The organism is Variovorax sp. FG153 (assembly GCF_057809595.1).
This window is the reverse complement of sequence record NZ_JBMDKG010000012.1, coordinates 56,117-111,796: the sequence shown is the minus strand read 5'-3', so window position 1 is coordinate 111,796 and position 55,680 is coordinate 56,117. Positions and strand designations below refer to the sequence as shown.

Here is a 55,680-nt window from a genome sequence, read left to right as displayed (position 1 = left end):
AGGCTCTCGCTGGTGAAGGCGCCGAGGAAGATCGCGCCGGCGTGGCGCAAGAGCGGCTCCCAGCGCTGCGGCTCGCTGCTGCTGACCTCGAGGTGTTCGGGCGCGATGCGGTTGCTGATCTCGCAGGCCTCTTCCATGCTCTTCGTGTGGATCAGCGCGCCGCGGCCGTTCAGTGAGGCGGCGATGATCGCCGCGCGCGGCATGGTCGGCAGCAGGCGGTCGATCTCGGCCTGCACGCGGTCGATGTAGGCGGCGTCGGGGCACAGCAGGATGCTCTGCGCGAGCTCGTCGTGCTCGGCCTGGCTGAACAGGTCCATCGCCACCCAGTCGGGCGGCGTGCTGCCGTCGGCCAGCACCAGGATCTCGCTCGGGCCCGCGATCATGTCGATGCCCACGGTGCCGAACACGCGGCGCTTGGCGGCGGCCACGTAGGCATTGCCGGGACCGGTGATCTTGTCGACCGCGGGAATGGTCGCGGTGCCGTAGGCCAGCGCGGCCACGGCCTGCGCGCCGCCGATGGTGAAGGCGCGCGTGACGCCGGCCACGTAGGCGGCCGCCAGCACCAGCACGTTGCGCTCGCCCTTGCCGGACGATTCGCCGCCGGCGCCGCCGGTGGCGACGCTGCCCTTCACGGGAGTCGGCACGACCATGATGATCTCGCCCACGCCGGCCACGTGGGCCGGAATCGCGTTCATCAGCAGGCTCGACGGATAGGCCGCCTTGCCGCCGGGCACGTAGATGCCGACGCGATCGAGCGGCGTGACCTTCTGGCCCAGCAGCGTGCCGTCGGCGTCGCGGTAGCTCCAGCTCTCGCCCGAGGCCTTCTTCTGCGCCTCGTGGTAGCTGCGCACGCGGTCGGCCGCGGCCTGCAGTGCCTCGCGTTGCACGGCGGGCAGCGAGTCGAAGGCCTGCTTGAAGTCGGCCTGCGTCAGTTCGAGTTCGCTCACGGCGGTGGCACCCAGGCCATCGAAGCGGCGCGTGTACTCGAGCACGGCCGCGTCGCCGCGCGCCTGCACGTCGGCCAGGATGTCGGCCACCGTCTTCTCGATCGCGGCATCGGCATCCGCGGACCAATGCAGCCGCGCCTTGAATTCAGCATCGAAGCTAGCTGAAGTCGTGGACAGTCGGGCGGGGGCTGCTTGCAGGGTCATTTGGCGAAGTGCGGTTCGAGGGATCAGGCGGAGGGAATGGCCGACGCGAAGGCGTCGATGATGCGGCGGATGGGTTCGCGCTTGAGCTTGAGCGCGGCCTGGTTGACGACCAGGCGCGCGCTGATGTCCATGATGCGCTCGACCTCGACCAGCTGGTTGGCCTTGAGCGTGTTGCCGGTCGAGACCAGGTCGACGATGGCGTCGGCCAGGCCGGTCAGCGGCGCGAGCTCCATGCTGCCGTAGAGCTTGATCAGGTCGACGTGCACGCCCTTGCTGGCGAAGAAGTCGCGCGCCAGGCCCACGTACTTGGTCGCGACCTTGAGGCGCGAACCCTGGCGCACGGCCGAGGCGTAGTCGTAGTCGGCGCGCACGGCCACGCTGAGGCGGCAGGCGGCGATGCGCAGGTCGAGCGGCTGGTACAGGCCCTGGTTGCCGTGCTCGAGCAGCACGTCGAGGCCGGTCACGCCGAGGTCGGCGCCGCCGTACTGCACGTAGGTCGGCACGTCGGAGGCACGCACCAGCACCACGCGCACGTCGGGGCGGGTGGTGCCGAGGATCAGCTTGCGCGACTTCTCGGGATCTTCCGTGACCTCGATGCCGGCCGCGGCCAGCAACGGCATGGTCTCTTCGAAGATGCGGCCTTTGGAAAGCGCCAGGGTGATCATGCGATGGCTCCGGTCACGCGTTCGATGTCGGCACCCAGGCCGCGCAGCTTGGCTTCCATGCGGTCGTAGCCGCGGTCCAGGTGGTAGATGCGGTCGACCAGGGTCTCGCCCTCGGCCACCAGGCCGGCGATGACCAGGCTGGCCGAGGCGCGCAGGTCGGTCGCCATCACGGTGGCGCCCGACAGTTGCTGCACGCCCTCGACCATCGCCACCTTGCCCTCGACGTGGATGCGCGCGCCCAGGCGCACCATCTCGTTCACGTGCATGAAGCGGTTCTCGAAGATGGTCTCGGTGACCATCGAGGCGCCGTGCGCGATCACGTTGAGTGCCATGAACTGCGCCTGCATGTCGGTCGGGAAGCCCGGGTATTCGGTGGTGCTGAAGCTCTGGGCCTCGAGCTGTTCGGCCCCCTTCGAGGCGATGCGGATGCCGTCCTGCTCGCAGCCCACTTCGCAGCCGGCGTCGCGCAGCTTGTCGATCACCGCGTCGAGGTGGTCGCCGCGCGCATGGCGCAGCAGGGCCTCGCCGCCCGCGACCGCCACGGCGCACAGGAAGGTGCCGGCCTCGATGCGATCGGCCACCACGGCGTGCTCGCAACCGTGCAGCTTCTCCACGCCCTGGATGCGGATGTGGCTGGTGCCGTGGCCCTCGATCTTCGCTCCCATGCGGATCAGCATCTCGGCCAGATCGACGATCTCGGGCTCCTGCGCGGCGTTCTCGAGCAGCGTCTCGCCCTCGGCCAGCGCGGCGGCCATCAGGAAGTTCTCGGTGCCGGTGACCGTGACCATGTCGGTCAGGATGCGCGCGCCCTTCAGGCGCGTGCGGCCCGCGGGCAGGCGCGCGACCATGTAGCCGTGCTCGACCACGATCTCGGCGCCCATGGCCTGCAGGCCCTTGATGTGCTGGTCGACCGGCCGCGAGCCGATGGCGCAGCCGCCCGGCAGCGACACCTTGGCGTGGCCGAAGCGCGCCAGCAGCGGGCCCAGCGCCAGCACCGAGGCGCGCATGGTCTTCACCAGCTCGTACGGGGCCTCGGGGCGGGTCAGGTCGCCGGCGTTCAGGCGCACGGTGCCGTTGTCGTCGCGTTCGGCCGACACGCCCATGTTGCGCACCAGCTTGAGCATGGTCGACACGTCCTGCAGCCGCGGCACGTTGTGCAGCACCACGGGCTGGTCGGTCAGCAGGGCCGCGCAGAGCTCGGGCAGCGCGGCGTTCTTGGCGCCGGAAATGAGTACTTCGCCGCGGAGCTGGCGCCCGCCGCGAATCAGGAGTTTGTCCATCGAAGGTCCAGCGAGTGGCTCGCAAAGGGCCCGCAGGCCCGGAGAGTTATTTTTCAGCCGCCGCCCATTCGGACGGCGTGTAGGTCTTCATCGAGAGCGCATGCACCTCGTCGGTGTGCATTTTCGCACCGAGGGTGGCGTAGACCCGCTGATGGCGCTGGATCGAGCGCTTGCCCTCGAATTCGGCCGAGACGATGGTGGCGTACCAATGTCGGCCGTCCCCCTCGAGCGCGATGTGCTCGCACGGCAGGTGGGACTGGATGATGGCCTTGAGTTGGTCTGCGGTCATGGAGTGTGGGGTGGGCCGTTCAGCCTCGGATTTTGTAGCCGATCTTCAGCAGGTGGACCGCGATCGCGCTCACTATGAGCCAGGCGCTGCCGACGATCCCGAAGCTCAGCCACGGCGAGGCGTCGCTGACGCCGAAGAAGCCGTAGCGGAAGCCGTCGATCATGTAGAAGAAGGGGTTCAGGTGGCTCACCGACTGCCAGAACGGCGGCAGCGAACCGATCGAATAGAACACGCCCGACAGGAAGGTCATGGGCATGATCAGGAAATTCTGGAACACGGCCATCTGGTCGAACTTCTCGGCCCAGAGCCCGGCGATCAGGCCCAGCGTGCCGAGCATGGCCGAGCCGAGCAGCGCGAACACCAGGATCCAGACCGGCGCCGCGAAATCCGGCATGGCGAAGAAGATCGTGACCAGGAACACGCCGAGCCCCACCGCCAGCCCGCGGATCACCGAGGAGCCCACGTAGGCCAGGAACCAGCCCCAGTGCGACAGCGGCGTGAGCAGCACGAACACGAGGTTGCCCATGATCTTGCTCTGGATGATCGAGGACGAGCTGTTGGCGAACGCGTTCTGCAGCACGCTCATCATCACCAGGCCCGGGATCAGGAAGGCGGTGTAGCCGACGGTGCCGTAGACCTTCACGTGGTCCTCGAGCACATGGCCGAACACCATCAGATAGAGCAGCGCGGTGAGCACCGGCGCGCCGACGGTCTGGAAGCCGACCTTCCAGAAGCGCAGCGTCTCCTTGTAGAGCAGCGCGCGCCAACCCGTGACAGCCATCATCGCGCGACCTCCAGCGGCGTCTGCTCGCCCGCCATCAGGTCGATGAACACGTCTTCCAGGTCGGCCTTGCGCATTTCCACGTCTTCCACCGCCACGCCGGCCTGCCGGATGGCGGCCAGCAGTTGTTCGACCTCGTGCGCGTTCTGCGCCGGCAGCTGCACGATGCGGCCCGTGATGCGCGCATGCTGGGCGATTTCCCAGGGCAGCATCGCATCGGTCTTGAAGCGCAGCACGTTGCTCGCGGCCGACTTCAGCAGCTCGCTGGTGCGGTCCAGCGCGATCACGCGCCCGAGCTTGAGCATCGCGATGCGGCTGCACAGCGCCTCGGCTTCCTCGAGGTAATGGGTGGTCAGCAACACCGTGCTGCCCTGCTTGTTGAGCCGCGCGACGAACTGCCACAGCGTCTGGCGCAGCTCGACGTCGACGCCCGCGGTGGGCTCGTCGAGCACGATCACCGGCGGCTTGTGCACCAGCGCCTGCGCCACCAGCACGCGGCGCTTCATGCCGCCCGAGAGCTGGCGCATGTTGGCGGTGGCCTTGTCGGCCAGGCCCAGGCTCTGCAGCAGCTCGTCGATCCAGGCCTCGTTGTTGGTGATGCCGAAGTAGCCCGACTGGATGCGCAGCGACTCGCGCACGTTGAAGAAGGGGTCGAACACCAGCTCCTGCGGCACGATGCCGAGCTGGCGGCGGGCCTGGGCGTAGTCGCGCTGCACGTCGAAGCCATGCACGCGGATCGACCCGGCGGTGGGCCGCGACAGGCCCGCGAGCATGCTGATCAGCGTGGTCTTGCCGGCCCCGTTGGGACCGAGCAGACCGAAGAACTCGCCGGGCTCGATGTCGAAGCTGACCTCGTCGACCGCCCGCAGCCCGGTCTTGCCCTGGGCCCGCTGCTGTCGTGAGGGAGGATAGGTCTTGGAGACCGATTGGAATGAGATCGCGGGCATGGGAGGCCGGGATTTTAAGGGCGCGGGTCCTCCAGCGCAGTTCGTGCGGGAATGCAAGCCCGGCGGACCCTTAAGGACCGCGAGGCCGGTTGGGGTCAGAATCGCGCCCGACGCCGGGCGGGGCACCGCCACCGCCGGCCGTCGCAAGGAGCCCTCGTGATGCGATCGTTGCACCGTCCTCCCCGGCCCTGGCTGGCCGCCGGAGTCCTGGTTCTTGCAAGCCTGCTGTCCGCCTGCGGCGGTGGAGGCGGCGGTGGTGGGGGCGGCGGCCTGCCCATCGTCGGGGGCAACCCGCCGACCAACACCACGGCCGAACTGCCCTCGCGCGAAGCCCTGATCGCGCGCGCCCGGTCGCTGGAACTCGCCACCCCCTACGTGCCGCCGCCCGGCAACGTGCTCGAGCACAACACCTCGGGCTATGCCAAGGCGATGTGCTCGGCGGTCTTCATCACCGGGCTCGACCCGGACGTCGCCGCCGAGACCGTCGGCTACTTCGTCGGGCCCTATTCGGAGCGCAAGAAGGTCGGCAAGCCGGTGGTCGACCGCGCGAAGCGCGAAGTGCGCATCGCCATCCCGGGCGGGCCCACGCTGACCGCGCGCCAGTTCGGCTCGCAAGGCTGCGTGACGCTGCCGCCAGGGCGCGACGACGTCTTCTTCACCCCGCTGGAGGTCAAGAGCGCGCTGCCCGACCCGTCCACCCAGCCCTGGCCGATGGGCGACGTGCTGCCGAGCACCCCGTTCCCGGCCAACGTGAACATGACCAAGGTGAACCAGGCCGTGAGCGCCGCCTTCGGCGTGCCCGAGGCCTACACCTCGGCCTTCGTGGTCACGCACAAGGGGCGGATCCTCGCCGAGCGCTACATGCCGGGCATCGGCCCGACGACGCCGCTGGAGTCGTGGTCCATGGGCAAGAGCGTGGTGGCCACCATGATGGGCGTGCTGATCCGGCAGGGCGTCTACACCCTCGACCAGCCGGCACCGATCCCCGAGTGGCAGGGCGAGGGCGACGGCCGCCAGAAGATCCGCATCTCGGACCTGCTGCACATGTCGAGCGGGCTGCGCATCAAGGCACCCGACGATCCGGACTTCGACCCGAACGGCACCTACCCCGACCACATCTACTTCTACACGGGGCGCATCAACGCCTTCAACTACGCCGCCACGCGGCCGCAGCAGTGGCAACCCAACCTCGTGGGCCGCTACCGCAACACCGATCCCGTGCTGGCCAGCTACCTGGTGCGCCTCGCGGTCGAGAAGCGCGGCGAGGAGTACCTCTCGTTCCCGCAGCGCGAGCTGTTCGACCGGATCGGCATCCGCTCGATGGTGCTGGAGACCGATCCCTACGGCAACTTCCTGGCACAGGGCTACGACTTCATGTCGGGCCGCGACTGGGCGCGGCTGGCCAACCTGTACCTGCAGGACGGCGTCTGGAACGGCGAGCGCATCCTGCCCGAGGGTTTCGTGAATTTCGTGCGCACCGTGGCGCCAGGCTGGGCGGCCGACAAGCGACCGATCTACGGCGGCTTCTTCTGGCTCAACGGGACGATGAACAACACCACAGCGTTCCCGGTGCCGACCTCGGCCTACTACATGCTGGGCGCGGACGGACAGGTGGTGCTGATCGTGCCCTCGCACGACCTGGTGGTGGTGCGCATCGGGCACTCGAAGGGCGCGCCGGCCTATGGCCGGCCGCTGAACGATGCGTTGAAGCTGCTGATGGAGGCGATTCCCGCCTCCTGAGGATGAGGAGCGCCCTCAGGGCGCGGCCGGCAGCAGTCCGGCGATGCCGTAGAGCGCCGCCAGCTCGCGCAGCCGCGGCGACAGGCCCTTCACCGCGAAGCCGCGCCCGAGCGCGCTGGCCTCGCGGCGGCATTCGAGCAGCACCGCCAGCGCCGACGAGTCGAACTGCACCAGCGCGCTGGCGTCGACCACGGTGGCGGAGGCGTCGCCCTGACCGGCGAGGCCCTTCTGCAGCATGCGCATGCAGGCGGGCGCCTCGTCGTGCGTGAGCTTCGTCGGCAGGACCAGCATGGCCTCGGCTCCTTCTCGATGGGCCCGGCCGGGCTCAGCCCTTGCCGCCGCCCTTGTTGCGGGCCGCCAGCGCGGTGATCAGGCCGTCGATGCCGCGGGCGTTGATCTCCTGCGAGAACTGGGTGCGGTAGGTATCGACCAGCCACACGCCGAGCACATTGAGGTTGTAGACCTTCCAGCCGCCGCCCTGGCCGGGCGTCTTCTCGAGGCGGTAGTCGAGCTGGACCGGGTCGCCGCGGCCGCGGACCTCGGTGCGCACCAGCACTTCCTTGTCGTCGGGCGAACCGCGGTACGGGCGCACCGTGACGGTCTGGTCGCTCACCTGGTCGAGCGCGCCGGCATAGGTGCGCACCAGCAGGGTCTTGAACTCTTCCTGCAGGCGCTTCTGCTGCTCGGGCGTGGCCTGGCGCCAGGCCGGGCCGACGGCCGAGGCGGTCATGCGCTGGAAGTTGACGTTCGGCATGATCTTGCTGTCGACCAGCAGCATGATCTTGTTGACGTCGCCGGCCTTGATCGAGGTGTCGGCCTTGATGGTCTCGAGCACGTCGGTCGACAGCCGCTTGACCAGCGCGTCGGGCGCTTCGTCCGCGGCCTGCGCGGGGCGCACGAAGGCGACGCCGGCGCCGATCAGCAGCGCGCCGGCCAGCACCAGGCGGCCGAGGCTGCGTCGTTGAATCAAGGTCTGGGTTTTTGTCATGATCGTGAGTCCCTCTGGTTGAATCTGCCGCGCGGCCCTTCGAAAAAGAGAGCAGCCGCGCCAAGTCTGGAACGGTTTCGACAGGCTACCGGCCTACCGGGTTCCTGAACGTCGGATGAAGCCTGCAACCGGATGCAAGCGAAGGCCGTGGCCTCCTGACCTCGAAAAGCCGCGCTCCGGGCAGCGGCAAAGGCCTACTTGCCGTCGCTGCCCTTGGCGCCGTCCTTGGGGTCGATGTCCTCGCGCTCGTCGGGCGGGTTGCCGTCGTAGATGTCGCTGCGGCGGTGCTGCAGATAGGCGTCGCGCGTGAAGGTGTACTTGTCGAGCGCCGCATCGTCGAGCAGGCGGCCGGCGCGCAGGTACTTGGCACGGGTGTCGACCAGGTTCAGCACGTTGAGCGAATTGCGCCACGCCACGTCATTCATGTGCGAGATCGGATCGCCCCAGCGGTCCACCGGCAGCGCCGCGGCATCGCGCACGGTCGAAGGGCCGAGCAGCGGCAGCACGAGGTACGGACCCGAACCCACGCCCCAGTAGCCGAGCGTCTGGCCGAAATCCTCGTCGTGGCGGTCGATGCCCGCCTCGGTGGCGATGTCGAGCAGGCCGCCGAGACCGAAGATCGTGTTGACGTTCAAACGCATGAAGGTCTGGGCGCTGTTCTGCACCTTGCCCTGCGCGACGTTGTTGGCGAGGTTCCAGACGTCGCCCACGTTGTTGAAGAAGTTGGTGACACCGGTGCGCACCAGCGAAGGCAGCACGCGGGTATAGGTGGTGGCCACCGGCACGAGCACGTTCTCGTCGACGGTGTCATTGAAGCGGGTCACGCCTCGGTTGAAGGGCTCGAACGGGTCGAGCGGATTGGCCTGCGGGCCGGTGGCGCATGCGGCGAGCACCGACAGAAGAGCAGAAATGCCCATCCAGCGGGCATAGGTCGCTATGTTCTTCATAGCATTCGACATGGGGTGACGGTTTTTCATTTCTTGTTGGTGTTGGCCGGCGTGGAACTCCCCTCGGCGGCCTTGCTGTAGAGGAACTGGCTGATCAGGTTCTCGAGCACCACCGCCGATTGGGTGGCAGTGATCGTGTCGCCGGCCTGCAGGTTCTTCTCCTCGACACCCGCCTCGATCCCGATGTACTGCTCGCCGAGCAGGCCACTGGTGAGGATCTTCAGCGAACTGTCCTTGGGAAAACTGTAACGGTTTTGCAAAGCCAGCGTCACGTCGGCCTGAAATGTCTTGTCGTTGAACGAGATCGATTGCACGCGGCCGATCACCACGCCGGCGCTCTTGACGGCGGTCTGCGGCTTGAGGCCGCCGATGTTGTCGAAGCGCGCGGTGACGGTATAGGTCTTCTGGAAGTTCAGGCTCAGCAGATTGGCCGACTGCAGCGCGAGGAACAGCAGCCCGGCCGCTCCGAGCAGCACGAACAGGCCGACCCAGATGTCGTTGTTGGAACGTTGCATGGTTGCACTCTCTATCTAGACGATCGGGGCGAGCCCCTTCAGATACTGAACATCATGGCGGTGAGCAGGAAATCGAGCCCCAGCACCGACAGCGAGGCCGCTACCACGGTGCGGGTGGTGGCGCGCGACACGCCCTCGGGCGTGGGCTGCGCCTCGTAGCCCTGCAGCAACGCAATGAAAGTCACGGTGAAGCCGAACACGATGCTCTTGATGACGCCGTTGCCGACATCGCGCCAGACATCGACGCCCGCCTGCATCTGGCCCCAGAACGCGCCGGGATCGACGCCGAGCATCAGCACGCCCACCACGTAGCCGCCGAGGATGCCGACCGCGCTGAACACGGCCGCCAGCAGCGGCATGGTGATCACGCCGGCCCAGAAGCGCGGCGCGAGGATGCGCTGCACCGGGTCGACCGCCATCATCTCCATGGCGCTGAGCTGCTCGCCGGCCTTCATGAGGCCGATCTCGGCCGTGAGCGAGGTGCCGGCGCGGCCCGCGAACAGCAGCGCCGCCACCACCGGCCCGAGCTCTCGCACCAGGCTCAGCGTGACCAGCAGGCCGAGCGCCTCGGAGGAGCCGTAGCGCTGCAGCGCGTAGTACATCTGCAGCCCGAGCACGAAGCCCACGAAAAGACCCGACACCGCGATGATCGCGAGCGAGTAGTTGCCGAGGAAATGGATATGGTCGCGCACCAGCGCGAAGCGGCGCAGGCTGCGCGAGCCCTGGAAGGCCAGCCGCATGAACAGCTTGGCGCCATAGCCGAGATCGGCCAGCTTGCTGCGCACGGCGAAGCCGACGTCGCGCGGGTTCCACCAGCTCATGGATGGCCTCCATGCGCGGGACCGAAATCGTCCTCGATGCTGACGCCCGGATAGTGGAAGCGCACCGGCCCGTCGGGCAGCGCATGCACGAACTGATGCACCAGCGGATCGCTGCTGTTGCGCACCTCGTCGGGCGTGCCCTGCGCGGCGATGCCGCCGTTGGCGAGCACGATCACCTGGTCGGCGATGCGGAAGGTCTCCTCCACGTCGTGCGACACGATGATGCTGGTGAGTCCCAGCGTGTCGTTGAGCTGGCGGATCAGCCGCGCCGCGGTACCGAGCGAGATCGGGTCGAGGCCGGCGAAGGGTTCGTCGTACATCACGAAGTCGGGGTCGAGCGCGATCGCGCGCGCCAGCGCCACGCGCCGCGCCATGCCGCCCGAGACTTCGCTGGGCAGCAGATCGCGCGCGCCGCGCAAGCCGACGGCGTCGAGCTTCATCAGCACGATGTCGCGCACCAGCGCCTCGGGCAGTTCGGTGTGTTCGCGCAGCGGAAAAGCCACGTTGTCGAGCACGCTCATGTCGGTGAACAGCGCACCGAACTGGAACAGCATGCCCATGCGGCGCCGCGCGGCATAGAGCGCGGTGGGGTCCATGCGGCCGACGTCCTGGCCGTCGAACAGCACCTCGCCGCGCTGGGCGCGCTGCTGGCCGCCGATCAGGCGCAGCACGGTGGTCTTGCCGCCGCCCGAGGCGCCCATAAGTGCCGTGACCTTGCCGCGCGGCAGCGAGAACGAGACGCCATCGAGGATCGCGCGCGCGCCATAACCGAAGCGAACGTCGCGAAACTCTACGAAGGGCTGTGGCTGTGCGGCTGGGTCCATCTCAATAAAAAAGCCGGGCGCCCTGAGGAGGCATCCCGGCATGCGGTTTCCGCGGATGATAAAGGAGCCGCGAGAAGCCCCGCCGAATTGAAACAAATTTCAGCCGTGGCAGCCTGCTCCGTTTGGAGGAGAAGCCCGCCGCCCTGGAGACGGCGGGCGCGGTGCCCGGAATCAGCGCGGCAGGTCGCTGAAGCCCATCAGGAACTCGTCGACCGAGCGCGCGGCTTGGCGGCCCTCGCGGATCGCCCAGACCACCAGCGACTGGCCACGGCGCATGTCGCCGGCGGCAAAGACCTTCGGCACGTTGGTGGCATAGCCACCGATGAAGTCGACGCTGGCCTTCGCATTCCCGCGCGCATCCTTCTCGACGCCGAAGGCATCGAGCACGGTCGCCACGGGGCTCACGAAGCCCATCGCGAGCAGCACGAGGTCGGCCTTGAGCACCTGCTCGCTGCCGGCCACTTCCTGCATCTTGCCGTCCTTCCATTCGACGCGAACGGTCTTCAGGCCGGTGATCTTGCCCTTCTCGCCGATGAACTCCTTCGTGGAGATCGCGAACTCGCGCTCGCAGCCCTCGTCGTGGCTGGAGCTGGTGCGCAGCTTGATCGGCCAGTAGGGCCAGGTCAGCGGACGGTTCTCTTCCTCGGGCGGCTGCGGCATCAGCTCGAACTGCGTGACGCTCACGGCGCCATGGCGGTTGCTGGTGCCCACGCAGTCGGAGCCGGTGTCGCCACCGCCGATCACGATCACGTGCTTGCCATCGGCGCGCAGCTGGCCCTTGACCTTGTCGCCCGCGTTGACGCGGTTCTGCTGCGGCAGGAACTCCATCGCGAAATGGATGCCGTCGAGGTCGCGGCCGGGCACGGGCAGGTCGCGCGACTGCTCGGCGCCGCCGGTCAGCAGCACGGCGTCGAAGTCCTTCTGCAGCTGCTCGGGCGTGACGCTTTCCTTGGCCAGGTTGGTGACCTTCGAGCCCTTGCCCAGCGGATCCTTGGCGGCACCGACGACCACGCCGGTGCGGAACACCACGCCCTCGGCCTTCATCTGCTCGACGCGGCGATCGATGTGCGACTTCTCCATCTTGAAGTCGGGGATGCCGTAGCGCAACAGGCCGCCGATGCGGTCGTTCTTCTCGAACAGCGTCACATCGTGGCCGGCGCGCGCGAGCTGCTGGGCGGCGGCCATGCCGGCCGGGCCCGCGCCCACCACGGCGACCTTCTTGCCGGTCTTGTGCTTGGCCACGCGCGGCGCGACCCAGCCCTCGTCCCAGGCGCGGTCGATGATGGCGTGCTCGAGCGACTTGATGCCGACCGCGTCGTCGTTCACGTTGAGCACGCAGGCCGCCTCGCAGGGCGCGGGGCAGATGCGGCCGGTGAACTCCGGGAAGTTGTTGGTCGAGTCGAGCACCGCGAAGGCGTTGCGCCAATCGTTGCGGTACACCAGGTCGTTGAAGTCCGGAATGATGTTGTTGACCGGGCAGCCGCTGTTGCAGAACGGCGTGCCGCAGTCCATGCAGCGCGCGCCCTGCACCTTCGCCTGGTCGGTGTCCAGGCCGACGACGAATTCCTTGTAGTGCTTGAGCCGCTCCTCGACCGGGCGATAGCCCTCCTCGATGCGCTCATGCTCCAGAAAACCGGTGATCTTTCCCATCGTGCTGTTCCTTCGTTGTGTCTTCGTTCACCCGCGCCTTCAGGCGGCGGCCGGCACCGTCTTGGGCGCGGCGGCGATCGCATGCGGCTCGAGGCCGACATGCGCGTTGTTGCCGGTGCTGGTGAGCTCGACCTTGCGGTCGTGCAGCTCGGCCAGGGCGCGCTTGTACTCGTTGGGGAAGACCTTGACGAACTTGGTGCGCGACACGGCCCAGGTGTCGAGCAGCTCGCGCGCGCGCTTGCTGCCGGTCCAGCGGTGGTGGTCCTCGAGCAGCTTCTTCAGCTGGGCCTCGTCGGTCTCGCCGCCGTGCCAGATCTTGCGATGCACGCTGGCGGTCTGCTCGGCCGAGGTCAGCACCTTGTCGAGCGAGACCATCGCCATGTTGCAGCGCGAGGCGAACTGGCCGTCCTCGTCGTAGACGAAGGCCACGCCGCCGCTCATGCCGGCCGCGAAGTTGCGCCCGGTCTTGCCGAGCACGGCCACCGTGCCGCCGGTCATGTACTCGCAGCCGTGGTCGCCCGTGCCTTCGATGACCGCCGTGGCGCCCGACAGGCGCACCGCGAAGCGCTCGCCGGCCACGCCGCACAGGTAGGCCTCGCCGGTGGTCGCGCCGTACAGCGCGGTGTTGCCGACGATGGTGTTGCGCGCGGCCTCGCCGCGGAAGTCGAGGCTGGGGCGCACCACCACGCGGCCGCCCGACAGGCCCTTGCCGGTGTAGTCGTTGGCGTCGCCGATCAGGTACAGCGTGATGCCGCGCGCCAGGAAGGCACCGAACGACTGGCCGCCCGTGCCCTCGAGCTGGATGCGGATCGAGTCGTCGGGCAGGCCCTGCGGATGCACCTTGGTCAGCGCGCCCGAGAGCATCGCGCCCACCGAGCGGTTGACGTTGCGCGCCACCTCGATGAACTGCACCTTCTCGCCCTTGTCGATCGCGGGACGCGACTTCTCGATCAGCCGGACGTCGAGCGCCTTGTCGAGGCCGTGGTCCTGGTTCTCGACATGGAAGCGCGAGACGTCGGCCGGCACGTTCGGCAGCGCGAACAGGCGGCTGAAGTCGAGGCCCGAGGCCTTCCAGTGCTCGATGCCCTTGCGCATGTCGAGCAGGTCGGCGCGGCCGATCATGTCGTCGAACTTGCGGATGCCGAGCTGGGCCATGATCTGGCGCACTTCCTCCGCGACGAAGAAGAAGTAGTTGACGACGTGCTCGGGCTTGCCCGAGAACTTCTTGCGCAGCACCGGGTCCTGCGTGGCCACGCCCACCGGGCAGGTGTTGAGGTGGCACTTGCGCATCATGATGCAGCCCTCGACCACCAGCGGCGCGGTGGCGAAGCCGAACTCGTCGGCGCCCAGCAGCGCGCCGATGGCGACGTCGCGGCCGGTCTTCATCTGGCCGTCGGCCTGCACGCGGATGCGGCTGCGCAGGCGGTTGAGCACCAGCGTCTGCTGGGTCTCGGCCAGGCCGATTTCCCACGGGCTGCCCGCATGCTTGATCGACGACCAGGGCGAGGCGCCCGTGCCGCCGTCATGGCCGGCGATCACGACGTGGTCGCTCTTGCACTTGGCCACGCCCGCGGCGATGGTGCCGACGCCGATCTCGCTGACCAGCTTCACGCTGATGCTGGCGTGCGGCGCGGTGTTCTTCAGGTCGTGGATCAGCTGGGCCAGGTCCTCGATCGAGTAGATGTCGTGATGCGGCGGCGGCGAGATCAGGCCCACGCCCGGCACCGCGTAGCGCTGCTTGCCGATGTACTCGGTGACCTTGCCGCCCGGCAGCTGGCCGCCCTCGCCCGGCTTCGCGCCCTGGGCCATCTTGATCTGGATCTGGTCGGCCGAATGCAGGTACTCGGCCGTGACGCCGAAGCGGCCCGAGGCCACCTGCTTGATGCGCGAGCGCAGCGAGTCGCCGTCCTTCAGCGGCAGGTCGACCTCGACGTTCTCGGCACCGATCACGCTGCGCAGCGTGTCGCCCTGCTTGATCGGGATGCCCTTGAGTTCGTTGCGGTAGCGCGCGGGGTCCTCGCCGCCCTCGCCGGTGTTGCTCTTGCCGCCGATGCGGTTCATGGCCACGGCCAGCACCGAGTGCGCCTCGGTGCTGATCGAGCCCAGCGACATCGCGCCGGTGGCGAAGCGCTTGACGATCTCGGCCGCCGACTCGACCTCGTCGACCGGAATCGCCTTCGCCGGATCGATCCTGAACTCGAACAGGCCGCGCAGCGTGAGGTGGCGGCGGTTCTGGTCGTTGATGAGCTGGGCGTATTCCTTGTACGTGTTCCAGTTGTTGGCGCGCGTGCTGTGCTGCAGCTTGGCGATCGCGTCGGGCGTCCACATGTGCTCCTCGCCGCGCGTGCGCCAGGCGTATTCGCCGCCGGCGTCGAGCATGTTCGAGAGCACCGGGTCGTCGCCGAAGGCGGCCTTGTGCATGCGGATGGCTTCCTCGGCGATCTCGAACACGCCGATGCCTTCCACGCGGCTGGCCGTGCCGGTGAAGTACTTGCTGACGGTCTCGCTGTTCAGGCCGATGGCCTCGAACAGCTGGGCGCCGCAGTAGCTCATGTAGGTGCTGACGCCCATCTTCGACATGATCTTCGACAGACCCTTGCCGATCGCCTTCACGTAGTTGTAGATCGCCTTCTCGGCGCTCAGCGCGCCCGGCAGGTCGGCGTGCATGCCGGCCAGGGTGTCCATCGCGAGGTAGGGATGGACCGCCTCGGCGCCGTAGCCCGCGAGCACGGCGAAGTGGTGCACCTCGCGCGCCGAGCCGGTCTCCACCACCAGGCCGGCCGTGGTGCGCAGGCCCTCGCGCACCAGGTACTGGTGCACGGCCGACAGCGCCAGCACGGCGGGGATCGCGACCTGCGTCGGGCCGACGCCGCGGTCGCTCACGATCAGGATGTTGTGGCCGCCCTTGATGGCATCGACGGCTTCGGCGCACAGCGAGGCCAGCTTGGCTTCGACGCCTTCGTCGCCCCAGGCGAGCGGGTAGGTGATGTCGAGCACGTAGCTCTTGAACTTGCCCTGCGTGTACTTGCCGATGTCGCGCAGCTTCGCCATGTCGGCGAAGTCGAGGATCGGCTGGCTCACCTCGAGCCGCATCGGCGGGTTGACCTGGTTGATGTCGAGCAGGTTGGGCTTCGGGCCGATGAAGGACACCAGCGACATCACGATGGCTTCGCGGATCGGGTCGATCGGCGGGTTCGTGACCTGGGCGAACAGCTGCTTGAAGTAGTTGTACAGCGGCTTGTTCTTGCTCGAGAGCACGGCCAGCGGGCTGTCGTTGCCCATCGAGCCGATGCCCTCTTCGCCGGCCTGCGCCATCGGGCTCATCAGGAACTTGATGTCTTCCTGGGTGTAGCCGAAGGCCTGCTGGCGGTCGAGCAGCGCGACCTGCGAGATCGGCGCGGCGACCGGCTCGGCCTGCACGCTATCGAGCTTGATGCGCAGGTTCTCGATCCACTGCTTGTAGGGCTTGCTGTTGGCGAGGGTGGCCTTGACCTCCTCGTCGTCGATCATGCGCCCTTGCTCGAGGTCGATCAGGAACATCTTGCCGGGCTGCAGGCGCCACTTGCGCACGATCTTCTGCTCGGGCACGGGCAGCACGCCCGACTCCGAAGCCATGATGACGAGGTCGTCGTCGGTCACGCAGTAGCGCGAGGGACGCAGGCCATTGCGGTCGAGCGTGGCGCCGATCTGGCGGCCGTCGGTGAACACGATCGAGGCCGGGCCGTCCCAGGGCTCGAGCATGGCGGCGTGGTATTCATAGAACGCGCGGCGGCGCGGGTCCATGGTGCTGTGCTGTTCCCAGGGCTCGGGAATCATCATCATCACGGCCTGGCTGATCGGGTAGCCGGCCATCGTCAGCAGCTCGAGGCAGTTGTCGAAGGTGGCGGTGTCGGACTGGCCCGCGAAGCTGATCGGGTAGAGCTTCTGCAGGTCGGGGCCGAGCACGGGCGAGGACATCACGCCCTCGCGCGCCTTCATCCAGTTGTAGTTGCCCTTGACGGTGTTGATTTCGCCGTTGTGCGCGACGTAGCGGTACGGGTGGGCCAGCGGCCACTCGGGGAAGGTGTTGGTCGAGAAGCGCTGGTGCACCAGGCCCAGGGCCGAGACGCAGCGCTTGTCCTGCAGGTCGAGGTAGTAGGTGCCGACCTGGTCGGCGAGCAGCAGGCCCTTGTAGACCACGGTGCGGCTCGACATGCTCGGAACGTAGTATTCCTTGCTGTGCTTGAGCTTCAGGCGCTGGATGTTGGCGCTCGCGGTCTTGCGGATCACGTAGAGCTTGCGTTCCAGCGCGTCCTGCACGATCACGTCGTTGCCGCGGCCGATGAAGACCTGGCGCAGCAGCGGTTCCTTTTCGCGCACGGTGGGCGACATCGGCATGTCGCGGTTGACCGGCACGTCGCGCCAGCCCAGCAGCACCTGGCCTTCGGCCTTGATCGCGCGTTCCATTTCCTGCTCGCAGGCCTGGCGCGAGGCGTGTTCCTTCGGCAGGAAGATCATGCCGACGCCGTACTCGCCCGGCGGGGGCAGCGTGACGCCCTGCTTGGCCATCTCGTCGCGGTACAGGTGGTCGGGCAGCTGGATCAGGATGCCGGCGCCGTCGCCCATCAGCTTGTCGGCGCCCACCGCGCCGCGATGGTCGAGGTTCTCGAGGATCTTCAAGCCCTGCAGCACGATGGCGTGGCTCTTCTCGCCCTTGATGTGGGCCACGAAGCCGACGCCGCAGGCATCGTGCTCGTCGGCACCGGAATACAGACCGTGTTGTTGGAGATGTTGAATCTCGGCAGCCGTCGTCATGGCGCACTCCTTCAGTTTTCGCAGGGATTGGGAGCATATTGCGATGCACAAAGAATGCCAAACACTTTAATAGGGGTCAGATTCCGATTAAATCTTGAGTTTTCTTGTCAGAATTTAATTGGGGACACATCAAATCAGATAGCAAAAGATCACGACTGGACAGCGGCTTCCGCCCTTTTCAGTTCAGCTCTTGGCGCCCGAAGGCGGCCGCCCGGCCTTGGCCGGCACCACTCGGCGCTCGGTGTTCTTCTGCAACGCTTCCAGGAAATCGGCGTCGCCGGCCGCCCAGCCACGCAGCGTGGCCTCGGTCAGCGCCGACTGGTCGGCGGCCCGGACCCCCGCGCGCACCAGTTCGACATACGCCGCCTCGCGCGCGAACGGGGTGTTGCCGAGCTCCCAGTACAGCGGATGGGGCGTGAGCAGCCGGTCGTGCCGCAACCCCGCGTAGTGCGCATGACTGGACCACGCGAAGTCGCGCGGATCGATCACCAGCCCCGCGCGCACCGGGTTGAGGTCGATGTAGGCCATGCAGGTCAGCAGGTAGCGCTCGGTCTGGATCAGGGTCGACCTGTAGCGCCCCTCCCACAGGGTGCCGCTGCGGCCATGGCGGTCGTTGAAGTAGCGCACGTAGCTGCGCCCGACCGACTGCATGAGCTGCGGCAGCCCCGTGGCGGTGTCGGGCGTGGCCAGCAGGTGGAAGTGGTTGTCCATCAGCACGTAGGCGTGCACCGCGACGCCGAAGCGCGTGGCGCTGTCGGCCAGCAGGGCGAGCAGCTTCTCGTGGTCGGCACGGTCCACGAAGATCGGCTGGCGGTTGTTGCCGCGCTGGATCGCATGGTGCGGCAGGCCGGCAAGGGTGAGGCGGGGAAGGCGGGCCATGGGCCAGGAAGGGGTTGACGCGCGGGACTTGTATCCTAAGCCGCCCGCCGAACCATCCCATCCTGGCGGGGGAGGAGCCATTCGATGTTCAAGTTCTTCAAGGAAATGCTCGATACGGTCAAGGAAGGCATGGCGGAGGGACGCGCCGAGCTGGCGCAGGAAACCGCCGAGCGCGAGGCCAAGGCGCAGCAGGACGGCGCGGCGCTCGAGGCCCGGCTCGCTGCCTCGTCGCGCTACGAGAACATGGCCGTGGCGCTGGCCGCGATCTACCGCGAGACCTTCGCCCCCGAGCTCAAGGCCGCCAGGGAAGCGAACCGCGGCGCGGTGCACCTGCTGTGCGTGCCGATCCCCGACGAGGAAGTCGGGCCGTGGAAGAAGCTGCTGGCACGCGACTTCGACGCGGACGGCGAGGCGCAGGCACGCGAAGCCATCGCCGACACCCACGACGCGACCGAGGCGATGGCCCGGAGCACGGATGGCGAACTGGCCGTGTGGATCGCCCGCTTCGCGCACCTCGCGACCGGCTCGGCGGCGGTCGGCTACCTGGAAGCGCGCGAGGCGCTGGACGCGCTCGAGCCGGCGGTGGCGCTGGCGGTCGAGCGCTTCGATGGCTGGGAGAGCTACGGCCGCAGCTTCCTCGAGGGCGAGCGCGATGCCGCGGGCAGCAACTTCATGGGCCGCAAGGTGCTGGCTTCGGTGACCGAGCGGCTGCTGGAAGACGAGCGCAGCCCATGGAAGACGCTGGACTGGCCCACGCGCGACGCGCTGCCTGCGCTGCTCGCCTCGCGCTGAGCCGGCGCGGCGTCAGGCTCAGTCGAGACTAAAGCGCGTATCGCCCAACGCATCGAGCCCGAACTGCGCCAGCAGTTCGCGCAGCCGCGCCGCCGCGCTCGCCTTGCGCTGGCCGGTGTGGCGCGCGAGGATCAGTTCGTTCTTCATGCTGTGCTCCCAGCCCACGAGCTCGGTCACGGTGACGCTGTAGCCGTTGGCCTCGAGGTACAGGCAGCGCAGCACGTTGGTGAGCTGGCTGCCGATCTCGCGCGTGTGCAGCGGATGGCGCCAGAGCTCGGCCAGCGGCGTGCGCGAGAGCGCGAGCGCCTTGGTCTCGCGTAGGCAGGCCGCCACCTCCGCCTGGCAGCACGGCACCAGCACCATGCAGCGGGCCTTCTTCGCGAGACCGAAGGCGATCGCGTCGTCGGTGGCGGTGTCGCAGGCATGCAGCGCGGTCACCACGTCGATCCGCGGCGGCAGCTCGCCCGCGGTGGCCGATTCGGCCACCGTGAGGTTGAGGAAGGACATGCGGTCGAAGCCCAGCCGCTGCGCGAGTTCGCGCGACTTCTGGACCAGCTCGGCGCGCGTCTCGATGCCGTAGACGTGACCGCCCTGCCCCGCGCGGAAGAACAGGTCGTAGACGATGAAGCCCAGGTACGACTTGCCCGCGCCATGGTCGGCCAGCGTGGCGTTGGCGCCGCCCTCGGGCAGCTCGCGCAGCAGCTGCTCGATGAACTGGAACAGGTGGTAGACCTGCTTGAGCTTGCGGCGCGAGTCCTGGTTGAGCCGGCCCTCGCGCGTGAGGATGTGCAGCTCCTTGAGCAGCTCGACCGACTGGCCCGGGCGCAAGGCCTCGGCGAGCTCGGCATCGGCCTTCGCCATCTTGGCGGTCTTGCCGCCCTTGGCGGAATGGTCGTCGCGGATCTTTTTCAAAGCGTGGGCATTCATGTGGGGGTGCTCCCGGGGCCGACATCGAGCGTGGCCCAGCCTTCGGGCCCGAGGGTCTCGAGGGTGTCGATGTTGCGGCCGAAGATCTCCTCGGCATCGGGAAAGGCCTCGACCGCGCGGTCCACGCTCTCTTCGCGCAGCAGGTGCAGCGTGGGATAGGGCGCGCGGTTGGTGGCGTTGCCGATGTCGTCGGGCTCGGTGCCGCCGAACTGGAATTGCGGATGGAAGCTCGCGAGCTGCAGCACGCCGTCGAAGCCGGCCTTGGCGAGCCGGCGCTCGGCGCGTGCCGTGAAGTCGTTGAAATCGAGGAAGTCCGAAAGCGCGCTCGGCGCGATCAGCAATGTGGTGTCGCGCTCGGCGGCATCGAGCGCGACCAATTGCCGGGCTTCGGCCAGCAATCCGTCGAGCAGGTCGTCATGCTCGGCCGGCAGATAGGTGGCGTAGTGGATCTGGCCCTTGACGTGCACGGCCTTCGCGAACGGGCACAGGTTGAGGCCGATCACCGCGCGCTCGAGCCAGCGGCGCGTGTCGGCAACGGCCTGCTCGGCCGTGACGAAGGCATCGCCGCTCATGGCGTCGCCGCCTCCAGTGCCAGCCGCGCGCGGCCGAGCCGGCGCGCGATCGCGATGCCGGTCAACGAGCAGGCGAGCGTCGCGACCCAGGTCCAGTGCCATCCGCCAACGCGGTGCGCCACCCAGGCAACAGTCGGCGGCGCCAGGAACTGGCCCAGCGACGAGGCCTGCTGCATCAGTCCGACGGTGGTCGAGACGGTGGCCGGCCCGGGCGCGAAGCGAACGCCGAGCAGGAACAGCGTGGCCGGCACCATGCCGCCCGCGAGCGAGAAGGCGCAGACGGCCACGAAGCGCAGCGAGGCGGGCAGCCCGATGGCATCGGCGCCCGGCCCGCGCAGTTCCGCGAAGGCCGCGATGCCGCCCAGCGCCATGATCAGGAAGCCCCACTGCAGCAGCCGCTCGGGCGCGATGCCGCGCTGCAGCCAGCGCCCGCCCATGATGTTGCCGACGATGTTCATCGCGGCCGCCAGCGCCGTGAGCACCGCGTTCCAGCCGGCCGGCACGCCCGCGCCGGCATAGATCGCGGGCAGGAAGCCGATCACTGCCATCCACTGCGCCGAGTAGACGGCGAAGCTCAGCGCCGTAAGCCAGGGGCCGCGCGCGCCGACCGTGGTGCGCAGGCGCGACCAGCCGCTCTCGGGCACGGCGGCGGCGATCGGCGCGCGCTGCCGGTCGGCCGGCACCGCGACGAACAGCCAGGCCGCCGCCAGCGCCGACACCAGCGACAGCGCCCACCACCAGCCGGGCCAGCCGTTCCAGCCGATCAATACCGGGCCGAGCAACAGGGCCAGCGCCACGCCGAGGGGCATGTAGGCGCCCCAGAGCCCCAGTGCGGCCTTGTCGGCGCCCGCGGGCGTGAGGGCGCGGATCAGGCCCGGGCCCGGCATCACCGCCAGCAGGAAGCCGACGCCCTCGACGGCGCGCAGCACCAGCAGCCAGGGCACGGCCTGCTCGGCCGGCAGATGGCTGCCGACCGCGCCGCCCGCGAGGCTGGCCAGGGTCAGCACCGCCAGTCCGCCCAGCATGCTGCGGCGCAGGCCGATGGTGTCGGCCGCCAGGCCCGCGAGCAGGCCCAGCGTCATGCTCGCGACCTGGACCAGCGAGAGCAGGAAGCCGGCCTCGACCAGGCCGATGCCCAGCGAAGCCTGCAGCGCCGGCACCGCGGGCGGCAGCTTGCCCAGGTGCAGCGCGGCGCTGACGCCCGCGACCACGACCACGACCGCGAAGGCGGCCGCGGGGATGCGCGGGCGCGCGCCGGGCGATGTCATGCCGTCGGCCCGTCGGCGCGCGCAATGCCGCGCCGGCCGGTCAGCCGTTCGTGCTCGCGCATCGCGAAGCGGTCGGTCATGCCCGCGATGTAGTCGGCCACGGCACGCGGGCGGTCGGCGCGCTCGGCGAAGGACTCGGGCATCTCGGCGCCGCGCTCGAGGTAGGCATCGAACAGTTCGCGCACCACCTCGCGCGCCTGGTCGGTGGTCTGCACCACCTGCGGATGGCGGTAGAGATTGCGGAACAGGAAGCGCTGCAGGGTCTCCGACTGCGCGCGCATGCCCTCGCTGAACGCGACCACCGGCGGCGCGCGGCGCACCGCGTCGGCGTCGCCGGGTGCGAGCGCCTCGAGCGTGGCGCGGGTGGCGTCGATCACGTCGTAGACCTGGGCGCTGAGCATGCGGCGGATGGTCTCGTAGAGCACGCGGCGGCCGCTGAGCGCCGGGTATTCGGCCAGCGCCTCGCGCCGGTAGCGTTCGAACAGCTCGACCTCGGCCAGTTGCTCGACCGCGATCAGGCCGGAGCGCACGCCGTCGTCGATGTCGTGGGCGTTGTAGGCGATCGCATCGGCCAGGTTGCACAGCTGCGCCTCGAGGCCGGGCTGGGTGCGGTCGATGAAGCGGCGCGCCACGCCGCCGGGCTCGGCCGCCTCGAGCTTCTCGGCGTTGGCGCGCGAGCAGTGCTTGAGGATGCCCTCGCGCGTCTCGAAGCTGAGATTGAGGCCGTCGTACTGCGGATAGCGATGCTCGAGCGCATCGACCACGCGCAGGCTCTGCAGGTTGTGCTCGAAGCCGCCGTGCTCGACCATGCAGGCATTGAGCGCGTCCTGCCCCGCATGGCCGAAGGGCGTGTGGCCCAGGTCATGGGCCAGCGCGATGGCTTCCACCAGGTCCTCGTTGAGCCGCAGCGCGCGCGCGATGGAACGGCCGAGCTGCGCCACCTCGAGCGAATGCGTGAGCCGCGTGCGGAACAGGTCGCCCTCGTGATTGAGGAACACCTGGGTCTTGTAGACCAGCCGCCGGAACGCCGTCGAATGCACGATGCGGTCGCGGTCGCGCTGGAAGGCGTCGCGCGTGGGCGCGGGCGGCTCGGGATGACGTCGGCCGCGCGAACGCGCGGGATGCGAGGCGTAGGGCGCGAGGCTCATGGATCCGCGGGGGCGATGCCGGCCATCGGAAGGGGGTTCAGGCCGCCGCGCAGAATTGCGCGAGCACCTCGCGCACCAGCGCGTCGGGCGCGCCGCGCATGATCGCGGAACCCGGCTTGTCGATCACGACGAAGCGGATCTCGCCGCCCTCGGATTTCTTGTCGACGCGCATCAGTTCCAGGTAGCGGTCGGCGCCGAGGTCGGGACCGACCGTGGGCAGGCCGGCGCGCTGGATCAGGCGGGTCAGGCGCTCGACGAAGGCCGCATCCACGCCGCCAAGGCGCTGCGACAGCCGCGCCGCCATCACCATGCCGCAGCCCACGGCCTCGCCATGCAACCATTCGCCATAGCCCAGGCCCGATTCGATCGCATGGCCGAAGGTGTGGCCGAAATTGAGGATGGCGCGCAGGCCCGTTTCGCGCTCGTCCTGGCCGACCACCAGCGCCTTGATCTCGCAGCTGCGCTTGACCGCATGCGCGAGCGCGGCGGGATCGCGCGCCACCAGGGCCTCGATGTTCGACTCGATCCAGTCGAGGAAAGCCATGTCATGGATCGGCCCGTACTTGATGACCTCGGCCAGGCCGGCGCTGAGCTCGCGCGGCGGCAAGGTCTGCAGGGTGCCGAGGTCGCAGACCACCAGCTGCGGCTGGTAGAACGCGCCGATCATGTTCTTGCCCAGCGGATGGTTGATGGCCGTCTTGCCGCCGACCGAGGAATCGACCTGCGCCAGCAGCGTGGTCGGCACCTGGACGAAGGGCACGCCGCGCATGTAGCTGGCGGCCGCGAAGCCGGTCATGTCGCCCACCACGCCGCCGCCGAGCGCGAACAGCACGGTCTTGCGGTCGCTGCCGTGGCCGAGCAGCGCATCGAAGATCAGGTTCAGGGTCTCGAGGTTCTTGTAGGCCTCGCCATCGGGCAGCTCGAGCAGATGCACCTGCCGGAACCGGCCGGCCAGCGCCTCGCGAAGCGCCTGGGCGTAGAGCGGCGCGACCGTGGTGTTGCTGACGATCAGCGCGCTGGCCGCCTGCGGCACGACGCCGTAGGTCCGGGGATCGTCGAACAGGCCGGCGCCGATGAGGATGGGATAGCTGCGGTCGCCGAGCGGGATGTCGACGCGTTCGAGGGCGGGCGGGGAAACGGAGGCGGCGGGCGATGGCATGGCGGGAGTTTAGGCGGTGCGGCGCCGACGGGCCGAACGCCGGCGCCAAGCGCCCGGGCGCGCGAGGGTCGATGCGCCTCGGGTCGCGCGCTCAGTCCGAAGACACGGTCGGCTCGGGCCCCTCGGGATGCGCGCCGGGCGACACGATGCCCGCCAGCTCGAGCTGCATCACGATGATGTTCACGAGCGTCGCGACCGTGGGACGGCCGGTGTCGACCACGTCGTGGGCCGTCTCGCGGTAGAAGGGATCGCGCGCGTCGTGCAGCTCGCGCAGCCGGCCCAGCGGATCGGCCACCTGCAACAGCGGGCGCTTGACGTCGTGGCGCAGCCGCCGGAACAGGTCCTCGGGCGAGGACCGCAGGTAGATCACGTGGAAATGGCCGCGCAGTTGCCGGCGGTTGGCCTCGCGCAGCACCGCGCCCCCCCCGGTGGCCAGCACGCCGTGCGCGCCAGCAGCCAGCTCGGCGATCACCTGCTGCTCGAGGTCGCGGAAGGCGGCTTCACCTTCGCGCTCGAAGTAGTCGCGGATCGAGCAGCCGATGCGCTGCTCGATCTCGTGGTCGGTATCGACGAAGGGAAGGTCGAGACGCTGCCCCAGCCGCCGGCCCACCGCGGACTTTCCGGCGCCGGGCAATCCGACGAGTGCGACGGCCACGCCGTGGCTGCTACGCCCGCGCGTCAGCGCGCGGCGTTGCGGTCGGTAATCATCTTCGGGGTGATAAAGACGAGCATTTCGGTCTTGTTCGCAATGCGAGTGCGTGTGCGGAACAGCGCCCCCAGATAGGGCACTTCACCCAGCACCGGCACGCGCGACTCGTCATTGGATTCGTTGAGCTCGAAGATACCACCGATGACGACCGTGCCGCCGTTTTCGACCAGCACCTCGGTCTGGACGTGCTTGGTGTTGATGGCCGGACCGGCCGTGGTGTTGATACCCCGGGCATCCTTGCTCACGTCGAGCGTCAGAATGATGTTGCCCTCGGGCGTGATCTGGGGCGTGACTTCGAGCTTGAGCACGGCCTTGCGGAACGAGATCGAGGTGGCGCCGCTCGAGGTCGCCTGCTGGTAGGGGATTTCCTCGCCCTGCTCGATCAGGGCCTTCGTCTGGTCGGCCGTGATGACGCGGGGGCTGGAGACCAGCTTGCCCTTGCCGTCGGCTTCGAGCGCCGAGATCTCGAGGTTCAGCATGCGGGAGAAGCTGGAGTTGAACAGCGAGATGGCGAAGGTGCCCGCCGCGACGCCGTTGCCGGTGGGGTCCGACGCCGGCATGTTGACGAAGTTCGAGTTGGTCCAGGTGGTGGTGGCCGTGCTTCCGCTGCCGTTGGTGCCCTGGGTCACGACCGGCATCACGCCGATGTTTCCGAATGCCCGATTGCCGTTGGCCGACGCCACGCGTTCGCCCGCAATACCGCCCCCCAGGCGCGCGCCCAGCGACTTGCCGAAGGTATCGGTCGCTTCGACGATGCGGGCCTCGATCAGCACCTGGCGCACGGGCACGTCCAGTTTCTGGATCAGCTCCGACACCTGGGCAAGGCGGGAGGGAATGTCCGAAACGAAGAGCTGGTTGGTGCGCGCTTCCGCGATCACGCTGCCGCGCGGGCTCAGGATGCGCGTGGCCGAGCCGGAACCGCCTCCGCCCCCGGCCGAGGCTCCCGTTCCCGTCAGCCCCTGGGCGATCGTGATGGCCTTGGTGTAGTTCAACTGGAACGACTGCGTCCGCAGCGGCTCGAGGTTTTCGATCGCGGCCTTGGCCTCGAACTCGAGCTTTTCCTTGGCATTGATCTCGTCCTTGGGCGCGATCCACAGCACGCTGCCGTTCTTGCGCATGCCGAGGTTCTTGGCCTGCATGATGATGTCGAGCGCCTGGTCCCAAGGCACGTCCTTGAGCCGCAGGGTCAGCGCGCCGGTCACCGAGTCGGAGGTCACGATATTGAAGTTCGTGAAGTCGGCGATCACCTGCAGCAGCGAGCGGATCTCGATATTCTGGAAATTCAGCGACAGTTTCTCGCCCGTGTAGCCCACGCCCTGCGTCAGCTTGGTCGGGTCCACCTTGCGTGCGCGGACTTCCACCACGAACTGGTTGTCGCTCTGGTAGGCACTGTGCTCCCAGTCGCCCTTGGCCTCGATCGTCATGCGGACGCGATCGCCGGCCTGCTGGGCCGTGATCGATTGCACCGGCGTATTGAAGTCGGCGACGTCGAGGCGACGGCGCAGCCCCTCGGGCAAGGTGGATTTGGTGAACTCCGCCACCAGGGTCTTGCCCTGCTGCCGCAGATCGACGCCCACCTGGTTGTTGGCCAGGTCGATGATCACGCGGCCCGTGTTGTCGGGGCCCAGGCGGAAATCGACGTCGCGCAACGGCAGCATGTCGCGGTTGCGGTTCTCGGCGAAGGCCGCGGAGGCGGATGCCGCGAGCGCGACGCCGGCCACGGGCTCGAGCGTCACCAGCAGCGACTTGCCCTGGATCTCGGTCTTGTACGCGGTGGCCTGCTTGAGGTTGAGCACCACGCGGCTGCGCTCACCGGCCTGCACCACGTTGACCGAACGCAGGTTGCCCTGATTCATCTCGATCGCGGAGCGCCCGATGGCATTCGTGACACCGGGAAAATCAAGCGCGATGCGCGCGGGCGTCTGGACTGCGAACCCATTGGGCACCGCGGTGAGCGGTTGCGCCAGATCGATGCGGACCACCTCCGCACCCGACTGCGTCGAACTGGTCACCGCCTCGATGGCGTTCTGCGCCTGGGCCACGGCGAACGCGCCACATGCCAGCAGTCCCAGGGCGACGCTTCGCAGCCGCCGCGCCATCTTCGATTTTTCTAGGTTCATTTCGCACTCTCTTGCAACTGCAGCGATGCTGCGCGTTCGATCCATTCGCCAGCCGCGTCCTGCACGATCTCACGCAGGGCGACTTCGCTTTCGTTGATTCGGGTGATGCGGCCGTAATTGAGGCCGAGGTACTCGCCGACGCGCACCTTGTAGAGCAGCTTGTCGACCTTCAGCAGGGCCACGGGCTGCCCGTTGCGGTTCATGGTGCCGACCATCGCCATCGAATCGAGCGGGAAGGCCTCGAGGGCCTCCTTGCGGCGCGCCAGCTCGGGAGCGATCAGGTCGGAACTGCCTTGCTGGTTCGACTCTCGACGCAGCGCCTGCGTGAGCTTGAGCTTGTTGAAGGGCTCGAACGACGAGGCTTCCGTGTAGGCCTGCGGCGTGAATCGTTTCGGCTCCGCGATCGGGGCGATGCTGGGCTTGACCTGGGCACGCTGCTCCACCATCCAGCGCTGGAGATCTTCCTGTTCGGAGTCGCCGCAGCCACTCAGGCCGATCACGGCGGGCAAGAGCCACAGCAGATGGGTGGCCGTCTTCATTTCTTCTTGCCCTTCGGCGCCGCGGCACGCTTCTGGGCCATGCGCTCTTCCTCGTCGAGATAGCGATAGGTGCGCGCAGTCGCATCCATCGTCAGCACATCCTTGTCCTTCTGCGGCGTCACGCTCAGATTGTTGAGCGTGACGATGCGCGAGAGGCTCGCGATATCGGCCGCGAACGCACCCATGTCGTGATAGCGGCCAGTGACGCGCACCGCGATCGGCAATTCGGCGTAGTAGTCCTTCACCACGACCTGGCCCGGACGGAACAGCTCGAACTGCAGGCTGCGACCGAGCCCGGCCTGGTTGATGTCCGACAGCAGCGCGTCCATCTCGGCCTTGCTCGGCAACTGCTTCTCGAGCAGCGTGACGTACTGCTGCACCTGCTCGCGCTGCTTCTTCAGCAGGTCGAGATTGGCCGCCTGGGCCACCTTCTTCTGATAGTCGGCCTTGAGCGCGACTTCCTTGCCGCGCTCCGATTCGAGCTCGTCGTTCGAATTCGTGAGCCAGACGAACCACAGGGCTACCACCACGACGACGGTCAGCCCCAGGCACAGCGCATAGCGCGGCACGGAAGGCCAGCTCGCGGGGTCGTTGGTGTTGAGGCCACGGAACTGGTCGCCGAAGCGGCGCATCGCGGCGCCGACATCGACCTTGGGAGAGGAGCGGGTGCTTGCCATGATCGTCTAGCCCTTGGACTGCGCCGCGGCGGCCAGCGCCTTGTCGGCCGCCGCCTTCTGCGCGTCGGTCGGCCGCTTGAGGCCGATGCGCATGGTGAAGTTCGCCACCCGACGCTGGTCGCGCTGGTTCGCGCTCAGGCTCACGGTGGCGGAAGTGATCTCGACCAGCTCCGGCTTCACCAGCCAGGGGCTGTTGTTGCCGAGGTTGCGCAGCAGCTCCGACACGCGCTCGTTCGATTGCGCCATGCCCTGCAGCGTGACGGTCTGGTTGTCCTGCTTCATGTTCGACAGGTAGACGCCGTCGGGCAGTTGCCGCACCAGTTCGTTGAGCAGATGCACCGGCAGGTTGCGGTCGCCCTGCAGGTCCTCGACAGCCTGCTGGCGCGCGCGCAGCGCCGCGATCTCGTCCTGCAGGGTCGAGATCTCCTTGATCTCGACCTCGAGCTTCTTGATCTCGCCCTGCAGGAAGCGGTTCTTCGACTGCTGGGCCGAGATCTGGGCCTCGAACCAGAGGTAGCCCAGGCAGGCGATCAGGCCGCCGAGTAGCGCGGCGCCGGCCAGGGTGCCGAAGAAGGCCTCGCGCCGGCGCTTGCGCGCGGCCTCGCGGTGAGGGAGCAGATTGATCAGGATCACTGCAGGAACCTCCGCATCGCCAGGCCGCAGGAGGTCAGGTAGGAAGGCGCTTCGCGCCGGACCTTCTTCTCGCGGATGTTCGAACCGAGCTCCATGCCGTCGAAGGGATTCACGAGCGAGCAGGCGAAGGAGGTCTGCCGCGTCACCGCGTTGCTCAGGCCCGGCAGCGAGGCCGAGCCGCCGGCCAGCATCACGTAGTCGACGCGGTTGTGCGGCGTGCTGGTGAAGAAGAACTGCAGCGCGCGCGCGATTTCCTGGGCGATGCTCTCGACGAAGGGCTTGAGGACGCCCGAGCCATAGTCGTCGGGCAGGTCGCCGCTGCGCTTCTTGGCCTCGGCCTCCTCGGCCGAGAAGCCGTACTGGCGCACGATCATCTGGGTCAGCTGGGCGCCGCCGAAGGCCTGGTCGCGGTCGTACAGCACTTCCTGGTTGCGCAGCACCTGCATGCTGGTGGTGAAGGCGCCGACCTCGAACAGGGCGACGATCGCATCCTGGCCCTTGCCCGGCAACTGCTCGATCAGGCGCGCGGTGGCGAGGCGCGAGGCATAGGACTCGACGTCCAGGATCATGGCCTTGAGGCCCGCCGCTTCGGCCAGGCCTTCGCGGTCCTGCACCTTTTCCTTGCGCGAGGCGGCGATCAGCACTTCGACGTCGCCCGCCGAACTCAGGCTCGGCCCGGTCACGCAGAAATCGAGGCTCACTTCGTCGAGCGAGAAAGGAATGTATTGATTTGCTTCCGATTCGACCTGGATCTCGAGCTCCTGCTCGCTCATACCGCCCGGAAGAATGATCTTCTTGGTGATCACCGCCGAGGGCGGCAGCGCCAGCGCCACATTGCGGGTGCGAGTGCCGCTCTTGCGCACCACGCGGCGCACGGCCTCGGCGACTTCGTCGAACTTCTCGACGTTGCCATCGGTGATCCAGCCGCGCTCGAGCGGCTCGATGGCGCAGCGTTCCAGGATCAGCTTGCCGCTGGCTTCACGGCCGAGCTCGACCAGCTTGACGCTGGACGAACTGACATCCAGCCCGAGCAGGGGGGCGTTCTGACGACGAAACAATGTTCCAAGAGCAGCCAAGTTCTGTCCCTCTTCCCCTGCATTTGTAACCAATGGAAAAAATTGAATTCGGTTGCATGCTAGCAGCACGCCCGACGCCATCCAAGGGGCGCATCGGGACGGCAGGTCCGATCGTTGCCAAAACCTGACGTTAAAGCCTCGCTTTGTAACTTTCGGATTAGGACTTGGGACCCTGGCAAACAAGAGGGCCCGCCGAGGGGGTGGCTTTTTATAATGCGCGGTGACTCTCGGGCCCTCCATGCAAGAAAACACACGGCCAACGCCAAACTCCAAGCGCCCAGCCAACACCCCACCCGCCTCCACCCGGCCCGCCTGGCTCAAATGGCTGCTGCGCTTCGTGTTCTGGGGCCTGGGCATCGCCGCGGCCGGCGTGCTGTCGGTGATCTGCGTGGTCGCGGTGGCGCTGGCGGTCGCCTATCCGAACCTGCCCGACATCTCCGAGCTCTCCGACTACCGGCCCAAGCTGCCGCTGCGCGTGTTCTCGGCCGAAGGCATCCAGATCGGCGAATTCGGCGAGGAGCGCCGCAACCTGACGCCGATCTCCGCCATTCCCAAGGTGGTGAAGGACGCCGTGCTGGCGGCCGAGGACGCGCGCTTCTACGACCATGGCGGCGTCGACTACAAGGGCATGATTCGCGCCGGCCTCGCGAACATGAACCGCGTGAAGAGCCAGGGCGCCTCCACCATCACCATGCAGGTGGCGCGCAACGTCTACCTGAGCTCCGAGAAGACGCTCACGCGCAAGATCTACGAGGTGTTGCTGACCTTCAAGCTCGAGCACCTGCTGAGCAAGGACCAGATCTTCGAGATCTACCTGAACCAGATCTACCTCGGCAACCGCGCCTACGGCTTCGCCGCCGCCTCCGAGGCCTACTTCGGCAAGCCGCTGTCCGAGCTCACCATCGCCCAGGCCGCGATGCTGGCCGGCCTGCCCAAGGCACCCGGCGCGAACAACCCGGTGAACAACCCGCAGCGCGCGCGCGGCCGGCAGTTCTACGTGATCGACCGCATGCAGGAAGCAGGCTTCATCACCGCCGATCAAGCCGCGGCCGCCAAGAAGGAAGAGCTGCACCTGCGCGACGCCGCCGACCCGAACCGGCTGCATGCCGAGTACGTGGCCGAGACGGTGCGCCAGCTGATGTACGCGCAGTACGGCGACAGCACCTACACGCGCGGCCTCAAGGTCTACACCTCGCTCGTGGCGGCCGACCAGGCCGCCGCCTACAAGGCGCTGCGCAAGGGCATCATGGATTACGAGCGCCGCCAGATCTACCGCGGCCCCGAGAAGTTCGTCGAGCTGCCGAACGACGCCAAGGATCTCGACGAAGCGGTGGACGACGCGCTCAGCGACCATCCCGACAACGGCGACGTGATGGCCGCCGTGGTGCTCAAGGCCACGGCCAAGCAGATCGACGCGGTGCGCGGCAACGGCGACGCGGTGCAGATCACGGGCGAAGGCCTCAAGCCCGCGCAGTCGGGCCTTTCCGACAAGGCACCGCCCAACATCAAGATCCGCCGCGGCGCGGTGATCCGCGTGGTGAAGACGCCCAAGAACACCTGGGAGATCACCCAGCTGCCCGAGGTCGAGGGCGCCTTCGTCGCCATGGACCCGCGCGACGGCGCGATCAAGGCGCTGGTCGGCGGCTTCGACTTCGGCAAGAACAAGTTCAACCACGTCACCCAGGCCTGGCGCCAGCCCGGTTCGAGCTTCAAGCCCTTCATCTACTCGGCCGCGCTCGAGAAGGGCTTCACGCCCGCCACCGTGATCAACGACGGCCCGCTGTTCTTCGATGCCGGCACCACCGGCGGCCAGCCCTGGGAGCCCAAGAACTACGGCGGCGGCTACGACGGCCCGATGTCGATGCGCACCGCGCTGATGAAGTCGAAGAACCTGGTCTCGATCCGCATCCTGCAGTCGATCGGCACGCGCTACGCGCAGGACTGGATCACCAACTTCGGCTTCGAGCGCGAGAAGCACCCGGCCTACCTGCCGATGGCGCTCGGCGCGGGCTCGGTCACGCCGATGCAGATGGCGGTGGGCTATTCGGTGTTCGCCAACGGCGGCTACCGCGTCAATCCCTACCTCGTGACGCGCATCACCGACCACAAGGACAAGCTGCTGGTCGACAAGCAGCCGCCGCTGCTCAACGAGGCGCTGCGCGCCATCCCGCAGCGCAACGCCTTCATCATGGACAGCCTGCTGCAGTCGGTGGCGCGCGCCGGCACCGCGGCCAAGGCCCAGGCGATGCTCAAGCGGCCCGACCTCTACGGCAAGACCGGCACCACCAACGACTCGCTCGATGCCTGGTTCGCGGGCTTCCAGCCGACCATGACCGCGATCTCGTGGATCGGCTACGACACGCCTCGCAACCTCGGCGACCGCGAGACCGGCGGCGGCCTGAGCCTGCCGATCTGGATCAACTTCATGGAAACCGCCATCAAGGGCACGCCGGTCACCGACCTCTCGACGGCGCCGCCTTCCGGCGTGGTGAACGTGGGCGGCGAGTGGTACTACGACGACTATGCGCCGGGCCGCGGCGTGGCCAGCCTGGGGGTCGATACGGCACCGGCGGCGCCGGCCGAATCGCTGAGCGGCGCGCCGGTGAGTCCGCCGGCACCGCCCGAGGAGCGCAGCCGCATCCTCGACCTGTTCCGCAACTGAGTCCGAGCCGCGGGCCTCAGCCCGCGGCGAAGCTCAGCGACTGTCCCGCCTGCAGCGTCGCCTCGCGCGAGAGGTTGCCGAAGAACTCCTCGCCGCTCTTGGTGTCGATCCAGGCCCGGCCGTCGAAGCGATAGTGGTAGCCGCCCGAGCGCGCCGCGAGCCAGATCTCCTGCAGCGGCTTCTGCAGGTTCACGATCAGCTGGCTGCCGTTGGGAAACGAAATCGTGATCATGCCGCCCACGCGCTGGTTGTCGATGTCGGCGTCCGTGGCGTCGTTGATGCGATCGCAGCCCTGCTCGATCGCTGCCAGCGCGGCTTCGGCGCGGTCCATGTATTCGGAGTCCGTCATTACAATTTCGTTATGTTGAATGTCCACCAAATTCTAGTGAGCGCCCGCGGCCGCACTGCGCTCATGGTCTGCCTCGCCGCCACCACCCTTGGCCTGGCCGCCTGCGGACAACGCGGTGCCCTCTACCTGCCGACCGATCCGGCCGCCTCGCAGCGCGCCACGCTGCCCGACCTGCTGACGCCCAGCATGCCCGGCGGCACCAGCGATGCCACCCCGTCTTCCGGCGCCGGCCAGGCCGCGCCGAAGCCCGCCACCGCCAGCAGCGGAGCCGCCCGATGAGCACCCTTCCCCTGCCCGGCCATCCCCACATCGCGCAGCGCGACGGCGCGCTCCAGGTCGAAGGCGTGTCGCTCGACGCGCTCGCGCGCGAGCATGGCACGCCCTTGTTCGTCTACTCGAAGCAGTGGATGCTCGACGCCCTGGCCGCCTACCAGCGCGGCTTCGAGGGCCGCGACGCGCTGGTCTGCTACGCGATGAAGGCCAACTCCTCGCTCGGCGTGCTGCGCGTGTTCGCCGAGGCCGGCTGCGGCTTCGACATCGTCTCGGGCGGCGAACTCGCGCGCGTGCTCGCGGTCGGCGCCGATCCGGAGAAGATCATCTTCTCGGGCGTCGGCAAGACCCGCGCCGAGATGCGCCAGGCGCTCGCGGCTGGCATCGCCTGCTTCAACGTCGAAAGCGAGGCCGAACTCGACGTGCTCAACGAGGTCGCGCTGGCCGAGAAGGCGCGCGCGCCGATCAGCATCCGCATCAATCCCAACGTCGACCCCAAGACCCATCCCTACATCTCCACCGGCCTCAAGGGCAACAAGTTCGGCATCGCGCACGACCGCGCGGTGCAGGCCTATCGCCATGCGGCCAGCCTGCCCGGCCTCGAGGTGGTCGGCATCGACTGCCACATCGGCTCTCAGATCACCGACGCCTCGCCCTACTTCGACGCCGTCGAGCGCGTGCTCGACCTGGTCGAGGCGATCGAGGCCGCGGGCATTCCCATCCATCACCTGGACTTCGGCGGCGGCCTGGGCATCGACTACAACGGCGACACGCCGCCGCAGGCCGATGCGCTGTGGCAGCAGCTGCTCGCACGGCTCGACGCGCGCGGCTTCGGCCAGCGCAAGCTGGTGATCGAGCCGGGCCGCTCGCTGGTGGGCAATGCCGGCGTGTGCCTGACCGAGGTGCTCTACACCAAGCCCGGCGAGGACAAGAACTTCTGCATCGTCGACGCGGCCATGAACGACCTGCCGCGTCCCGCGATGTACCAGGCCTTCCACCGCATCGTGCCGCTGCGCGAGCGCGCCGGCGCGGGCGCCACCTACGACGTGGTGGGCCCGGTCTGCGAAAGCGGCGACTGGATCGGCCGCGACCGCGAGCTCAACGTGGTGGCCGGCGACCTGCTGGGCGTGCTCTCGGCCGGCGCCTATTGCATGAGCATGGCGAGCAACTACAACACCCGCGCGCGCGCGGCCGAGGTGCTCGTGAGCGGCGCGGCGGCCACGCTGATCCGCCGGCGCGAGACGATGGAAGACCAGCTGCAGGCCGAGCTGCAGGCTGCCAGGGGCTGAGCCGGGCCGCGGCTAGTTCGACGGCCGCGCCCGCGCGCCGGCTTGCGCCGCAGGCACGCCGGCCTTGCGGCCGCGCAGCCAGCGCCAGGCACGCCAGGCCAGCAGCACGCCGATGATCGCCGCGTAGACGAACACCTCGGCGAAGTTGTTCTTGCCCGCGCGCATCCAGAAGAAGTGCAGCAGGCCCAGCCCCGCGATCAGGTAGACCAGCTTGTGCAGCAGCTGCCAGCGCTTCGCGCCCATGGCCTTGATCGCGCGGTTGAACGAGGTCAGCGCCAGCGGCGTCAGCAGCACGAAGGCCGAGAAGCCCACGAGGATGAACGGCCGCTTGGCGATGTCCTTCGCGATCTCGCCCCAGTCGAACCCCATGTCGAACCACGCGTAGCACAGCAGGTGCAGCACGACGTAGAAGTAGGCGTAGAGACCCAGCATGCGGCGCAAGCGCGCGAGGCCGTTCCACTTGGTCGTCACGCGCAGCGGCGTGACCGCCAGCACGATGCACAGGAAGCGCAGGGTCCAGTCGCCGGTCGCGCGGATCAGGTACTCCTGGGGATTGGGGCCCAGCTGGTCGACCACCACGCCGTAGGCCAGCCACGCGAACGGCAGCAGGCACAGCACGAAGACGAAGGGCTTGGCGGCGGGATGCAGCAGCAGCTTGTTCATGACGTCCGGGTCGCGCCCCCGCGGGTTGCGGGGGTGCGCGCCCGCCTCAGTAGTTCTTCTTCAGGTCCATGCCCGCATAGAGCTGGCCGACCTGCGCTTCGTAGCCGTTGAACAGCAGCGTCTTGTTGCGCTTGGCGAACAGGCCGCCGCCGTCGCCGATGCGGCGCTCGGTCGCCTGGCTCCAGCGCGGATGGTCGACGTTCGGGTTCACGTTCGAATAGAAGCCGTACTCCTGCGCCGCCGCCTTGTTCCAGGCCGTGCTCGGCTCCTTCTCGACGAAGCGGATCTTCACGATCGACTTGGCCGACTTGAAGCCGTACTTCCACGGCACCACGAGCCGCACCGGCGCGCCGTTCTGGTTCGGCAGCACCTCGCCGTACATGCCGAAGGCCAGCAGCGTGAGCGGGTGCATCGCCTCGTCCATGCGCAGGCCCTCGGTGTAGGGCCAGTCGAGCACGCGCGAGCCGACGAAGGGCATGGTCTTGGGATCGGCCAGGGTCACGAACTCGATGAACCTGGCGTTGCCCTGCGGCTCGACCTTCTTGATGAGTTCGGCCAGCGAATAGCCGACCCACGGGATCACCATCGACCAGCCCTCGACGCAGCGCAGCCGGTAGATGCGTTCTTCCTGCGCGCTGAGCTTGAGCAGGTCCTCGATCGTGTACTTGCCGGGCTTCTTCACCAGCCCCTCGACCTCGACGCTCCAGGGCCGGGTCTTGAGCGTGCCGGCGTTCTTGACCGGGTCGCCCTTGTCGGTGCCGAACTCGTAGAAGTTGTTGTAGCTCGTCGCGTCCTTGTAGTCGGTGAGCTTCTCCATCGTCTGCGCACCGGGCACCGCGGATTTCGCGCCCGGCAGCGCCTCGAGCTTGTTCGGCCGCGCCGTCTGCGCCAGCGCCTCGCGGCCCGCGAAGGAGGCCAGCGCGGCACCGGCCGCGCCGCCCGCCATCAGCTTGAGCAGGTCGCGCCGCCCTTCGTAGAGGGCGCGCGGCGTGATCTCGCTGGAGCGCGGATGGATGAAGCCGCTGTTGCGGCGCGACGGACGGGAATGGAACGACATGACGGGCCTTTCGCTGGAATCGTTGTGTTCGGAAGGTAGTTCGTGGCCACCCCCGATTCGGTTACGCGCACGCGGGGCGCGCGGTTTCAATTCTTCGCGAAAGCCCGTTCGCGCGTGTCTACAGCGTGCCGTAGCTGTGCAGGCCGCTCAGGAACATGTTGACGCCGAGGAAGGCGAAGGTCGTGACCGCCAGCCCCGCGAGCGCCCACCAGGCCGCCACGGTGCCGCGCAGGCCCTTGACCAGGCGCATGTGCAGCCAGGCCGCGTAGTTGAGCCAGACGATCAGCGCCCAGGTCTCCTTCGGGTCCCAGCTCCAGTAGCCGCCCCAGGCATCGGCGGCCCACAGCGCGCCCAGCACGGTGGCGATGGTGAAGAAGGCGAAGCCGACCGCGATCGACTTGTACATGACGTCGTCGAGCACCTCGTTGGCCGGCAGGCGCGCCGCGATGCGCTTGCGCCCCAGCAGGATGCCGGCCGCGATCAGCGCCGAGATCGCCGCATAGGCCACCCAGTAGCTGCCGCCGGCTTCCTGCACGCGCTGGCGGAACGCCACCGGCACGAAGCACAGCGCCATGCCCAGCAGCCAGATCGGCGTGAGCTTGTACCAGCGGGTCTCGCCCGCCTGCTCCTTCACGAGGTAGGCGAAGGCCACCATGGCCGCGAGCGAGAAGGTGCCGTAGCCGATGAAGTTGGCGGGCACGTGCAGCTTCATCCACCAGCTCTGCAGCGCGGGCACCAGCGGCTGGATCTCGTGCGCCTGGCGCACCAGCGTGTACCAGAGCAGGAAGCCGACCGCCGCGCTGACCACCAGCATCACGAAGGCGCCCAGCGCGCGCGTGCGGTAGTGCTCCTCGTAGTAGAGGTAGAACGCGGCCGTGAGCCAGCAGAACAGCACGAACACCTCGTAGAGGTTGCTGACCGGGATGTGGCCGATGTCGGGACCGAGCTGGTGGCTTTCGTACCAGCGCACCATGGTGCCGATCAGCGCCATGGTGATGGCGGCCCAGGCCAGCCGCGAGCCGATCGCCTCGAGCGCGTCGCCCTGCTTGCCGCCGAAGAAGCCCAGCCAGTAGAACAGCGTGCTCATGAAGAACAGCACGCTCATCCAGAGGATGGCCGACTGGCTCGAGAGGAAGTACTTGAGCCAGAACACGGTGTCGGCCCGCGCCAGGTCGCCCTGGTAGGACGCGATGGCCAGCAGCGAGGCCGCCGCGACCACGATCGCCAGCACCCGCAACGGGCGCCAGAACCAGCCCATGGCGATCACGCACAGCAGCGCGCCCACCAGGATCGGCTTCTCGTAGGAATCCATCGAGCCCGCATGGCGCGCGAAGGCGAACAGGCCGCCCGCGAGCACCAGCGCCGCGAACACCCAGTCGAACAGGTTGCGCCGCGAGAGCCAGCTTTCGTTGAGCGTGAGGGTGGTGGTGTTCATGGTGAGGCTGGCTCTTCTTTCTTCAGGGCGAGCAGCTTGTGCTTGAGATGCTCGAACTCCCGATCGCTGTCGATGGTCTTGCGATTGACCGAGAACGCCATCGTCGCGGCGGTCTCGGTGGTGTTGTCTCCGGCGGCGCCGGCGGGTGTCAGCCACACCCAGAGCCGACGCTCGCGCACGTACAGCATGGCAAAAATCCCGACGATCAGCAACAGACAGCCCAGATAGACGACGTTCTTGCCGGGGGCGCGCGCCACCTGGAACACGCTGGCCTGCACCTGGGTGAAGTCGGTCATCATCATCGCGACCGGGGCCGGGTAGAAGTGGGCGTCGCTCAGCGCGATCACCGCCTGCGTGAGGAAGGCCTGCGACTTCTCGTCGCCCGGCAGCGCCGCGAGGCCCGCGCCTTCGCGGCTGAGGTTCAACACCTCGTACAGCACGTCGTTGAGGATGCGCACCAGCACCGCGCCCGCGCGCTCGCGCTCGGCCTCGGGCACGTTGCTCTCCATGAACTCGGCGATCGCCTGCCAGCCGCCCGCGGAAGCGGCATCGGCGCGCGCGGGCTCGCTGCCCGCGAACAGCGCCAGCGCGCGCGTGGCCGACACCCGCAGCTGGTCGGCCATCTCGGGGCGCTTCGGATCGCTGGCCTTGGCGATGTAGCGCTCGATGGCGCGCGCGCGCGTGGCCGGGTCCTCGAGCGCGGCGCGCATGCGCACGAAGCCGTCCATCGAGCCCTGCTCGTCGGCCGGCACGCGCAGGTAGCGGAACGGTTCCTCGGGCTTCTCGCGCATGCCCAGCAGGAACACCGGCTGGCCGTCGCCGGTGTCGACCGGCACCATGTAGTTCTGGTACTCGCGCGCCTGGCCGGCCGCGTCGCGCAGCTTGTAGCCGATGCTCGGGCCGATGTTGCGCAGCACCTTGGGCTTGTTGGTCTTGTTGGCCGCGCCCAGGCGCGACTCGATGTCGTGGCGCAGGTCGACCTTGCGCACGTCGGCGCCGCTGCCCATGGCGCCGCCGTCGGCGAAGTTCTCGACGTTGATCACGCGCAGCGCGGCGAACTCCAGCGTCAGCTTCTCCTTGCCGTTGGTGATCTCGCTGCTCGGTCCGCCGATCACGCCCTCGATCTCGAAGGGCTTGGCCGCGGCCGCCATCGGCACCGCCTTGAGTTTCACCGTCGAGCCGCCGTCGTCGAAGCTCGACTGGTAGATCTCCACGCCCTTGTAGCTGGCCGGGTGGTTGACCTCGATGCGCGCGGGCACCTGCGCGCCGGTCTCGCGGTCGTGCAGCACCACCTCGCTCGCGAACAGCTTGGGCATGCCGGTCGAGTAGTAGTCGACGATGAATTTCTTGAGCTCGATCGAGAACGGCAGCTCCTGCAGCAGCACGCCGTCGGCCTGGTTGAGGATCGCCACGCTGCCCTGCCCGCCCTCGGGCACCAGGATGTTGCCGCGGAAGGTCGGGTTGCTGGCCGACAGCCGGTGCTGCGGCGGCACGTCGGCGATCATGCCGCCGCCGGTGAACACGCTCTTGCCGTTGAACCAGGTCTGCGCGCGCACCACCAGGTCGCCGTCGAGCAGGCCGCCGATGCACACCAGCACGATCGCGCTGTGCGCCGCGATGTAGCCGAGCTTGTGGGCGCCGCCGGCTCGCGCGGCGACCATCCAGCCGGCCGGCGTCTTGCCGTCGCCCGTGGCTTCGCGCTGCTGCAGCTTGACCTTCCAGCCGCCGCTCACGAGCAGCTGGCCGATGCGGTTGGCCGCCATGTCGGGCGTTTCGCCGAGCTGCGTCTGCGCGCGCTGGCCGAAGGCCTTGAGGCTCTGGGTGCGGATGTCTTCCTTGAAGGTGCGCAGCTCGACCACGATGCGCGGCGTGTTGCGCACGATGCACAGCGTGGTGCTGATCACCAGGAACAGCAGGATCAGCAGGAACCACCAGGCGCTGTAGATCGAGTCGAGCCGCGCGGCGCGGAACACCTCGGCCCAGAACGGCCCGAACTGGTTGATGTAGTTGTTGATCGGCTCGTGCTGCTTGAGCACGGTGCCGATGATCGAGGCGATGCAGATGATCGTGAGCAGCGCGATCGCGAAGCGCATCGACGACAGCAGTTCCACCGCCGCGCGAAGCGCTTGCGGGCCGCGATGGACGCGAAGGCCGTGAGTGGAAACTGACATCGGTTGCTAGAGAAGAGAGAAGAAAAGGCGTCCGGAAGAAGCGAAACGCAAAAGGGCGGGCCATCCTGCTGGATCGGCCCGCCCTGTTTTGGGGTTGTTCTCGGCGGTTAGTTCACGCTCGCGCGTGCGGGATCAACGCAGACCGGCGATGTAGTCGGCCACGGCCTTGATTTCGCGGTCGTTGAGCTTGGCGGCCACGCCGGTCATCACGGCGTTGTTGGCACGCACCGTGGTGCCGTCGCCGCGGAAGGCCGTGAGCTGGGCCGCCGTGTAGTCGGCGTGCTGGCCGCCCAGGCGCGGGTACTGCGCGGGCATGCCGGCGCCGTTCGGGCTGTGGCAGCCGGCGCAGGCCGGGATCTGGCGGTCGGCGATGCCGCCGCGGTAGATCCGCTCGCCGAGCGCGATCGTGTCCTTGTCCTTCGAGAAGCCGGGCTTGATCTTCTTGGAGCCGACGAACCAGGCGATGTTGCGCATGTCCTCCTCGGACAGCGCCGAGGCCAGCGGCTTCATGATCGCGCTCTTGCGCTTGCCGGACTTGAAGTCCTCGAGCTGCTTGAGGATGTATTCGGGGTGCTGCTGCGCCAGCTTGGGGTTGGCCGGGATCGCCGAGTTGCCGTCCGCGTTGTGGCAGGAGGCGCAGCTCTGGCTGTTGGCCGGGGTGGCATTGAAGATGGTGTCGCCCTTGGCCGGGTCGGGCTTGGCCTTGACCGGTGTGGTCGGTGCGGCTGCCGTCTCCTCGGCAAAAGCACCAGTGCTGACTGCGGTACCAGCGATCCCCACGAGGGCCGCAAGCAGAAAATTGGCAAACAACTTCATATCGGGGGCTCGAATTTATTGGCGCAAAACCCCGCGATTCTACAATGGCGCCCCGTTCCGAAAGCCCATTGATGACCACGCCGTCGCGCAAGAGCACCGCATTTCCTTCCCGCGCGGCCCCCGCCCAAGACCCCCAGACCGCCGAACGCGAACGTGCCGCGCTGGGCTGGCTGCACACCGCGCACTTCCTGACCAGTGCCCCGCAGCTCGAGCACCTGCCGCCCTTCGACCTGCCCGAGATCGCCTTCGTCGGCCGCTCCAACGCCGGCAAGTCCACCGCCATCAACACGCTCACGCAGCAGACGCGGCTGGCCTTCGCCTCGAAGACGCCCGGGCGCACGCAGCACATCAACCTGTTCGGCATCGGCCGGCAGAAGGTCGACGACGCGGTGCTCGCCGACCTGCCCGGCTACGGCTACGCGGCCGTGCCGCGCGAGGCCAAGCTGCGCTGGCAGCGCGTGATGGGCAACTACCTGATGACGCGCGAGAACCTGCGCGGCGTGGTGCTGATGTGCGATCCGCGCCACGGCCTGACCGAGCTCGACGAGATCCTGCTCGAGGTGATCCGCCCGCGCGTCGAGCAGGGCCTCAAGTTCCTGGTGCTGCTGACGAAGGCCGACAAGCTCACGCGCTCCGAGGGCGCGAAGGTGCTGTCCATCGTGCGACTGCAGGCCGGCGGCGGCGAGGTCAAACTGTTCTCGGCGCTGAAGAAGCAGGGCGTGGGCGAAGCGGCGGAGCTGCTGTCGCGCTGGGTCCATACGGACGAGCCAGCCGCCGAGCCCGAGCCGCCCGAAGAGTCCTGAGGCAGACCCGGCTGCAGCGGCCGTCCCTTCTGCCTGATTCACTATTGAAACGATAGCAAAGAGGAGACAGACGCATGATCGAGACCTTCCAACGCAGCCTGCCCAACGGCACCACCCTGAGCTGCCGCGCCGCCGGCGAACCCGGCCGCCCGCTGATGGTGTTCCTGCACGGCTTTCCCGAGGCCGCGTTCATCTGGGACGAACTGCTCGCCCATTTCGCCGATCCCGCGCATGGCGGCTACCGCTGCGTCGCACCGAACCTGCGCGGCTTCGAGAAGTCGAGTTCGCCCACCGACGTGGCCGAATACAAGGCGCACCTGCTGATCCAGGACATCCAGCAACTGGTGGCCACCGAGAGCAAGGACGGCACCATGGCCGCGCTGGTCGCGCACGACTGGGGCGGCGCCTTCGGCTGGGGCTATGCCAACGCCTTCCCGCAGCAGGTCGGCAAGCTGGTGATCATCAACTCGCCGCACCCCGGCACCTTCACGCGCGAGCTGCGCAACAGCCCGGCGCAGCAGCAGGCCAGCGCCTACATGAACTTCCTCGCGCGGCCCGATGCCGAGGCCCTGCTCGCGGCCGACGACTTCAAGCGCATGTGGCCCTTCTTCCTGCTGATGAAGGCCGGGCCCGACGGCTTCGGCTGGCTCACCGAGGAAGTGAAGCAGCAGTACCGCGAGGTCTGGAGCGCGGGCCTCACCGGTGCCTGCAACCTCTACCGCGTGACGCCGATGAAGCCGCCGCTGCCGGGCCAGACCGTCGACGGCATTCCGGTGCTGCCGCGCGAGCGGCTGGTGGTGAACGTGCCGACCTTCGTGTTCTGGGCGCTCGACGATGCCGCGCTGCTGCCGGGCCTCCTCGAGGGGCTCGACGAGTACGTGCCCGATCTGGTGGTCAAGAAGGTGCCGGGCGCCACCCACTGGATCGTGCACGAGCAGCCGCGGCTCGTGGCGGGCGAGATCGAGGCCTTCCTCAGTAAATAGGAGGGTCGCCCTCGGGGCGGGTCTTGAAGCGCCGGTGCACCCAGTAGTACTGGGCCGGCATCGGATCGATGTAGCCCTGCAGCCGCGTGTTCATCAGCGCGGTGTCGGCCTCGACGTCGTCGGTCGGGAAGTTCTGCCAGGTCTCGAGCACCTCGATCTCGTAGCCGCCGCGCGTGAGCTTCGCGACGATCGGCACCACCTTCGCCTTGCCCAGCCGCGCGAAGCGCGAGAGCGAGGGCACGGTGGCCGCCTGCACGCCGTAGAAGGGCACGAAGATGGTCTGGTCGCGGCCGAAGTCCATGTCGGGCAGCAGGTACAGGAGCCCGCCCTTGCGCAGCCCCGCGAGCACCGGCTTGATGCCGTCGACCCGGTTGAGCGCCGCCACGTCGCCGAAGCGCGTGCGGCCCTCGCGGATCCAGGCATCGACCATCGGATCGCGCTGGGTCGTGTAGATGGTGGCCGAGGGCCGCGCCGTGTGCATCGTGAGCGCGGTGGCCGCGGCGTCGAGGCCGTAGAAGTGCGGCGCGAACAGGATCATGGGCGCGCTGCCCTCGGCGATCTCGCGGATCTCCGACGCCGCGCCCACGATCTTCAGCCGGCTCGCCACCACCTTCTCGGGCGCATGCCAGAGCCAGCTGCGGTCGAGCCACGACTGCGCCACGTAGACGAAGCTCTGCTTCGCGATCGCGCGCCGCTCGGCCTCGGACTTCTCGGGGAAGCAGACCGCGAGGTTGGTGTCGACCACGCGCCGGCGCGGCAGCGCGAGCGTGTGCAGCACGCGGCCCAGGAAGGCACCGAAGCCGCGCACCAGCGGCAGCGGCAGCGGCGCGATCGCGCGCATGAAGCCGATGCCCAGACGGGAACCCAGGCTCATCGTGCCGCCCCCCCGACTTCGGCCATCTCGGGCGCATCGGCCTTCGGCTGCTTGTAGCGCGCGTAGTCCCACACATACTGGCCCGGCAGGCTGCGGATCAGCCGGCCGATGGCCTCGTTCATCGCGGCGGCCGCGTCCTCGAGCGGCGCCTTCGGATCGGTCAGCGCGGTGCCCACGATCGGCTCGAAGCGGATCACGTAGCCCGCGCCGCGCGGCAGCCGCTCGCACACGCTGAGGAAGCAGGCCGCGCCGGTCTGCTGCGCGAGCCGCGGCAGCAGGCTCATGGTGTAGGCGGGCCGGCCGAGGAACGGCGCCCACACGCCCTGCCCCAGCGGCGGCACCTGGTCGGGCAGAATGCCGGTGTAGCCGCCGTTGCGCAGCGTGCGCATCAGGCCGCGCACGCCGGTGATGCTGGTCGGCAGGGTCTGCAGCCCGGGCCGGTCGCGCGAGCCGGCGGCGATCAACTCGGCCATCCACTTCTTGCGCGCGGGACGGAACAGCGCCGTGATGGGTCCGTAACGCTCGTGGAAGCGTTCGCCGATCGCCTGGCCGCACATCTCCCAGCTGCCCAGGTGGGGCGCGACCAGGATCACGCCCTTCTTCGCCTGCAGCGCGACCTCGAAGGCCTCGACGCCCTCCCAGCGCAGCACGCGCGGCAGCACCGTCTCGCCATGGGGACGCAGCCACAACCAGGGCAGCTCGGAGGCCATCTTGCCGGCCGCGGCGATGGCCGGGCGATAGGCGCCGGGCCCGAAGCCCGCGCTCTGCGCATTGGCCCGGAAGCGCCTTCGGTAGCCGGGCGCGAGGGCCCATACCAGCCATCCGAGCCCCGCGCCGAACCAATGCATCACGGGCATCGGTACGCGGGCGAGCAATCGGAAGAGAGCGATCATGGACAGGTCGGGAATGGGGTCAAGGACGCGCGCGCACGGTTTGGCGCGGCTCGAATAGAATCGAAATTGTCGCCGAGTTACGGAACAACTTGCAGGGCGACAAGCACAGGCGCCGCATGGCGATTGTGCCCGCCGATGGCTCATCGGCAATCTGCTAAAGCGTTCGCCAGGGCTCCGCAGAGTTGGCAACGCGCCAAACCACTTCAAGGAGCTTTGAACAAATGGCGAACGACTTCCTCTTCACTTCCGAATCCGTCTCCGAAGGCCACCCCGACAAGGTGGCCGACCAGATCTCGGACGCCATCCTGGACGCGATCTTCGAGCAGGACCCGCGCAGCCGCGTGGCCGCCGAGACGCTGACCAACACCGGCCTCGTGGTGCTCGCCGGCGAGATCACGACCAACGCGCACGTCGACTACATCCAGGTCGCGCGCGACACCATCAAGCGCATCGGCTACGACAACACCGACTACGGCATCGACTACAAGGGCTGCGCGGTCATGGTCTGCTACGACAAGCAGTCCAACGACATCGCCCAGGGCGTCGACCACGCATCGGACGACCACCTGAACACCGGCGCCGGCGACCAGGGCCTGATGTTCGGCTACGCCTGCGACGAGACGCCCGAGCTGATGCCCGCGCCGATCTACTACGCGCACCGCCTGGTCGAGCGCCAGGCCCAGCTGCGCAAGGACGGCCGCCTGCCCTTCCTGCGTCCCGACGCCAAGAGCCAGGTGACGATGCGCTACGTCGACGGCAAGCCGCACAGCATCGACACCGTGGTGCTCTCGACCCAGCACAGCCCCGACCAGAGCGAGACGCCGACCAAGATGAAGGCCTCGTTCAACGAAGCCATCATCGAGGAGATCATCAAGCCCGTGCTGCCCAAGGAATGGCTGCAGAACACGCGCTACCTGATCAACCCGACCGGCCGCTTCGTCATCGGCGGCCCGCAGGGCGACTGCGGCCTCACGGGCCGCAAGATCATCGTCGACACCTACGGCGGCGCCTGCCCGCACGGCGGCGGCGCGTTCTCGGGCAAGGACCCGTCGAAGGTCGACCGCTCGGCCGCCTATGCCGCGCGCTACGTGGCCAAGAACATCGTGGCCGCCGGCCTGGCGCGCCAGTGCCAGATCCAGGTGGCCTACGCCATCGGCGTGGCCCAGCCGATGAACATCACGGTCTACACCGAAGGCACCGGCGTGATCCCCGACGAGAAGATCGCCGAGCTCGTGCGCGAGCACTTCGACCTGCGTCCGAAGGGCATCATCCAGATGCTCGACCTGCTGCGCCCGATCTACCAGAAGACCGCGGCCTACGGCCACTTCGGCCGCGAGGAGCCCGAGTTCACCTGGGAAGCGACCACGCAGGCCGCGGCCCTGCGCGCTGCCGCCGGCCTCTGAGGCCTACCCCGCGTTTTCCGCCGGCCCCGCTGGCGGAAAACGCACCGTGACCAGCAGCCCGCTCGCCTCGCGCGGGTTGGCCGCCAGGTCCACGTCGGCATCGAAGGCCCGCGCGATCTCGCGCACGATGGCCAGCCCCAGCCCCGTTCCCTCGCTGTCCTGCGCCACCCGGTAGAAGCGCTCGAACACGCGCTCGCGTGCCTCGGCGGGGATGCCCGGACCGTTGTCCTCCACGCTCAGCACGACCGCGTCCGCGGCCTCACCTACGCCCACGCCCAGCGTCACCCGGCCGCCCTCGTGCGTGTAGCGCAACGCGTTGTCGAGCAGGTTGGTGACCAGCGCATCGAGCAGCGCCGGCTGCGCCCGCACGAACGCCGTGCCGGGCGCTTCCAGTCCCAGGTCGATGCGGCGCCGGTCGGCCAGTGCCGCGAGCTGCTCGACGCAGCGCAGCGCCACCGCCGCGAGGTCGACCCGCTCGAGCCGCGTGTGCGCATCGCCGTGCTCGGCCTGTGCGAGCAGCAGCAGCTTGTTGGTGACGTCGACCAGCCGCCGATTGCTGGTCTGCATCGCGAGCCACATCGCATCCATGTCGGCGCGGCGCGTGTCCCATTCGCCGCGGTGCTGGCGCGTGTAGCGCGCGTACTCGATCTGCGAGGCCTGCATCGCCAGCGGCGTGCGCAGCTGGTGCGCCGCGTCGGCGATGAAGCGCCGCTGTGCCTCCGAGTGCGCGCGCAACTGCGCGACGAAGCGGTTGATGGTGTCGGCCACCGGCCGCAGCTCGGTATGCAGCGCGCCGGGATCCACCACCAGGTCGAGATGCAGGGGATCGCGCTGCGCGAGCTGCTGGCTCAGCCGCACGATGGGCCGCAGCTCCAGCGTCAGCGCGGCCACGGCGAGCGCGATGGCCAGCGCCAGCGCGATCAGCAGGTACTCCATCGACGGCCACCACAGCGTGCGCAGCATGTGGTCGCGGCTGCGCTCGGTCTTGCCCACGGCGATGGTGATGTCGCGCGCGCCGCCGATCTCGTACATCGAGCGCGTGGTGACGACCGCGCGCAGCGGCAGGCCCGCGAATTCCGCGTCGTACCACTGGGCGCGGTCCACGCCCTCGGGCTTGCGCCGGGCCGGCAGCGGGAAGTCGGGCGAACCGGCCAGCAGCTCGCCGTTGGCGCCCGTCACGCTGAGGAACACGCGGTCGTGCTCGGGCGAGACGAACAGGCTCAGCGCCGATGGCGGCACGCTGGCCCGCACGTCGTCGTCCTCCCAGATCAGGCGGTCGGACAGCACCTTGGCCGAGGACAGCAGGTCGTGGTCCTGCACGTAGTCGGCCACTTCCGCCGCATTGCGCCAGTTGAGCCAGCCGCAGACCGCCACGAACAGCGACAGCGGCAGCAGCAGCCACAGCGCGAGGCGCAGGCGCAGGCTGGAGCGCTTCATTCTTCCTGGCGCGTGCGCAGCAGGTAGCCCACGCCGCGCAGCGTGATGATGGTCGCCTGGCTGGCCTCGAGCTTCTTGCGCAGCCGATGGATGTAGATGTCCACCGCATCCGCGCTGGGCTCGTCGTCGAGGCCGAAGATGGCGTCGATCAGCGCCTGCTTCGATACCGTGCTGCCGGCCTTGAGCATCAGGGTCTCGAGCAGCGTGCGCTCGCGCGGCGGCAGCGCCAGTTCCTCGCCGGCCAGCGCGAACTGGCGCGTGCGCAGGTCGTAGCGCAGGTCGCCGCAGGCGATGTCGTTGGCCTTGCCCGGCATCTGCCGGCGCACCAGCACCTTGATGCGCGCCACCAGCTCGCGGATCTCGAAGGGCTTCACCAGGTAGTCGTCGGCGCCGATCTCCAGGCACAACACCTTCTGGTCGAGCGAGGCGGTGGCCGTGAGGATGATCACCGGCACCGTGTCGCCGCGCTCGCGCAGCCGGCGCAGCACCGCCTTGCCCGGCAGGCCCGGGATGTTGAGGTCGAGCAGCACCACGTCGTAGGCGGCCTGGGCCAGCTGCAGGTCGGCGGCCTCGCCGTTGGCGACGTGGTCGACCACGAAGTCCTGTTCGCGCAGCAGGCTGGCAAGCCAGTGCGCGAGTTGCGGGTTGTCTTCGATCAGCAGCAGCTTCATGCGGTCGGCGGGAGTGGCCGTGGATTCTAGGAAGGGCCACGGGAAAGGCGGCAGCCTAGGGATAACCATGAGGAATCGCGCCCGGCGCTGAAAGCTGGCCGAAGGATCGCGATTCCTAGACTGGCCCGACCGAACAACCCCGACCGGAGACACCCGACCCCATGTCCGCCACCCGCCGCACCCTGCTCGCCGCCGCGCTCTGCGCCGCCTTCGCCACGCCCTTCGCCCAGGCCGCCGACGCCCCCATCACCATCATGGTGGGCGGCATCAACAAGATCATCTACCTGCCGGCCAAGCTCACCGAGGCGCTGGGCTACTTCAAGGACGAGGGGCTGAACGTCGAGCTACAGTCGCAGCCCGCGGGCGTCGATGCCGAGAACCAGCTGATCGCCGGCGCCGTGCAGGGCGTGGTCGGCTTCTACGACCACACCATCGACCTGCAGAGCAAGGGCAAGGAGATCCAGGCGATCGCCGTCTTCTGCAAGGTGCCCGGCGAAGTCGAGCTGGTCAGCACCAAGGCCGACGCGGCCGGCTTCAAGAGCATGGCCGACGCCAAGGGCGGCAAGACCCTGGGCGTGACCGGCCTGGGCTCGTCGACCGACTTCCTCACGCGCTACCTCGCCGACCGCGCGGGCGTGGCCTCGAAGGACTACTCGCTGCTGCCCGTGGGCGCCGGCAACACCTTCATCGCCGCGATGAAGCAGGACCGCATCCAGGCCGGCATGACGACCGAGCCCACGGTGTCGCAGATGATCAAGAGCGGCGACGCCAAGGTGCTGGTCGATCTGCGCACCGAGGCCGACACGGTGAAGGCGCTCGGCGGCCTCTACCCGGCCGCCAGCCTCTACGTGCAGAACGCCTGGGCCGAGTCGCACAAGGCCGAGGCCGGCAAGCTGGCACGCGCCTTCGCGCGCACCATGCAGTACATCCAGTCGCACAGCGCCGAGGAGATCGCCGAGAAGGTGCCGCGCGACTACTACGGCAACGACAAGGAACTCTACGTGCAGGCGCTCAAGGCCTCGCTGCCGATGTTCACCGCCGACGCGAAGATGCCCGCGGGCGGCCCCGAGACCGTGCTCAAGGTGCTCGCCACCTACAAGCCGCTTGTGAAGAGCAAGAACATCGACCTGTCGAAGACCTACAGTAACGCCTACCTCGCGGCGGCGAAATGACCATGCGCCACGGTTCTCCCTCCTCCGGCGGCGGCAACGTCGCGGCCACCTCAGCGATCGACTTCGACGACGTGTCGCTGCGCTTCATCTCGCAGGACGGCAACGCCACGGTCGCGCTGCGCAACTTCAGCATGTCGGTGGCGCGCGGCGAGTTCGTCGCCATCGTCGGGCCCACGGGCTGCGGCAAGTCGACCACGCTCAACATGATCACCGGCCTGCTCAAGCCCACCGTCGGCAATGTGCGCGTGATGGGCCAGCCGGTGACCGGCGTCGACCCGCGCATCGGCTTCGTGTTCCAGGCCGACGCGGTGTTCCCGTGGCGCAGCGTGGAGGACAACGTGGCGGCCGGCCCGATCTTCCGCGGCAAGCCGAAGAAGGAAGCGATGGAACTGGCGCAGCAGTGGATCCACCGCGTGGGCCTGGCCAAGTTCGGCAAGCACTACCCGCACCAGCTCTCGGGCGGCATGCGCAAGCGCGTGGCGCTGGCCCAGACCTTCATCAACGACCCCGAGATCCTGCTGATGGACGAGCCCTTCTCCGCGCTCGACATGCAGACCCGCACGCTGATGCAGGACGAGCTGCTGCAGCTGTGGTCGAACAACGGCGGCAGCGTGGTCTTCGTGACCCACGACCTCGAGGAGGCGATCGCGCTGGCCGACCGCGTGTTCGTGCTCTCGGCGCGGCCCGCCACGCTCAAGCGCGTCTACGAGATCGACCTGCCGCGACCGCGCGTGATGGCGCAGGTGCGCTACGACGCGCAGTTCATCGAACTGTCCAAGCACATCTGGGACGACCTGCGCGAAGAGGTCGTCATCCAATGAACAACGCTGTCACACCCTCCCACGCCGCCATGAGCACATCCACCACCACGCCTGCCGCCGCGCAGCTTCCCTCGGCCCTCAGCGACGCCGCGCTCGCGCGCGAATCCGAGATCGCGCAGGCGGCCATCCGCGGCCGGCGCCGCATGATCATCGCGCTGCGGCTGGTCGTGCTGGTGGTCGCGCTCGGCGGCTGGGAGATCGCGGCGCGCCTCAAGTGGATCGATCCGTTCTTCTATTCGATGCCCACGATGATCTACGACCAGCTCGTGGAGTGGATGCGCGACGGCACGGCCCAGGGGTCGCTGTGGATGCAGGTCGCGGTGACGCTCGAGGAGACGGTGATCGGCTTCCTGATCGGTTCCATCGCCGGCGTGATCTGCGGCATCGTGCTCGGTCGCAACAAGCTGCTGTCGGACGTGTTCAGCCTCTACATCCAGATCGCCAACTCGATCCCGCGCGTGGTGCTCGGCTCGATCTTCGTGATCGCGCTCGGCCTGGGCATGGCCTCGAAGGTGGCGCTCGCGGTGGTGATGGTGTTCTTCGTGGTCTTCGGCAATGCCTTCCAGGGCGTGCGCGAAGCCGACAAGTACATGATCGCGAACGCGCAGATCCTCGGCGCCTCGCCGCGCCAGCTCACGATGGCGGTGGTGATCCCCTCGGCGATGTCCTGGATCCTCGCGAGCCTGCACGTGAGCTTCGGCTTCGCGCTGGTCGGCGCGGTGGTCGGCGAGTTCCTCGGCGCCAAGGAAGGCATCGGCCTCTTGATCTCGACCGCGCAGGGCGCCTTCAATGCCAGCGGCGTGTTCGCGGCGATGATCGTGCTCGCGGTGGTCGCGCTGGCGGCCGACTTCCTCTTGAGCTCGCTCGAGAAGCGGCTGCTGAAGTGGCGGCCCGCGGCCTTCTGAGGCGCTTGGCCATCCATCGCGACGGCGGGCAGTGCCCGCCGTTTTTCATGGCGGCCCGCAGGCTCAGAAGCGGTACGAACCGCTCATGCCCACCGTCCAGTTGCGCCCTGGCGCGGGCTCGAAATAGCGCGCATTGCCTTCGTTGACGATGACCGAGCCGGCATAGCGGCGGTCGAACAGGTTGTCCACGCGCGCGAAGGCGTTGAACTCCCAGCGCTCCCACTTCTTGAGATAGCCGGCATAGGCCGCCGCGACCGCATAGCCCGGCGCGCTCGCGCTGTTGAGGTCGTTGGCCTGGATGCGGCCCAGCGCGCGCATCTCCACGCCCGCGCGCCAGCCCTCGGGCGGTACCCAGCCCAAGGAGGCGAACAGCGACTGCCGCGCGATACCCGGGATGCGGTTGCCCGCGGCCACCGTGTTGGCGGCCGCGCACGGCGAGGGCGAGCAGAAGGCATCGCGGTAGGTGGCGTCGAGCCAGGTGTAGGCGAGCTGGGTGCGCCAGTGGTTCTCGGTCTCGTGCTGCCAGGCCAGCTCGAAGCCGTTGCGCCGCGTGCGGCCCGCGTTCTGGAAGGTGGCGCGGCCGCCGATGTTGGTGTCGGTCACGATCTCGTCGCGCGTGCGGGTGCGAAACAGCGCCGCGGTCAAGAGCCCGCCGCCGAGCCGCGCCTTGGCGCCGAGCTCGAGGCTGTCGTTGACCGAGGGCCGCAGCGCGAAGTTGAGCCCGCTCGCGCCGCCCGCGCGGTACGACAGCTCGTTGAGCGTCGGCGTTTCGAAGCCGCGGCCGATGGAGCCGTAGAGCGCGATGTCGCGCGTGGCCTGGAAGCGCAACGAGGCCGCGGGCAGGGTCTTGGCATAGCGCGCGCTGCCGCTGTCGTCGCGGTTGCTGCCGACGATGTAGCGGTCGCCCGAATCGAAGTGCACGTTGCTGCGCCGCAGGCCGGCCTCGAGCGTCCAGCGCTCGGCGAAGCGCCAGGTGGCCTGCGCATAGGGATCGAGGTTCCAGACCTCGTTGCGCTCGTAGCGCCGCAGCCGGCCCTGCACGCCGAGGATCTGGGCCGCGCCGCTGCCGAGGTAGTTCTCGTAGCCGCGGCGCCATTCGCGCAGGCTGTCGTAGCCCAGGCCCGCCACCAGCTCGAACGGGCGATCCGCCAGGGTGAAGGCACCGGTCCAGCGCAGGTCGAGTCCGCCGTACTGGCGCGTGAGGTCGATCACGCCGCCCGCATGCAGCGGGTTCTGCTGCGCCGAGGGCGGGATCGACTGGTACTGCGTGGTCTTGCGCTCGCCGCCGTAGACCATCAGGCGCAGCTGCTGCGTCTGGCTCAGGCGGCGCTCGTAGAGCAGGCCGGCCTGGGTCTGCTCGACGGTCTTGCGGGTGTCGTACTGCACGGCCAGCGGCGCGAGGCGCGGGGCCAGCGCGTACTGGTCGGCCGTGAGGCCCAGCGGGTCCTGCGCATCGATGCGCACGCTGTTGACGACCAGCGTGAGCCGGTCGCCGTTGTCGAGCGCGATGCCGAGCTTGCCGTTGGCGATGTCGCGCCGCGCGGCGCTGTGCTCGCGCCAGCCGTCGGTCTGGAAGCGGCTGGCGCCCAGCAGGTAGTCGACGGCGCCCTGCGAGCCGCTGGCCTGCAGCGACTGGCGCCAGGTGCCGTTGCTGCCGCCCGCCGCCGAGTAGGCCAGCTTCGGCCGGCCCTCGCCCGAGGCGGTGAAGGCCTGCAGCACGCCGCCCGAGGAATTGCCGTAGAGCGCCGAGAACGGTCCGCGCAGGATCTCGACGCGGTCGAGCGAGCCGATGTCGATGTTCGAGGTCTGGCCCTGGCCGTCGGGCAGGGTGGCGGGAATGCCGTCGACATAGAGCCGCACGCCGCGCACGCCGAAGGTCGAGCGCGCGCCGAAGCCGCGGATCGAGAGCTGCAGGTCCTGCGCGTAGTTGAGGCGGTTCTGCACCTGCAGCCCGGGCACCGCGCCCAGGCTCTCGGACAGGTTCACGCCGAGGCGGCCATCGCGCATGGACTCGCCGTCGACGCGATCGACCGAGCCCGGCACGTTGAAGGGCGCGACCTCGCCGCGCGGCGTGGAGACGGTGATCTCGCGCAGCGAGGCACCCGCGAACGGCGACGGCGCCTCGGTCACGGACTGCGCACGCGAAGCCGCAGAGAGATCGAGCAGGAGACAGGCGACGGCAGCGGCGGCAACGGGTTTCATGCCGCCGATTCTGCGGTGTCGCGCCGCGGCCGGACCTCGGGGTTTCTCACCGTGGCGCGCGCCATGCGCGCAGCGATGCGACGCGCTACTCGCTGGCCGGGCGCGGCCGGCACCAGCCGTACCACACGCCCACCGCCACCGGGATGCCGAGCGTGATCCAGGCCAGCACGTCGCCCAGGCCGCCATCGCTGAACAGCGCCGAGATCAGGCCGAAGATGGTGAGCAGGCCGAGGGCGATCGGCCAGCCCCAGAGACGCCAGAAGCCGTGGTGCTGCGGATGCTTTGCGGTCATGGGCTTAGGCTTTCAATGCGGGCGCGGGATCGGCCTGCGGTGCGCCGCCCTCCTCGCGCTGCGGACGTTCGGCGGTCGCCCTGGAAGTCGCCGCGGGCACGGTGTTGCCGCGCTTGAGCCACAGGTACAGGCCGCTGCCCAGCACGATGATGGTCGCGATGTCGAGCAGCGCCCAGAGGATCTGCATCGGCATGCCGCCGTAGTCGCCGAAGTGCAGCGGCTGCGACACCAGCAGCGCCGTGAGGTACCAGGGCAGCTTCGGCGCCGCCGTGACCTGCGCGGTCTTCGCATCGACCAGCACCGGCTGCAGCAGCTTCGAGGTGAAGGGCTCCTTGCCTTGCAGGAAGAAGGTGGTGTGGTGCGGGCTCGAGAACGAGGTGCCCGGGAAGGCGATGAACGACAGCCGGTTGCCCGGTGCCTGCTGCATCGCCGCCTCGTAGGAGCGCTGCACCGAGCCGCGCTCGCTCACCGCGACCACGGGCTCGTTCTTGTAGGGCGCGAGCAGCGTGCTGAGCTGGTCGTACTGCCAGTACTTGATCACCAGGTCGGCCCAGGTGTTGATCATGCCGGTGGCGCCCACCACGAACAGCCACACCAGCGTGACGATGCCCAGCAGGTTGTGCAGGTCGAGCCACTTGAGGCGCGGGCGCTTCTCGCGGCGCACCGTGCCGAAGTCGAGCTTGCGCATGAACGGCGAATAGAGCACCACGCCCGAGACGATCGCGACCAGCAGCAGGAAGCCCATGAAGCCGAGGAACAGCTTGCCCGGCAGGCCCGCGAACAGGTCGACGTGCAGCTTGAACATCACGTACATGAAGCCCTCGTCGAACTTCGGCTGCGCGAGGATGGCACCGGTGCGGGCATCGACCGCGACCGACTTGAAGTCGTCGGTGGGCGCGGGCGTGGGCGTGAGCGTGACGAACCAGAGGCCGTCGTCGTCCTCGGGCTGCGAGGCGAACTGCACCACGCGATCGGGGTGCTGCGCGCGCGCCACCTCGAGCACGCGGTCGAGGCTCACGCGCGGCGTGTCCGCGGGCATCTTCGGCGCCTCGACCTCGGTGCCCAGCAGGTGGCCGATCTCGTGGTGGAAGATCAGCGGCAAGCCCGTCAGGCACAGCAGCAGCATGAAGACCGTGCACACGAGGCTGCTCCACTTGTGCACCCAGGCCCAGGTCTTGATTTTTCGGCTGTTCATCGACATGGCGGAATTGTCCCCGAGGCTCGGCGTGGCGGCGGCTGCAAAAGCCTCAGAACTTGTAAGTCGCGGTGGCGACCACGTTGCGGCGCGTGCCGTACCAGCAGTCGCCGCGGGCCAGACAGGTGCTGAAGTAGATCTTGTCGGTCACGTTGTTGATGTTGAGCGCATAGCGCCACTGGTCCGACTCGTAGGCCAGCATCAGGTCGAGCAGCGCCACCGACGGCACGCGCGGGCCCGCGCCCGTGCTTTCGATGTCGCGGAAGCCGCTCATGTAGCGCACGCCGGCGCCGGCCGAGAAGCCCGTGATGCCGCCGACGGCGAAGCGGTACTTGCCCCAGACCGACAGCTGGTTGCGCGGCGTGTCGGTGAGCTTGGGATCGACCTCGATGTAGGTGTAGTTGGCGATCAGGTCGAGGTCGCGCGCGAGCGTGGTCTTGAGCTCGAGCTCGAGGCCCTTGTTCTTGCTCGAATCGACCTGGCGGCCGTAGTTCGGGTTGGTGCTGTCGGAGACGGTGCGGTTCTTTTCCTTGAGCGAGAAGACCGAGGCCGTGAAGCTGGTCGGCGAACCCATGGGCTGGTACTTGACGCCGGCCTCGACCTGCTCGCCGCGCAGCGGCTTGAACAGCCGGCCGTTGGCGTCCGTGCCGGCCTGCGGCGTGAACGACTCGGTGTAGCTCAGGTAGGGCGCCCAGCCCGAGGGCAGCGTGTACATCACGCCGAGCCGGCGCGAGGTGGCGGTGGTGGTCTCCGAGGCACTGCCTTCGGTGCCGGCCGTGCTGCGGTCATGGCGCAGGCCCGCGACGAAGATCCAGTTGTCGAGCTTCATCTGGTCCTGCAGGTACACGCCGGCATTGCGCTGCGTGGTGCGGGGCTTCCAGCTCAGGTCCGTCACCGGCACGTAGCCCAGGCCGTAGACCGGGGTGTAGGCGTCGATGGCGCTATAGGCCGAGCCTTCGTACTTGTCCTGGCGCTGGCGCGAGTACTCGGCCCCCACCAGCAGCGTGTGGCGCAGCGCGCCGGTGTCGAAGTGGCCCTCGACATGGTTGTCGATGCCCGTCATGCGGGTCCAGGTCAGCGACTTGTCGTTGATGCGGCCGATCACGCGCTGGCCGATCGGGTCCATGCCCCAGCCGCCGGGGATGGAGAAGAAGTCCGCATAGTGGTAGTGCGAGTCGTTGTAGGTGCGCGACATCCGGAAGTTCTGCCGGAACGACCAGTTGTCGTTGAACTGGTGCTCGAACAGCCAGCCGAAGGTCTTGCGCTCGGTGTCGTAGCCGTCGCCGGGCTCGCCGATGAAGCGGCTCACGGGCAGCTTGCCGTTGACGTTCGGCAGGATCGTGCCCTGCCACGGCAGGAACTGCGAGGTGCTGCCGGTCTTGTCCTTCTGGTAGAGGCCCTGCAGGGTCAGCGAGGTGGCGGCGCT

General features: G+C 68.4%; 50 protein-coding genes and 1 pseudogene (2 of these 51 only partly in view). 11 read left to right on the top strand and 40 right to left on the bottom strand.

Going from position 1 to position 55,680, the window contains the following annotated elements; genetic code table 11:
* The 6 genes in view from hisD to ACODT0_RS15685 are tightly spaced (at most 46 nt apart) and all read right to left on the bottom strand, a layout consistent with a single transcriptional unit that may run on beyond the window.
* Positions 1 to 1,151 carry the 5' portion of a histidinol dehydrogenase gene (gene hisD, locus ACODT0_RS15710; protein WP_261209839.1) on the bottom strand. It extends 220 nt beyond the left edge of the window, so the window shows 1,151 of its 1,371 coding nt (coding positions 1–1,151); it begins with the start codon at positions 1,149 to 1,151; its stop codon lies off the left edge, out of view.
* 23 nt (positions 1,152 to 1,174) lie between these two features.
* Positions 1,175 to 1,816, bottom strand: a complete 642-nt coding sequence (gene hisG / locus ACODT0_RS15705; RefSeq protein WP_057596768.1) for an ATP phosphoribosyltransferase — start codon at positions 1,814 to 1,816, stop codon at positions 1,175 to 1,177.
* Positions 1,813 to 3,096, bottom strand: a complete 1,284-nt coding sequence (murA, locus tag ACODT0_RS15700; RefSeq protein WP_296741234.1) for a UDP-N-acetylglucosamine 1-carboxyvinyltransferase — start codon at positions 3,094 to 3,096, stop codon at positions 1,813 to 1,815. The genes hisG and murA overlap by 4 nt, the downstream gene beginning before the upstream one ends.
* Positions 3,097 to 3,142: 46 nt before the next feature.
* Positions 3,143 to 3,385, bottom strand: coding sequence for a BolA family protein (locus tag ACODT0_RS15695; protein ID WP_057596770.1), 243 nt, complete (start codon positions 3,383 to 3,385; stop codon positions 3,143 to 3,145).
* Between the two features lie 19 nt (positions 3,386 to 3,404).
* Positions 3,405 to 4,169 carry an ABC transporter permease gene (locus tag ACODT0_RS15690; protein ID WP_489041671.1) on the bottom strand — a complete coding sequence of 255 codons (765 nt, stop codon included), beginning with the start codon at positions 4,167 to 4,169 and terminating at the stop codon, positions 3,405 to 3,407.
* Positions 4,166 to 5,113 carry an ABC transporter ATP-binding protein gene (locus ACODT0_RS15685; RefSeq protein WP_057596772.1) on the bottom strand — a complete coding sequence of 316 codons (948 nt, stop codon included), beginning with the start codon at positions 5,111 to 5,113 and terminating at the stop codon, positions 4,166 to 4,168. Before ACODT0_RS15685 ends, ACODT0_RS15690 begins: the two co-directional genes overlap by 4 nt.
* Positions 5,114 to 5,272: 159 nt before the next feature.
* On the opposite strand from ACODT0_RS15685, the gene ACODT0_RS15680 reads away from it, so the two are divergent.
* Positions 5,273 to 6,853, top strand: coding sequence for a serine hydrolase domain-containing protein (locus ACODT0_RS15680; protein ID WP_261209828.1), 1,581 nt, complete (start codon positions 5,273 to 5,275; stop codon positions 6,851 to 6,853).
* Positions 6,854 to 6,868: 15 nt separating this feature from the next.
* On the opposite strand, the pseudogene ACODT0_RS15675 reads toward ACODT0_RS15680, so the two are convergent.
* The 9 genes and pseudogenes from ACODT0_RS15675 to ACODT0_RS15635 form a co-directional block, all read right to left on the bottom strand.
* Positions 6,869 to 7,159, bottom strand: a pseudogene (locus ACODT0_RS15675) (STAS domain-containing protein); the annotation flags it as partial.
* A gap of 19 nt (positions 7,160 to 7,178) precedes the next feature.
* On the bottom strand, positions 7,179 to 7,841 hold the full coding sequence (locus tag ACODT0_RS15670; RefSeq protein WP_261209824.1) for an MlaC/ttg2D family ABC transporter substrate-binding protein: 663 nt from the start codon (positions 7,839 to 7,841) through the stop codon (positions 7,179 to 7,181).
* Positions 7,842 to 8,035: 194 nt separating this feature from the next.
* Positions 8,036 to 8,788: an MlaA family lipoprotein gene (locus ACODT0_RS15665; RefSeq protein WP_261209822.1), complete on the bottom strand. Its 753-nt coding sequence runs from the start codon at positions 8,786 to 8,788 to the stop codon at positions 8,036 to 8,038.
* 26 nt (positions 8,789 to 8,814) lie between these two features.
* A complete protein-coding gene (gene mlaD / locus ACODT0_RS15660; protein ID WP_057596777.1) occupies positions 8,815 to 9,303 on the bottom strand; it encodes an outer membrane lipid asymmetry maintenance protein MlaD in 489 nt (162 codons plus the stop codon).
* Positions 9,304 to 9,341: 38 nt separating this feature from the next.
* The gene (gene mlaE / locus ACODT0_RS15655) at positions 9,342 to 10,124 is read right to left on the bottom strand and encodes a lipid asymmetry maintenance ABC transporter permease subunit MlaE (RefSeq protein ID WP_489041670.1); all 783 of its coding nucleotides are present in this window, start codon (positions 10,122 to 10,124) and stop codon (positions 9,342 to 9,344) included.
* Positions 10,121 to 10,948: an ABC transporter ATP-binding protein gene (locus ACODT0_RS15650; RefSeq protein WP_261209818.1), complete on the bottom strand. Its 828-nt coding sequence runs from the start codon at positions 10,946 to 10,948 to the stop codon at positions 10,121 to 10,123. Before ACODT0_RS15650 ends, mlaE begins: the two co-directional genes overlap by 4 nt.
* Positions 10,949 to 11,119: 171 nt before the next feature.
* Positions 11,120 to 12,598 (bottom strand): glutamate synthase subunit beta, encoded by a 1,479-nt coding sequence (locus ACODT0_RS15645; RefSeq protein WP_261209816.1) that lies wholly within the window; start codon positions 12,596 to 12,598, stop codon positions 11,120 to 11,122.
* Between the two features lie 39 nt (positions 12,599 to 12,637).
* Positions 12,638 to 17,392 (bottom strand): glutamate synthase-related protein, encoded by a 4,755-nt coding sequence (locus ACODT0_RS15640; RefSeq protein WP_413764361.1) that lies wholly within the window; start codon positions 17,390 to 17,392, stop codon positions 12,638 to 12,640.
* 183 nt (positions 17,393 to 17,575) lie between these two features.
* Positions 17,576 to 18,271 (bottom strand): transposase, encoded by a 696-nt coding sequence (locus ACODT0_RS15635; RefSeq protein ID WP_489041669.1) that lies wholly within the window; start codon positions 18,269 to 18,271, stop codon positions 17,576 to 17,578.
* Positions 18,272 to 18,355: 84 nt separating this feature from the next.
* Here ACODT0_RS15635 and ACODT0_RS15630 point away from each other — a divergent pair, with 84 nt between their 5' ends.
* On the top strand, positions 18,356 to 19,063 hold the full coding sequence (locus tag ACODT0_RS15630) for a DUF1266 domain-containing protein (RefSeq protein WP_489041668.1): 708 nt from the start codon (positions 18,356 to 18,358) through the stop codon (positions 19,061 to 19,063).
* Between the two features lie 18 nt (positions 19,064 to 19,081).
* Here the strand turns inward: ACODT0_RS15630 and ACODT0_RS15625 are convergent, their stop codons facing one another.
* The 11 genes from ACODT0_RS15625 to ACODT0_RS15575 form a co-directional block, all read right to left on the bottom strand.
* On the bottom strand, positions 19,082 to 19,924 hold the full coding sequence (locus tag ACODT0_RS15625; RefSeq protein ID WP_261210126.1) for a class I SAM-dependent methyltransferase: 843 nt from the start codon (positions 19,922 to 19,924) through the stop codon (positions 19,082 to 19,084).
* Between the two features lie 62 nt (positions 19,925 to 19,986).
* Positions 19,987 to 20,562 carry a DUF1415 domain-containing protein gene (locus ACODT0_RS15620; RefSeq protein WP_489041667.1) on the bottom strand — a complete coding sequence of 192 codons (576 nt, stop codon included), beginning with the start codon at positions 20,560 to 20,562 and terminating at the stop codon, positions 19,987 to 19,989.
* On the bottom strand, positions 20,559 to 21,830 hold the full coding sequence (locus tag ACODT0_RS15615) for an MFS transporter (protein ID WP_489041666.1): 1,272 nt from the start codon (positions 21,828 to 21,830) through the stop codon (positions 20,559 to 20,561). The genes ACODT0_RS15620 and ACODT0_RS15615 overlap by 4 nt, the downstream gene beginning before the upstream one ends.
* Positions 21,827 to 22,978 (bottom strand): deoxyguanosinetriphosphate triphosphohydrolase, encoded by a 1,152-nt coding sequence (locus ACODT0_RS15610; protein WP_489041665.1) that lies wholly within the window; start codon positions 22,976 to 22,978, stop codon positions 21,827 to 21,829. The genes ACODT0_RS15615 and ACODT0_RS15610 overlap by 4 nt, the downstream gene beginning before the upstream one ends.
* 37 nt (positions 22,979 to 23,015) lie before the next feature.
* Positions 23,016 to 24,137 (bottom strand): 3-dehydroquinate synthase, encoded by a 1,122-nt coding sequence (gene aroB, locus ACODT0_RS15605; RefSeq protein WP_489041664.1) that lies wholly within the window; start codon positions 24,135 to 24,137, stop codon positions 23,016 to 23,018.
* Between the two features lie 91 nt (positions 24,138 to 24,228).
* Positions 24,229 to 24,792 carry a shikimate kinase gene (locus ACODT0_RS15600; protein WP_261209802.1) on the bottom strand — a complete coding sequence of 188 codons (564 nt, stop codon included), beginning with the start codon at positions 24,790 to 24,792 and terminating at the stop codon, positions 24,229 to 24,231.
* A gap of 23 nt (positions 24,793 to 24,815) precedes the next feature.
* Positions 24,816 to 26,966 carry a type IV pilus secretin PilQ gene (locus ACODT0_RS15595; RefSeq protein WP_296741241.1) on the bottom strand — a complete coding sequence of 717 codons (2,151 nt, stop codon included), beginning with the start codon at positions 26,964 to 26,966 and terminating at the stop codon, positions 24,816 to 24,818.
* Positions 26,963 to 27,505: a pilus assembly protein PilP gene (locus ACODT0_RS15590; RefSeq protein ID WP_296783071.1), complete on the bottom strand. Its 543-nt coding sequence runs from the start codon at positions 27,503 to 27,505 to the stop codon at positions 26,963 to 26,965. Before ACODT0_RS15590 ends, ACODT0_RS15595 begins: the two co-directional genes overlap by 4 nt.
* Positions 27,502 to 28,182, bottom strand: a complete 681-nt coding sequence (locus ACODT0_RS15585) for a type IV pilus inner membrane component PilO (RefSeq protein WP_489041663.1) — start codon at positions 28,180 to 28,182, stop codon at positions 27,502 to 27,504. Before ACODT0_RS15585 ends, ACODT0_RS15590 begins: the two co-directional genes overlap by 4 nt.
* A gap of 6 nt (positions 28,183 to 28,188) precedes the next feature.
* The gene (locus ACODT0_RS15580; RefSeq protein ID WP_261209794.1) at positions 28,189 to 28,815 is read right to left on the bottom strand and encodes a PilN domain-containing protein; all 627 of its coding nucleotides are present in this window, start codon (positions 28,813 to 28,815) and stop codon (positions 28,189 to 28,191) included.
* On the bottom strand, positions 28,812 to 29,891 hold the full coding sequence (locus tag ACODT0_RS15575; protein WP_057596021.1) for a pilus assembly protein PilM: 1,080 nt from the start codon (positions 29,889 to 29,891) through the stop codon (positions 28,812 to 28,814). The genes ACODT0_RS15580 and ACODT0_RS15575 overlap by 4 nt, the downstream gene beginning before the upstream one ends.
* 238 nt (positions 29,892 to 30,129) lie before the next feature.
* Here ACODT0_RS15575 and ACODT0_RS15570 point away from each other — a divergent pair, with 238 nt between their 5' ends.
* Complete coding sequence (locus ACODT0_RS15570; protein WP_489041662.1) at positions 30,130 to 32,553, top strand: penicillin-binding protein 1A; 2,424 nt, start codon at positions 30,130 to 30,132, stop codon at positions 32,551 to 32,553.
* A 16-nt stretch (positions 32,554 to 32,569) separates the two neighbouring features.
* Here the strand turns inward: ACODT0_RS15570 and cyaY are convergent, their stop codons facing one another.
* Positions 32,570 to 32,902, bottom strand: coding sequence for an iron donor protein CyaY (gene cyaY / locus ACODT0_RS15565; RefSeq protein WP_261209787.1), 333 nt, complete (start codon positions 32,900 to 32,902; stop codon positions 32,570 to 32,572).
* A 63-nt stretch (positions 32,903 to 32,965) separates the two neighbouring features.
* Between cyaY and lptM the strand changes: the two genes are divergently transcribed.
* Together lptM and lysA are read left to right on the top strand one after the other, a co-directional pair.
* Positions 32,966 to 33,181, top strand: a complete 216-nt coding sequence (gene lptM, locus ACODT0_RS15560) for an LPS translocon maturation chaperone LptM (protein ID WP_489041661.1) — start codon at positions 32,966 to 32,968, stop codon at positions 33,179 to 33,181.
* Entirely contained in the window at positions 33,178 to 34,461 is a 1,284-nt protein-coding gene (lysA, locus tag ACODT0_RS15555; protein ID WP_296741181.1) for a diaminopimelate decarboxylase, read from the top strand. The genes lptM and lysA overlap by 4 nt, the downstream gene beginning before the upstream one ends.
* A 12-nt stretch (positions 34,462 to 34,473) precedes the next feature.
* Here lysA and msrQ read toward each other — a convergent pair whose 3' ends face one another.
* The 5 genes from msrQ to ACODT0_RS15530 form a co-directional block, all read right to left on the bottom strand.
* Entirely contained in the window at positions 34,474 to 35,124 is a 651-nt protein-coding gene (gene msrQ / locus ACODT0_RS15550; protein WP_489041660.1) for a protein-methionine-sulfoxide reductase heme-binding subunit MsrQ, read from the bottom strand.
* A 46-nt stretch (positions 35,125 to 35,170) separates the two neighbouring features.
* Positions 35,171 to 36,181 carry a protein-methionine-sulfoxide reductase catalytic subunit MsrP gene (gene msrP, locus ACODT0_RS15545; protein WP_261209780.1) on the bottom strand — a complete coding sequence of 337 codons (1,011 nt, stop codon included), beginning with the start codon at positions 36,179 to 36,181 and terminating at the stop codon, positions 35,171 to 35,173.
* Positions 36,182 to 36,299: 118 nt separating this feature from the next.
* On the bottom strand, positions 36,300 to 37,616 hold the full coding sequence (gene ccsB / locus ACODT0_RS15540) for a c-type cytochrome biogenesis protein CcsB (RefSeq protein ID WP_261209778.1): 1,317 nt from the start codon (positions 37,614 to 37,616) through the stop codon (positions 36,300 to 36,302).
* Positions 37,613 to 39,787, bottom strand: a complete 2,175-nt coding sequence (locus ACODT0_RS15535) for a cytochrome c biogenesis protein ResB (RefSeq protein WP_489041659.1) — start codon at positions 39,785 to 39,787, stop codon at positions 37,613 to 37,615. The genes ccsB and ACODT0_RS15535 overlap by 4 nt, the downstream gene beginning before the upstream one ends.
* A 132-nt stretch (positions 39,788 to 39,919) precedes the next feature.
* Positions 39,920 to 40,603, bottom strand: a complete 684-nt coding sequence (locus ACODT0_RS15530; RefSeq protein WP_261209774.1) for a c-type cytochrome — start codon at positions 40,601 to 40,603, stop codon at positions 39,920 to 39,922.
* Between the two features lie 71 nt (positions 40,604 to 40,674).
* Here ACODT0_RS15530 and yihA point away from each other — a divergent pair, with 71 nt between their 5' ends.
* Both yihA and ACODT0_RS15520 read left to right on the top strand, forming a co-directional pair.
* On the top strand, positions 40,675 to 41,406 hold the full coding sequence (gene yihA, locus ACODT0_RS15525; RefSeq protein WP_261209772.1) for a ribosome biogenesis GTP-binding protein YihA/YsxC: 732 nt from the start codon (positions 40,675 to 40,677) through the stop codon (positions 41,404 to 41,406).
* A 74-nt stretch (positions 41,407 to 41,480) separates the two neighbouring features.
* A complete protein-coding gene (locus ACODT0_RS15520; protein WP_261209770.1) occupies positions 41,481 to 42,389 on the top strand; it encodes an alpha/beta fold hydrolase in 909 nt (302 codons plus the stop codon).
* Here the strand turns inward: ACODT0_RS15520 and ACODT0_RS15515 are convergent.
* Both ACODT0_RS15515 and ACODT0_RS15510 read right to left on the bottom strand, forming a co-directional pair.
* Positions 42,379 to 43,263 carry an LpxL/LpxP family acyltransferase gene (locus ACODT0_RS15515; RefSeq protein WP_489041658.1) on the bottom strand — a complete coding sequence of 295 codons (885 nt, stop codon included), beginning with the start codon at positions 43,261 to 43,263 and terminating at the stop codon, positions 42,379 to 42,381. The two genes, ACODT0_RS15520 and ACODT0_RS15515, sit on opposite strands and share 11 nt — an antisense overlap.
* Complete coding sequence (locus ACODT0_RS15510; RefSeq protein WP_489041657.1) at positions 43,260 to 44,156, bottom strand: lysophospholipid acyltransferase family protein; 897 nt, start codon at positions 44,154 to 44,156, stop codon at positions 43,260 to 43,262. Before ACODT0_RS15510 ends, ACODT0_RS15515 begins: the two co-directional genes overlap by 4 nt.
* A gap of 221 nt (positions 44,157 to 44,377) precedes the next feature.
* Between ACODT0_RS15510 and metK the strand changes: the two genes are divergently transcribed.
* Positions 44,378 to 45,559 (top strand): methionine adenosyltransferase, encoded by a 1,182-nt coding sequence (gene metK / locus ACODT0_RS15505; RefSeq protein ID WP_093352062.1) that lies wholly within the window; start codon positions 44,378 to 44,380, stop codon positions 45,557 to 45,559.
* A gap of 3 nt (positions 45,560 to 45,562) precedes the next feature.
* On the opposite strand, the gene ACODT0_RS15500 is transcribed toward metK, so the two are convergent.
* On the bottom strand, positions 45,563 to 46,996 hold the full coding sequence (locus tag ACODT0_RS15500; protein ID WP_489041656.1) for a sensor histidine kinase: 1,434 nt from the start codon (positions 46,994 to 46,996) through the stop codon (positions 45,563 to 45,565).
* Positions 46,993 to 47,667, bottom strand: a complete 675-nt coding sequence (locus ACODT0_RS15495; protein WP_261209761.1) for a response regulator transcription factor — start codon at positions 47,665 to 47,667, stop codon at positions 46,993 to 46,995. Before ACODT0_RS15495 ends, ACODT0_RS15500 begins: the two co-directional genes overlap by 4 nt.
* Positions 47,668 to 47,828: 161 nt before the next feature.
* On the opposite strand from ACODT0_RS15495, the gene ACODT0_RS15490 reads away from it, so the two are divergent.
* Genes ACODT0_RS15490 through ACODT0_RS15480 form a run of 3 tightly spaced genes read left to right on the top strand, consistent with a single transcriptional unit; the run spans position 47,829 to position 50,565 of the window.
* Entirely contained in the window at positions 47,829 to 48,839 is a 1,011-nt protein-coding gene (locus ACODT0_RS15490) for an ABC transporter substrate-binding protein (RefSeq protein WP_261209759.1), read from the top strand.
* Between the two features lie 2 nt (positions 48,840 to 48,841).
* Complete coding sequence (locus ACODT0_RS15485) at positions 48,842 to 49,660, top strand: ABC transporter ATP-binding protein (RefSeq protein WP_479671761.1); 819 nt, start codon at positions 48,842 to 48,844, stop codon at positions 49,658 to 49,660.
* 29 nt (positions 49,661 to 49,689) lie between these two features.
* A complete protein-coding gene (locus ACODT0_RS15480) occupies positions 49,690 to 50,565 on the top strand; it encodes an ABC transporter permease (RefSeq protein WP_209544717.1) in 876 nt (291 codons plus the stop codon).
* Between the two features lie 63 nt (positions 50,566 to 50,628).
* Here ACODT0_RS15480 and ACODT0_RS15475 read toward each other — a convergent pair whose 3' ends face one another.
* The 4 genes from ACODT0_RS15475 to ACODT0_RS15460 form a co-directional block, all read right to left on the bottom strand.
* Entirely contained in the window at positions 50,629 to 52,767 is a 2,139-nt protein-coding gene (locus tag ACODT0_RS15475; protein WP_489041655.1) for a TonB-dependent receptor domain-containing protein, read from the bottom strand.
* A gap of 85 nt (positions 52,768 to 52,852) precedes the next feature.
* The gene (locus ACODT0_RS15470; RefSeq protein ID WP_261209750.1) at positions 52,853 to 53,059 is read right to left on the bottom strand and encodes a hypothetical protein; all 207 of its coding nucleotides are present in this window, start codon (positions 53,057 to 53,059) and stop codon (positions 52,853 to 52,855) included.
* Between the two features lie 4 nt (positions 53,060 to 53,063).
* Positions 53,064 to 54,254: a PepSY-associated TM helix domain-containing protein gene (locus ACODT0_RS15465; RefSeq protein WP_296741141.1), complete on the bottom strand. Its 1,191-nt coding sequence runs from the start codon at positions 54,252 to 54,254 to the stop codon at positions 53,064 to 53,066.
* 52 nt (positions 54,255 to 54,306) lie between these two features.
* Positions 54,307 to 55,680, bottom strand: partial view of a TonB-dependent siderophore receptor gene (locus ACODT0_RS15460; RefSeq protein WP_489041654.1) — the 3' portion only. 738 nt of this gene lie beyond the right edge of the window; 1,374 of the gene's 2,112 nt are visible here — the last part of the coding sequence; its start codon lies off the right edge, out of view; the stop codon is at positions 54,307 to 54,309.

Bases quoted from the DNA above. Each gene is read 5' to 3' on its own strand.
- ACODT0_RS15590 (WP_296783071.1), bottom strand. From the start codon at position 27,505: ATGAAGACGGCCACCCATCTGCTGTGGCTCTTGCCCGCCGTGATCGGC.
- ACODT0_RS15685 (WP_057596772.1), bottom strand. From the start codon at position 5,113: ATGCCCGCGATCTCATTCCAATCGGTCTCCAAGACCTATCCTCCCTCA.
- metK (WP_093352062.1), top strand. From the start codon at position 44,378: ATGGCGAACGACTTCCTCTTCACTTCCGAATCCGTCTCCGAAGGCCAC.
- ACODT0_RS15535 (WP_489041659.1), bottom strand. From the start codon at position 39,787: ATGTCAGTTTCCACTCACGGCCTTCGCGTCCATCGCGGCCCGCAAGCG.
- ACODT0_RS15615 (WP_489041666.1), bottom strand. From the start codon at position 21,830: ATGACATCGCCCGGCGCGCGCCCGCGCATCCCCGCGGCCGCCTTCGCG.
- ACODT0_RS15495 (WP_261209761.1), bottom strand. From the start codon at position 47,667: ATGAAGCTGCTGCTGATCGAAGACAACCCGCAACTCGCGCACTGGCTT.
- ACODT0_RS15465 (WP_296741141.1), bottom strand. From the start codon at position 54,254: ATGAACAGCCGAAAAATCAAGACCTGGGCCTGGGTGCACAAGTGGAGC.
- ACODT0_RS15635 (WP_489041669.1), bottom strand. From the start codon at position 18,271: ATGGCCCGCCTTCCCCGCCTCACCCTTGCCGGCCTGCCGCACCATGCG.
- msrQ (WP_489041660.1), bottom strand. From the start codon at position 35,124: ATGAACAAGCTGCTGCTGCATCCCGCCGCCAAGCCCTTCGTCTTCGTG.
- ACODT0_RS15515 (WP_489041658.1), bottom strand. From the start codon at position 43,263: ATGAGCCTGGGTTCCCGTCTGGGCATCGGCTTCATGCGCGCGATCGCG.
- ccsB (WP_261209778.1), bottom strand. From the start codon at position 37,616: ATGAACACCACCACCCTCACGCTCAACGAAAGCTGGCTCTCGCGGCGC.
- ACODT0_RS15620 (WP_489041667.1), bottom strand. From the start codon at position 20,562: ATGAGCGGCGATGCCTTCGTCACGGCCGAGCAGGCCGTTGCCGACACG.
- ACODT0_RS15610 (WP_489041665.1), bottom strand. From the start codon at position 22,978: ATGAGCCTCGCGCCCTACGCCTCGCATCCCGCGCGTTCGCGCGGCCGA.
- ACODT0_RS15500 (WP_489041656.1), bottom strand. From the start codon at position 46,996: ATGAAGCGCTCCAGCCTGCGCCTGCGCCTCGCGCTGTGGCTGCTGCTG.
- msrP (WP_261209780.1), bottom strand. From the start codon at position 36,181: ATGTCGTTCCATTCCCGTCCGTCGCGCCGCAACAGCGGCTTCATCCAT.
- ACODT0_RS15520 (WP_261209770.1), top strand. From the start codon at position 41,481: ATGATCGAGACCTTCCAACGCAGCCTGCCCAACGGCACCACCCTGAGC.
- ACODT0_RS15630 (WP_489041668.1), top strand. From the start codon at position 18,356: ATGTTCAAGTTCTTCAAGGAAATGCTCGATACGGTCAAGGAAGGCATG.
- cyaY (WP_261209787.1), bottom strand. From the start codon at position 32,902: ATGACGGACTCCGAATACATGGACCGCGCCGAAGCCGCGCTGGCAGCG.
- aroB (WP_489041664.1), bottom strand. From the start codon at position 24,137: ATGCCATCGCCCGCCGCCTCCGTTTCCCCGCCCGCCCTCGAACGCGTC.
- ACODT0_RS15680 (WP_261209828.1), top strand. From the start codon at position 5,273: ATGCGATCGTTGCACCGTCCTCCCCGGCCCTGGCTGGCCGCCGGAGTC.
- ACODT0_RS15645 (WP_261209816.1), bottom strand. From the start codon at position 12,598: ATGGGAAAGATCACCGGTTTTCTGGAGCATGAGCGCATCGAGGAGGGC.
- mlaD (WP_057596777.1), bottom strand. From the start codon at position 9,303: ATGCAACGTTCCAACAACGACATCTGGGTCGGCCTGTTCGTGCTGCTC.
- ACODT0_RS15625 (WP_261210126.1), bottom strand. From the start codon at position 19,924: ATGGCGAAGGCCGATGCCGAGCTCGCCGAGGCCTTGCGCCCGGGCCAG.
- ACODT0_RS15670 (WP_261209824.1), bottom strand. From the start codon at position 7,841: ATGACAAAAACCCAGACCTTGATTCAACGACGCAGCCTCGGCCGCCTG.
- ACODT0_RS15480 (WP_209544717.1), top strand. From the start codon at position 49,690: ATGAGCACATCCACCACCACGCCTGCCGCCGCGCAGCTTCCCTCGGCC.
- mlaE (WP_489041670.1), bottom strand. From the start codon at position 10,124: ATGAGCTGGTGGAACCCGCGCGACGTCGGCTTCGCCGTGCGCAGCAAG.
- ACODT0_RS15475 (WP_489041655.1), bottom strand. From the start codon at position 52,767: ATGAAACCCGTTGCCGCCGCTGCCGTCGCCTGTCTCCTGCTCGATCTC.
- ACODT0_RS15690 (WP_489041671.1), bottom strand. From the start codon at position 4,169: ATGATGGCTGTCACGGGTTGGCGCGCGCTGCTCTACAAGGAGACGCTG.
- ACODT0_RS15695 (WP_057596770.1), bottom strand. From the start codon at position 3,385: ATGACCGCAGACCAACTCAAGGCCATCATCCAGTCCCACCTGCCGTGC.
- lysA (WP_296741181.1), top strand. From the start codon at position 33,178: ATGAGCACCCTTCCCCTGCCCGGCCATCCCCACATCGCGCAGCGCGAC.
- ACODT0_RS15650 (WP_261209818.1), bottom strand. From the start codon at position 10,948: ATGGACCCAGCCGCACAGCCACAGCCCTTCGTAGAGTTTCGCGACGTT.
- ACODT0_RS15570 (WP_489041662.1), top strand. From the start codon at position 30,130: ATGCAAGAAAACACACGGCCAACGCCAAACTCCAAGCGCCCAGCCAAC.
- lptM (WP_489041661.1), top strand. From the start codon at position 32,966: ATGGTCTGCCTCGCCGCCACCACCCTTGGCCTGGCCGCCTGCGGACAA.
- ACODT0_RS15470 (WP_261209750.1), bottom strand. From the start codon at position 53,059: ATGACCGCAAAGCATCCGCAGCACCACGGCTTCTGGCGTCTCTGGGGC.
- yihA (WP_261209772.1), top strand. From the start codon at position 40,675: ATGACCACGCCGTCGCGCAAGAGCACCGCATTTCCTTCCCGCGCGGCC.
- ACODT0_RS15490 (WP_261209759.1), top strand. From the start codon at position 47,829: ATGTCCGCCACCCGCCGCACCCTGCTCGCCGCCGCGCTCTGCGCCGCC.
- murA (WP_296741234.1), bottom strand. From the start codon at position 3,096: ATGGACAAACTCCTGATTCGCGGCGGGCGCCAGCTCCGCGGCGAAGTA.
- ACODT0_RS15530 (WP_261209774.1), bottom strand. From the start codon at position 40,603: ATGAAGTTGTTTGCCAATTTTCTGCTTGCGGCCCTCGTGGGGATCGCT.
- ACODT0_RS15485 (WP_479671761.1), top strand. From the start codon at position 48,842: ATGCGCCACGGTTCTCCCTCCTCCGGCGGCGGCAACGTCGCGGCCACC.
- ACODT0_RS15640 (WP_413764361.1), bottom strand. From the start codon at position 17,392: ATGACGACGGCTGCCGAGATTCAACATCTCCAACAACACGGTCTGTAT.
- ACODT0_RS15510 (WP_489041657.1), bottom strand. From the start codon at position 44,156: ATGATCGCTCTCTTCCGATTGCTCGCCCGCGTACCGATGCCCGTGATG.
- ACODT0_RS15665 (WP_261209822.1), bottom strand. From the start codon at position 8,788: ATGAAGAACATAGCGACCTATGCCCGCTGGATGGGCATTTCTGCTCTT.
- ACODT0_RS15595 (WP_296741241.1), bottom strand. From the start codon at position 26,966: ATGAACCTAGAAAAATCGAAGATGGCGCGGCGGCTGCGAAGCGTCGCC.
- hisG (WP_057596768.1), bottom strand. From the start codon at position 1,816: ATGATCACCCTGGCGCTTTCCAAAGGCCGCATCTTCGAAGAGACCATG.
- ACODT0_RS15585 (WP_489041663.1), bottom strand. From the start codon at position 28,182: ATGGCAAGCACCCGCTCCTCTCCCAAGGTCGATGTCGGCGCCGCGATG.